This window comes from Carboxylicivirga agarovorans, assembly GCF_050589845.1.
GTDB lineage: Bacteria > Bacteroidota > Bacteroidia > Bacteroidales > Marinilabiliaceae > Carboxylicivirga > Carboxylicivirga agarovorans.
The window spans coordinates 115,343-157,143 of record NZ_JBNGPA010000013.1 but is presented as its reverse complement, the minus strand read 5'-3'; the positions used below and the strand labels follow the sequence as shown (position 1 = coordinate 157,143).

Here is a 41,801-nt window from a genome sequence, read left to right as displayed (position 1 = left end):
TTTTCCTTAAAGGTAATTCCAAAGTTCACATTCCGCTGGAGTTGCTCTGTTTCTCAATAGTTTTCTCCTATAAATCATTTCTGGCCGGTTACTTTTCATATCTTTCTTATATTGTTGAAAACTAATTGATAAAAAAGTCTTAAGCCCGGACTATACTTTGTGCATTTAATTTACAACGACCAAGTTGTTAAAAAGCAATTGATAGTTGAATAAGATAATTAGAGCCGCTTTCGATTGAGAGCGGCTTTTTTTGAATTCAAAGCCAGTAAAAGACCACAATAGCAAGCATACAACAAAACCCAACTGCTTAGCACCTCTACCTGCAGTTGGGTTTTATAATTACATTGCTACGTTTAGCAATGTATAGTGTCATATATTTTTATTTCCTGATTTCAAGCAGCAAGAATGATCGTCCTTCAATTTTAACTGTTTCACCGGATAAAGAAACCTTGTTACCACTCAGTACATCAACACCTTCACTGGCTTCACCAATGACCTCTTTTTTAAACGGTACGATGTTAACATCCTTAACTTCCGGATTCTTATTCATCACCAGCATAACCACCGACTTATCATCATAGCGGAATAAGGTATATAAACCATTGGCATGATTAGGAGCAAAATGCTTTAAGCATCCGTTATGCACTGCGCTTGAGCTTTTGCGCCAATTTAAGAGCGTTTTAGTAAATTCCTGCGCTTCTTTCTGATCAGCAGTCAATCCTTCACCTGTAAATGCATTGGCCGTGTGATCATCCCAGCCTCCAGGGTATTCGGCACGTATCTCACCATGCGAATCAGAATTAGGATTGGTCATCAGAATTTCTGTTCCATAATATATCTGAGGGATGCCACGGGTTACAGCTATATAGGCCATCCCCATTTTAAACATATCGAAGTCCTCTTTTATTTGTGTGTAAAAACGACTCATATCGTGGTTATCAGGGAAAATAACCAATTGTGTAGGGTCGGCATATAAATGATCATTGGCCAGCATACCATAGAGTTTTGGTAAACCCTGTCCCCACTGACTGTCATCTTCATTTAAAGCTTTCACCAAAGCATCCTGCAAAGGAAAATCAAAAACACCTGGCATGTACGATACATAACCATCGGCATTCACCTTATCTTTTTGCCAGTACGATACAATAGCAGGATTCGTACTCCACTCTTCACCTACAATATTAAAGCCTGGATATTCTTCCATAACACGGCGTGTCCATTCACTCATAAAATCCTTATCAGGATATGGATAGGTATCCATGCGAATGCCATCCAAATCGGCATACTCAATCCACCAGATAGTGTTATAAATTAAATAATCAGCCATAAGTGGATTGCGCTGATTCAAGTCAGGCATAGACTCTACGAACCAACCGTCGGCGTGATTACGTTTATCGTAATCCGAAGCATAAGGGTCCATATTCGTTTCACGCAGGTGTGTTGTTACCTGCCAGCCATCCTGGAAGTTCAACCAATCATCTGTTGGTAAGTCTTCCATCCACCAGTGATGCGAACCACAGTGATTCATAATCATATCAATCACCAGCTTCATACCTCGTTTCTTAAGCTCTTTGGACAACTTCACATAGTCTTCATTGCTTCCGTGGCGGGCATCTGTTTTATAAAAATCAGTAATGGCATAACCGTGGTATGAACCCTCGGGCATGTCGTTTTCCATGACTGGATTCAGCCACAAAGCAGTATAACCCATATCTTCGATATAATCGAGACTCTGAATGATTCCGGCCAAATCACCACCATGGCGACCAAAGTCGTCAGAACGATCAAGGCCCTCTTTCATTCCCTCAACCTCATCATTTGATGTATCACCATTCACAAAGCGGTCTGGTGTGATCAGATACATCACATCCGAAGTATTATAGCCCTGACGCATAGCAGAGCCAGCTTCACGCTGTTTAAGCTCATAGCTATATTTCACCATGGTTTTGTTTTTGCGCTCAAAGTTGATATCGAAGGAACCTGCTTTAGCCGTTTTATCAACTTTCAGGTATAGAAACAGGTAGTTTGGAGATTTAACCTGTACAGTTCTTTCGAGGCTTACACCTTCATAACTGATACTGGGGCGTAGTTCTGAAATATTTTCACCGTAGACTAACAACTGCAGGTTCTCATTTTCCATACCTGCCCACCAGAAAGCAGGCTCCAGGCGATCAATTTTGTATGCTGCCATAACAGACATGCTTGAAACAAGCATTATGACCGCAAATAAATACTTAAATGTTCTCATACTATAGTGTTTTAATTTGCATTCTTATTGTAACATATATTCCAGTGGAATATGCAGGCGTTTTCCCCATGCATTTTCAGTATGTGGTTCACCTTCAAACTTTTCAGTTTTAAAACTTTCATTCTTCACATAGCCGTGCTCTACCATCATTTTATCAACCTTTAGCTGATACGGTTCGTACAAGGCATCGAGCGTAGCTGTTCCATAATCAAAATAGATGCGATGAGTATCGGGATTGGGTAGATTACTCTCCAGGTAATTAAGCACCACACCATCAGCTGCCGGCCAATGCGTACTCATACAAATGGACCCACCAAATACACCCGGATATTCGCAAATAGCATATACACTTATCAGACCTCCCATGCTGGAACCCATAATGAATGTATTCTCTTTATCATTTAATGTACTGTATTTGTGATCAATAAACGGTTTTAACTCCCTGACAATAAACCTCAGATAATTATCAGCCAATAAGCCATGCTCCGAAGCTGCCGGATTATTTAACACCTTATCCTTACTTAAAATCTCCTGCTTTCTGTCATTTGATAACTGCTCCCATGCACGTTGCGGAAAGTATTCTGCATTGCGTTTACCATCATTATTCCAAATTCCCACAACGATGCAATCACGTATGCGCTCACTTTTAATTAATCGACTAATTACCTCATCTACACCCCATTCCTGACCATTCCAGGTCGTAGAGGCATCGTACAGCATTTGTCCGTCGTGCATATAAATCACAGCATACCGCTTATCTGCCGTATAGCCATCGGGTAACCACACATCAACATTACGTGCATCTACATAATCTGAGCTAAACAGTTCATGCCGTATAACTTTACCTGAAGACACTCTGATATCCTGAGCCTGCATAGAGCCAAGAGTTGAAAAGAACATTAAAAATAGCAGTATTCGCATGACAATTTGAATTAGCATCGCCATTATGTTATTAACTACATTACAAGTTCATGACGATAGTTTACATTGTCAAATCAAAATAATAGAAGCACCAATAACAAGTTGTAAGGACAAACAACCATAATGGGAGTACAAACTGCACAATTGCTATTCGTCCTCATTCCTTTGCTATCTGTCCACAAAAGCTTAAAGGAGTATGATTATTTACTTACATTGCAATAAAAAAACAGCATGCAAATCATTAACAGCAATAGTTTAATTGCCAACATCCTGAATAATCGCTGGTTTCAGCACTTCAGTTACTGGGTGTTATTTGTAATGTTTTTTGCATTGGCCTGGGGCACACACGATGATAATTACCTTAAAACTATCTCGGTAGAATTGATTAATCTGCCCGTAAAAATCGCATTGGTTTATATTGTCATCTATTATTTATTTCCGCGCTTTTTATACCAGGGTAAAGTCTGGCTGTTTATCACACTATTCCTGGCAACCATATTAGTTGCTTCCATTTTACAGCGCATCACAGACAACCTGATTATTGTAGACACCTTTTTTCCTGAGTGGACCAAAGAACCAACATTTAATATTGTTCAGCTGATCAGAGGTGCTGTAAACATAAGCTCAGTTTTAGCTATCCCCATGACAGTAAAACTGATGGAATATCTGTCCAATGTTCAGCAACGTGAGCAGTCATTGGCAAAAGACAAACTGGAAGCTGAACTTACTTTCCTGAAAAATCAGGTTCAACCCCATTTTTTATTTAATACGCTTAACAGCTTGTATTCGCTTATCCTGAAAAAATCAGATCAATCGCTTGAAGTCGTCCTTAAACTTTCTGACCTGCTTCGTTACATGCTCTATGAAACGAATGTGGAACAGGTGCAGCTATACAAAGAAATCGAAAGTATCAAAAGCTATTTGGAGCTGGAGAAAATACGCTATGGAGACAGGGTTGAACTCAGCCTTAATATATGGGGCGAACAAAGAGGGCAAAGCATTGCCCCCATGCTGATACTGCCTTTCCTGGAAAACAGTTTTAAGCACAGTACACGTGGTTTTAGCGGTCAGGCATGGATAACCATTGAAATGGGCATCAGAGAAAATGATTTTATTTTAAAGGTAGAAAATAGCATACCGGATGAGATCAGTGAATCTCCGGCAGCAAGTGGCATCGGCTTGCAAAATGTTAATAGACGGCTTAATTTAATGTATCCAAACAAGCACGAACTAAAGATTGTGTCGTCAGAAGATTCGTATCAGGTTGTGTTAAAGTTGAAACTAAACGAATAATTATGACTCCAGTAAAATGCCTTGTAGTTGATGACGAATCATTAGCTGTAGACATCATCTCAGAATACATCAGAAGACTAGATAACCTCTTATTGGTTGACACCTGCAACAATGCCATTGAAGCGATGCAGAAACTCAATGAACACCAGGTTGATTTGTTGTTCCTTGACATTCAGATGCCGGGACTTACAGGTCTTCAGCTTATGCGAAACCTTAGCCACAGGCCCGAGGTCATATTTACCACTGCCTATTCTGAATATGCCCTGGAAGGATTCGAGCTGGAGGCCCTTGATTACCTAATTAAACCCATCTCATTCGAACGATTTATCAAAGCTGTTAACCGCTATTTTAAAAACCATCAGCAGCTTGAAATTCCTCACAACGATACAAGCAACACTTTCAATGACGCTTTTATTTTCGTTAAATCAGACAAAATGATGGTAAAGGTCGTATTAAAAGACATAACTCATATTGAAAGCCTCAGAAATTATGTTTCAATTTACTTAAACGATGGTCGTGAGATAAAAACCATGAACACCATTAGTAACATTGAAGAAAAGTTACCTGAAACACATTTCATCAGGGTTCACAGGTCCTATATTATAGCCGTCGACAAAATAGAAAGTTATACCTCCGGCAGCCTTAACATACAGGGGCATAACATTCCTATTGGCCGCAATTACAAGGAACAAGTGCTAGCCATCCTGGATCAGAACAGCATCGATTAATGTCTGTTGATTAATTTACCTTTATAAATGAAACTATAGCTTGATCTTAAAATCCTTGCTGACTTTATTTATTTCCCTGCCAAGCTTTTTGCTCTCTTTTTTCAGTTCTTTCCCTAATTGGCGCATATCATCCTTAAAGTCATCTGTCCATATATGATGCTTAAATGATGCCTTGCTTTTTTCTGCCAGCTTTTTAACATCATCATAAACAATACGCTCTCCCCTCTTCAATTTTTGAATACCATTTTTAGTCTCCACTTCAACAAGTCCGTTATCAACTTCCACTTCCAACTCATTTTCCTGTGAATGAACGTTAAACTCGGTACCTAACACAACAATAACGCCATTGGAGGTATGCACTTCAAAGGGTATATCAGCCTTTTTGATGCTGAAAAAAGCTTCCCCGGTCAGTTCAACATTCCTGGTATTGTCATTCACAACATAGCGGGCAGCAGAGTGCTCATTAAGAATCATTACTGAACCATCGGGCAAGGTGATGATTTCTGCTTTTTCTCCTGTAGATACTTTTGATGTGGTGCAGCTAACTGCAAGAAACATCAGGCCGGCCAACAATATGGCAGCTTTAGTCATAGATACTTTCATTATAAATAATATTTTGGGTGTGATTCATCCTTACGTATATTCTATACGAAATGTTCCTTGTTAGCGGCTAATTAATCAGATTATTCGTTCATCTTTAAAAAAATAGCTGCAGGTCATTGGGAAATAGAGCTTCGTAATCGGATATGCTTTTACCAAGTAGCAGTATTTTTTATCTTTGCTTCAAAATTTATAGAAAGTATGACACGTAAGGAGCTGACACAGGTATTTGATGCATTTGATAAGATGCATATCTTAATTATTGGTGACGTAATGGTCGACTCATACCTATGGGGCGATGTCAACCGTATTTCACCGGAAGCTCCGGTATCTGTTATTGCAGCAACAGGTCGGGAAAACCGACTTGGTGGGGCTGCCAACGTTGCGCTAAACATTCAATCATTAGGGGCTACACCTATTTTATGCTCGGTTATCGCCGATGATGAGGCAGGTAATATTTTTATGCGATTATTGGAAGACAAGCAATTACCAAAGCAGGGCATTATCTCCACCAAGCAGCGCAAAACAACCGTTAAGACACGTATTATCAGTCAAAACCAGCACTTATTACGAATAGATGAAGAGCAGGATACGCCGCTTGAATCAATACTTGAAAAGAAGCTGCAAGAGCACATTAAAGATTTACTGAACACCTATAAGATTGATGCTATCATTTTTGAAGATTATGACAAGGGTGTGTTAACGCCTGATACGATTCAAAACACCATAGCCATGGCGCAAAATAAAGGCATACCAACCCTGGTAGATCCTAAGAAGCGTAATTTCAATTGCTATAGCGGTGTTTCTTTCTTTAAACCTAACCTGAAAGAATTCAGAGAAGGAGCAAAGGTCGATGTATCGGCCAATGACAAGCAGGCTTTGTTAAAAGCAGCACAACAATTTATTTCAGAGCACAACATCAGAAACTTTATGGTTACCATGGCTGAAAAAGGCGTCATGATAGCCAATTTAAGAAAGCATCATTTTATTCCTGCAGAGATCAGGAACATTTCTGATGTGTCAGGGGCAGGAGACACGGTGATCAGTGTAAGTGCCCTTTGCCTCGCATCGGCACTGGAAGAAAAATACGTGGCCGGCATCGCCAACATGGCCGGTGGTTTGGTTTGTGAACACCCTGGTGTTGTTCCTATTGATAAAAATGAATTACTCGAGGACTGTTTTGTTAAGCTGACAAGGTAGGGGTCAAAAGATTTTGAAACATCAGGTATTTTTCTACGTAGCTAGCCTATATATTTGAGAAAATTTTAACTTTGGCTTTCAGAAAAAAAATAACCATTTTGTAGCCCTTAACTTCAAAACTAAAAAAACACCATAATATGGCTAAAATCATAGCACTGGCAAACCAAAAAGGAGGAGTTGGAAAAACCACTACAGCAATTAACCTTGCTGCGAGTCTGGCGGTTTTAGAATACAACGTTCTGATAGTTGATGCCGATCCGCAGGCTAATGCAACATCTGGCCTTGGTTTTGATTTACGTGAAGTTGAGAACAGCATTTACGAATGCATTATTGATGGCACGGATCCGAAGGAAGCTACTCTTCAGACTGAAATAGAGCATTTACATGTCTTGCCTTCGCACATTGATTTGGTAGGTGCTGAAATTGAAATGCTTAATTTACCAGACAGAGAAAAGGTATTGGGGAAAGTACTTGAACAGGTGCGTGACCAATATGACTTTATCCTGATCGACTGTTCACCATCACTTGGCTTAATTACTGTAAATGCACTAACAGCCGCTGATTCAGTGATCATTCCTGTTCAGTGTGAATACTTCGCTCTTGAGGGTCTTGGTAAATTATTAAATACAATAAAGATTATTCAGAGCCGTTTGAATCCTGAATTGGAGATTGAAGGTTTCTTATTAACGATGTACGATTCACGTTTAAACCTGTCGAACCAGGTAGTGGAAGAAGTACAGCGTCATTTCCAGGATATGGTTTTTGAAACCCTTGTGTCGCGTAACATTAAGTTGAGTGAAGCGCCAAGCTATGGTAAAGCAGTAGTTATGTACGATGCGACATCAAAGGGCGCTATTAACTATCTGAATTTGGCTCGCGAACTTTTAAAGAAAAACAACCTGTCAGAAAAGAAATAACCTTTTTTGATGACGATTATATTGACTGATTAACGATAATTAAACGATGGCAAGAAAGAACGCTTTAGGACGTGGATTGGGTGCATTAATTGAAAATGCTGATGAGGTAACTCAAAAAAGAGAGACCAGGCCAGCTGCATCAATTAACGAAATTGACATTGCAAAAATTGAGGTTAACCCATGGCAGCCACGTACTAAATTTGATCAGGAGCGTTTAAATGAGCTATCTGAATCCATTAAGCAAATTGGTATTGTTCAGCCCTTAACCTTACGCAAAATAGGACCGGATAAATACCAGCTTATTGCAGGTGAACGTCGTTACAGGGCATCTAAGCTTGCCGGGCTAACCAAGGTTCCGGCCTACATCAGAACAGCCGATGATGACACAATGCTGGAAATGGCTCTTGTTGAGAACATTCAACGTGAAGACCTTGATCCTATCGAAGTAGCTATCAGTTATCAGCGTTTAATAGAAGAATGCAATCTGACCCAGGAAAGCATGTCTGAGCGTGTAGGAAAGAAGCGCTCGACTATCGCCAATTACCTCCGTTTGTTAAAGCTTCCGGCTGAAGTACAACTTGGACTTGTTGAGAAACAAATTGGAATGGGTCACGCGCGCGCCATTATCAGCGTTGAAGATCCACAGGCTCAATTGATGATTTTTGATGAAACGGTTAAGAATGATTTGTCTGTTCGTAAGGTTGAGCAAATGGTTCGTGACTTAAACAATGGTGTCGACAATAAAAAATCTACCAAATCGAAAAAAAATCTACCTAAAGAGTACGAGGCATTGAGATCTCAGTTGTCTACGTTCTTTAGAACGAACATCCAATTCTCGCGAACAGATGATGGAAAAGGAAAAATTGTTATTCCTTTTGGCTCTGACGATGACTTGGAAAAAATTATCAGCATTCTGGATAAAGCAAAATAATAGCTATTTATTTGCTTGAAATAGATACGATTTGACCACAACAAAACAATATCATAAATGGCTGTGGTGCTTATTAGTGTTTTTGAGTTTCTCAAATTCACTTAAAGCACAGAAGACAGATACTTTTATTTCTCAAGGTGACACCGCAATTATGCAAGGTGTAGTTGTTGAAACACCTGTTGTTGAAAAAAAACACTCTCCGCATAAGGCTTCATTTTATGCCGCTATCCTGCCTGGATTAGGGCAAGCATATAATAAGAAGTACTGGAAAATACCAATTTTATATGCCGGTATTGCAGGAGTTGCCTATGCGATCGATTTTAATTCGACCTATTATAATAAATACAAATCGGCTTACCGTGATTTTATCATCCGTGATCCCAACAATAAAAGTTATATGGAATTTATTCCACCCGGGCTTACTGAAGAACAGATTTATGGTGAGTACGAACAATGGTTTGAAGAAGCCCTGAACAGTAAAAAACAATATTACCGCCGTTATCGTGATTTAAGCTACATCGGTATGGTTGGTATTTATGTCATTCAGATAGTTGATGCGGCAGTGGATGCCCATTTCTATAATTTTGATATCAGTGAAGATTTATCGATGGCAGTTCAGCCATCAATGATGCCCCCTATTCCGGGGGATTTTGCGGGCGTTGGCCTTCAATTGAAACTTAAATTTTAGTGATTTTATGCAAAAGGTGAAAGAGCTGGTCTTAGCGACCTGTATGGTAGTAGTTGGATTTGTTGCAAATGCACAGAGTGAAATTGATTCGATCCCTCAAATTGACACCCCTCCTTATCTGGAAGAATGTTTAGATAGCCTGGTTAACCAGTGGTATATTAATAAGGCGACTGACAACCTGATGGTGCCTGATTCTATTCCGCTTAACACCACCATCAGCAAATTACCCGATTCTGTTTATATCAAGCGCATTGAAGCGATTAACTCTCCGATGCCATATACTTACAACTCTATTGTAAAAGGACATATTGAATTATACACCATTCGCCGCAGGGAATTGGTTCAGAACATGCTTGGATTATCTGAGTATTATTTCCCAATGTTTGAGCAGGAATTGGATGCGCGTCAAATGCCCCTGGAGTTGAAGTATTTGCCAATTATTGAGTCGGCACTTAACCCAAGAGCCTATTCAAGAGTAGGTGCATCAGGCCTTTGGCAGTTTATGTATTATACAGGCAAGCAATATGGACTAACCATCAACTCCTATGTTGATGAACGTCGCGATCCATATAAATCAACAGTGGCAGCCATCGATTTTCTCGATGATCTGTATGCCATTTACAAAGACTGGTTTCTTGTAATTGCTGCCTATAACTGTGGCCCTGGTAATGTTAACAAAGCCATACGTCGTTCAGGTGGTCACCGCGACTTCTGGAAGATTTATTATCACCTTCCACGTGAAACAAGAGGATACGTTCCGGCTTTTATTGCTGCCACCTATACCTTTATGTATGCAAAGGAGCATAACTTATATGCTAATCCGAACAGTTTGCCGCTTGTAACAGACACAATTTCCATTCGTGAGCCTTTACACTTTAAACAGGTAGCCGAGAAACTGGATGTCAAAGTTGATTATTTAAGAAGCCTTAATCCGCAATACCGGAAGGATCTGATACCAGCTGGCACTGATTATGCGCTGCGCCTGGCTATTAATGATGCTTCTGACTTTGCCGCTATTGAAGACAGTATTTATGCTTACAAACGCGATACTTATTTTGTAAACGGCAAATCAACCGTTCAACCTCAATACACAGCCTATTCACCTGATACACCAAAAAACAAGGCAACAGTTTATTACACTGTTAAATCGGGCGATGCGGTAGGCCTGATTGCCGACTGGTACGATGTAAGAACATCTGACTTAAGATATTGGAATAACATACGTCGTAATATGATTCGGGTGGGACAAAAACTGCGCGTCTATGTACCAAAGGACAAAACGGAGTATTACAGTCGAATCAATGACATGGCTTACGCAGAAAAACAAAGGCTGAGCAGTAAAACAGTAACCTCCAATAAATCTTCGGCACCGAAGAAAAATGGACCAACTGATCCGAATTATGAATATTACACGGTGCGTTCAGGCGATAATCTATGGAGCATTGCAAAAAAATACCCGGGCATCTCTAATAAAAACATTATGAGCTTAAACGGATTAAATGAATCATCAAAACTATGGGTTGGACAAAAATTAAAGATCAGACCAAAATCATAGTTGCCCGATAAGAATTAAACAAGGGGTGAATAGTAACTCTGGTTCAACTTTTTATGTTGAACCCAGGTTAATATTCACCCCTTGTTCATCACATTAACTGATAATTGCTTATTTTACAGAAAATAATAATCCTTCATGAATCAACAGCTTCGCATATTTTTGTACTTCATTTGCATAATGGGAGGAGCTGCTATTCTAAGTCGAACATTTCCTTTCCCTTACCAACCGGGTAATTGGACACTAAACCTGCCTCGCGAAGAAGAAAATATTGAGGTTGACAGTGCATTAGTGCTCCAAACAATTGAGGTCGATACCCTTGAAATACCAATTGACCCGGTGCCCAAAGACACTGTTATTACCAAAGACCATTTATCGTGCCCTACACTGTTTATAAACCAGCTGCAGGACTTGCATCAAGAGCTACTGAACAGCACCAAAGACAATCGAAACATTCGCATATTACACTATGGAGATTCTCAGATTGAAGGTGATCGTATAACTGCTTACATTCGTGAAACGTTTCAAAACAGGTTTGGCGGCTGTGGCCCCGGCTTAACAACCGTATACGATCCACAACGCATTAATCCTTCTGTTTGGCTTGACAGTAAAGGGGATTGGAAAATTCACAGTGTATTCAACCGTAAGTACAGACTGAGTAACAAAGCTTATGGGCTAATGGGTCAGACAGCCTCCCTGGAAGCCAATTCGCCCGGAGCATTTAAGATCAGTGCATCACGCTGGGCCGAGAAACACGCATCACATTATCAGAAAGTTCGTCTTTTTATAGCACCCCATACAGACACCCTTATAATAAAAGGTAAAATCAAAAGCACTGAAGTCATTAACGACTCTCTTGCTCCATCGGCCAACCTGACGGAAATTAGCTGGGAATTTGAACAGCTATCACCAATTCTGCAATTTGATCTGTCGAGTAAAGCCAAGGTGCATATTTTAGCATGTGCGCTGGATAGCATCTCAGGTATTTCGGTGGATAATATTGCCTTGCGCGGACAAAGCACACCCATGTTACACTTAACGGATGGACAGCTATTTACAGCCATGGGAGAACACCTGGATATCGGGATGATTATCTTTCAGTTTGGAACCAATGTCATACCCACTGTTGCGCCCAATTATCACTTTTATAAAGTACAGCTATCCAAACAATTTGATCTGCTGAAAAAATACTTACCCGGCATTCCGGTTATAGTTGTTGGAGTAGCAGATGCCGCTCGTTTTAGCGATGGTCAGCTTCAATCATACGAACATCTCTCACGTATTCGTGATGCACAAAAAGCGATTGCTCTTGACTATAACTTTGCCTTTTTTGATCTGTATGAAGCCATGGGAGGCAATGGGTCTATCATTAAATGGACTGAAAGCGACCCTCCGCTGGCCCTGACAGACTATATTCATTTTACACGCTTAGGTGGTAAAAAGGCTGCCGCTTACCTCACCAATGCCATATGGCAGCATTTTAACAGCCCGTCAGAGACTGATACTTGTTTATTCACTCAAAAACCTGCACCATGGGAGAGTTACTAAAACAACTATCAGGACAATCGGATTTGTTTTTATTTACCCACGTGGCATTTTGGGTATTTTTTGGCGTCATTTTATTTCTAAACCTGATTCTTAAAAACAGGCGCAAACTGCGCATTGCATTCCTGTTTCTGGCCAGTTTATTCTTCTATTATAAAACAGGGGGGTACTTCTTCAGCTTACTTGTTTTCTCAACGATTGTTGATTATAGCCTGGGACTGGCCATACATCGATCATCGGGTAAACTAAAGCGAAAACTGTTATTAAGTATTAGTGTCATTATTAACTTATCGGTTTTAGCCTATTTTAAATACACCTACTTTATAGCTGATCTTATCAGTTTAATAAGCTCCGATACAATCAATACCTACGATTATTTAGCCAGTGCCTCCAATTATGCGCTGGGCACTAACTTTGATATTGATAAGATAACCCTGCCTGTTGGTATATCATTTTTCACTTTTCAAACCATCAGCTATAGCATTGATGTATACCGCAAGGAGTTAAAACCCGTAAAAAACATCATAGATTTTGGTTTCTATGTTTCATTTTTCCCACAGTTAATTGCCGGTCCCATTGTCAGGGCCAAGCAATTTATACCGCAAATATACAAGCGACTGGTGCTCTCGGAAAAATGGATATGGTGGGCGGCACTGCTGATAACCGGCGGCCTGTTAAAAAAAATGCTGATATCAGATTTCTTATCGGTTAATTATGTGGACCGTATATTTGAGCACCCTATCTCCTATTCCGGTTTTGAGATCACCACGGCTATTTATGCCTATACGCTGCAAATATATTGTGACTTTTCAGGTTATACAGATATTGCTCTTGGCGTGGCCTTATTGTTAGGTTTCAGGTTACCTAAAAACTTTAATCACCCATACAAAGCTACTTCACTGATTGACTTCTGGCGCAGATGGCACATTAGTTTATCATCATGGCTGCGTGATTACTTATACATACCATTGGGAGGGAATCGTAAAGGAAGAGTCAGAACCCTGATCAATTTAATGATCACCATGTTTCTTGGCGGATTATGGCATGGAGCAGCTCTTAAATTCATTATCTGGGGCACATTGCATGGCCTGGGACTGATCATTAATCATTCCTTCAACCGACTTATTAAAACAAGCAATAAAGCCATGCGTTTTGCCGGTTGGTTTATTACCTTTCATTTTGTGGTGGCCACCTGGATTATTTTCAGGATTAATTCCATTCAGAATGTACAGATCATTTTCGACCGTATCTACCGTGCGTTTATGCCTTATGACCTGTTGGAGGTTATAAGTACCATGCCCTACACCCTGAGCCTTTTAGTGATTGGCTTTACTATTCACTGGATTCCTGAAAAACTGCGAAGCCGCATTAAACTGCGTTTTGTCAAAGCACCGGTGGTGGTCAAGATCGTTCTTTTATCAATTACATTTTACATTATCTATTCACTTCACCAAAGCACGCTCTTACCTTTTATCTATTTTCGTTTTTAATGAGCTCATAAACAAAGCAGTGAAGCTGGACACAAATATTGCTTCAATTGTCAAAAGTCATTTGTTATGCTAATGCTAAAACGGTATATTTATGAGGTAATATAAATCTCATGAGACAGTCCACACTAATAGTCATACTAACGTTTTGGCTGGTATTTCAATTTAGTGAAGCACAACACTTTCACTTTAAGCAATATTCGTTAGAAGAAGGCTTACCGCAATCGGAAGTATCTTCAATTGCTGAAGACCAGTTTGGTTACTTATGGGTAAGTACCAATGGGGGTGGATTATGTCGTTTTAATGGTAAGAACTTTGAAGTTTTCACCAAAAAAGACGGGTTACTTGACAATATTATACTCGGATTAGTTCACGATAAAAACTATAACTTATGGATTGCCACCCCGAAGGGCATTCAAAAGTATGACGGACTAAACTACCACCCTATACTATCATCTGACACAACAATATTTACCGACAACACCTCATTTTGTGAAACTTTAGATGGTAATATCTGGTGTTTGGCAAGAATGATTTCTGGTGAACGCCGGCTTTACAAGATCAGTAATAATAAAATTACCAACGTATCATCAGAACACGAAGATGTACTAAAAGACAAGGGATATATTTACAAAATATTACCCGACGGTAAAAATGGCTTACTCATAGCTACATCAAAAAAGTTATTGATCTTGCGGAACAATGAACTTGAACCCTATGACAACAACCTGGTTGCCAAAGATGAACGTGTGGCTCGTTGGCCTCTGTTCAGAGACCGTAACAACAATCTCTGGTTATCCCTGCTTGGCACTGACGATACCAACAGACTTATCATACACATTGATGGCAAAGGAGACAAGGAAATTAAAGTACCTGAAAGTATTGGGAACCCTATGTTTTTTAAAGGATTCCAGGACAGGGAGGGCACCTATTGGTTTATAATTGATTCGGGAGGCATCGCCAGGTTTAACAAAAAAACGGGCTGGCAGGTTTTTAATAAGAGTAACGGGTTGCCAATCAACACTGTATTTGACATGCATCAGGATGCTGAAGGCAATATATGGATGGGTACTTTAGGTGCCGGACTGGTTCGTTACAGTGGCAACCTTTTCTTATCGCTTAACCGTGCTAATGGTCTTACGGATGACATTATCAGGGCACTATACCAGGATTCAAGGGGCACCTATTACTTTGCTGACGGCGAAGGTGGTTTTGCTACATTGAAAGATAAAACCATTAAGCAATACTACCCTGATGACACACCGGATTTAGGTGGCATTAAGGATTTCCATGAATTACCCAATGGCAATATCCTGATGGCGACGTACAAGGGCCTGTGGGAATTTAACGGGTCATCGTTTAAGCCTGTTAATGAGCGCTACGGCTGGAAGAAGAAATTGCCGATGAGTAATATGGTTATTCAAAAAGATACATTCTTCTTTGGAAGCTACCGCCATGGCCTAATAAAGAGTCACAAGGGCACGGCCACATTTTACAACACCTATAATTCAAACATGCAGGATAACACTATCTTCCATGTTTTATCGGATAGTAAAAACCGCGTGTGGCTGTCAACATCAAGAGGTATTACTCTGTATGATAAGGGGGTATTCACTCAATTTCTGGAAGGACAGGAAATTACCTCATCTTATATTTTACAAGGAGCAGAAGACAAGGCTGGCAACATATGGTTTGCGAGCTTTACCAGCGGGTTGATCAGGTATGATGGAAAAAACTGGATCGTTTTTGATACGGAAAAGGGACTATCTGGTGATAATATCTATTCAGTAATTGCCGATAAAGAAGGTAACATATTTGCTGGTGCACAAAGTGGTATAGACAAATTATCCATCTCAACAACCGGTAAAGTAATTGACGTTACACATTACGACAAGCATGATGGTTTTGTGGGGATAGAAAATAATGGTACTGCCAACATGCTAGACAATGACGGTCACCTTTGGTTTGGTACCATAAAAGGAGCTATGCGCTACAACCCAATGGAAAAGCGCACTAACTTTTTACCACCGGCTGTTTACATCAGGGATATTGAACTATCTTACAAAAAACCCAACTGGCAGTCTGATGACTATTCATCGGCCTATGACTCCATTGTTCCATGGTTTGGCATACCTGACCGCTTAAGCTTATCAAGCACAGATAATAACATATCGTTTAAGTTCGATGCCCTTTGTTACTCGGTTCCAGAAAAGATAAAATACTACTGGCGACTTGAGCCTATCGAATCTGAATGGATAGAAGGCACTTCAAATACGGTCGCCTACCCCTCATTACCATCGGGCGATTATACCTTCAGAGTTACAGCAGCCAACAATAGCAATATCCGAAACGAAGAAGGTGCTATCTATGAATTCAGCATTCATCCGGAGTGGTACAGAACAACATCTTTCAGAGCATTGATTGTCATGCTTATGATAGGTCTTCTGGGTGCCCTGGTTATTTCGTGGCAACAGCGAACCAAAGCATTACGCTTTGAACTGGAGATGCTTATTTCGTCAAAAACAAAGGAAATTAATGAGCAGAAAAAGGAGATCGTTAAACAGAATGAACAACTGAAACAACAGAACACAAAAATAGAAAAACAGGCGCAGTCCATTTCATCATCTTTAAGTGACCTGGAGAAACTGACCGAGATCGGCAAGATATTAACTGCCAATCTGTCAACAGACAGTATTTTTGACCTGGTTTATAAAGCAGCCAGCGAAATAATGGATACCTACCTGTTTGGTGTTGGACTGTTTGTTCAGAAAACCAATTCGCTCGATTTCAATAATGTTATATTAAATGGTGAACGCGTGCCATTTATGACTTTCCCTCTCGATGATGTAGAGCGACTATCGGTTCATTGTCTTATCAAAGATAAAGAAGTATTTATCAACGATTTTGAAACCGAATATAAAAACTACGTTCAGGAAATAAGACCTGTGCCTGGCGATATTAACAGCCAGTCGATCATATACATTCCTCTTAAAAGCAATGATGCACCATTTGGTGTAATTACAGTGCAAAGTGCCGACAAAAAAGCGTACACCTCTTACCACCTGAATTTTATGCGTAATATAAGTATCTACACAAGTATTGCGCTTGAGAATGCAAATGCCTTTGGCAAGCTGGAAGAGCAACGTCGATCACTTGAAGAGGTTAATAAGAGTGCCTTTGAGCAAAACCAGCTAATTCTTAAGCAACAGGCAGATGTTGACAGGCTTAACCAGGAAAATGACAATTTGATTTCTTTATTCACCAAGGAAATTGAACGTCCTATAACCTCTTCAGTTTCTTTGATAAGCAGTCTAAAGCAAGAGGAAGATATTGATGAAGGTGAAAAAGATGAAGCACTTCAATATATTTTTGACTCTCTTTGGCACATCAAGGAAATGGTTAACCAGGTGAGTGAAATCAAGCGCCTTGAACAAGACACTTTTGCTGTTAACAAATCAAAGTTTGCTGCTGTTGAATTAATGCGTGAAGTAGCTGCACAATATGCCGATTTGCTGGAAGAAAAGGAATTATCACTTGAATGGCAGACCGAAGGAATAATAGTAGAATCGGACTTTACATTATTGGAAAAAATCATATCCAATCTGCTGTCCAACGCCATAAAGTTCTCACCTGAAGAAACAAGCATAACACTTGCATTGAAGCAACAAAACAAACAGGTAGTTATTGGCATTACTGATCAGGGACCGGGCATAGAGGAAGACTTAATACCTCACCTATTTACCAAGTATAAGAAGCTGAACAATGGTAAAAATGGCAATTCGCCATCATCAGGACTTGGACTATATATTGTAAAACGCTATGTTGAACACCTGGGTGGTACCATTGAATGCCTGAGTAAGGTAGGCGAAGGCACTACTTTCAACGTAATTCTGCCAGAAGAATAAATTGGCAATATTTTTGTTAGCACTAGCAATAAAAATTAGACTATGTTTTCACCTGTATTATTAATAATCTTTATTGGCTTTGCTATTCTTAGCTGGGCCGTAAGCTCACGACTTAAAAACAAGTTCAGAAAATATTCTCAGATCCCGATCAACTACAACATGACGGGCAAAGAGGTTGCTGAAAAAATGTTACGCCAAAATGGCTTAATGAATGTGCAGGTTAACTGTGTGCAGGGGCGCTTAAGCGACCATTACAACCCTGCATCGCGAACTATTAACCTAAGCCCTGATGTTTACAACGGACGCAGCATTGCTTCTGCTGCAGTAGCTGCACACGAAACAGGACATGCCATTCAACATGCCAACAGCTATCCGTTTCTGGAATTCAGATCGGCCATGGTGCCTGTCCAGAATGTAAGTGCAAAGGTTCTGAACATCATGTTCTATGCAATGATTTTTGGAGTATTTGCCATTGACGGACTATTTAGTCCTAACCTGGCATTGCAGATAATTATAGCATGTTATGCCGTATTTACCTTATTCGCTTTCATCACCTTACCTGTTGAGATTGATGCCAGTAAGCGAGCACTAGCCTGGTTGAATACAGCCGGCATTACTACCCACGACACTCATGATAAAGCTAAAGACGCCTTAAAATGGGCTGCATACACATATGTTGTGGCTGCACTATCAGCACTGGCAACACTGTTATTCTTTATCATGCAATTTCTTGGCAATAGCAGAGATTAACATTATTATACTGACACAGAGGTCAAAAAATATTTGACAGAAAATATAATACTTTTCGTGGAGCTCGTTAAATACACTTAACTGTATTTAGCGGGCTTTTTTTTCAGTAAGCCCAATGGCAACCATAGTGATTTTATGGAAGTATATCAGGCACTTATACACCTTGATAATCCCGACTCATATGTTAATTTACAGGTTTGCGTATGTAACAAAAAAAGCCGGTATCTCCCTTAAAAGCCAACTGTAGAAGTCTAATTCAACAGCAAACAATACATTTGCAGATCCGATCCAACTATTGTTTGTGATCCGGAATTCATCAGTATGCGGATGCAAGCATATTTTGGATCAAGTCCTGTTTTCTTCATCATTGCATCATTCATCAATCATATTATTGTCACTATTTATTCATTTATCATCGAACAAACATCGAACGAACATCGAACGAACATCGAAGGAACATCGAAGGAAGCCCATATTGATAATAATTTATGTAAGTGGCGAAAGAAGGTTTAATTTGCAGGGGCACCATCAGGATTAATGATATGGATCATCAGAACCGTCTTATGTGATAAAAGTTGATGCATGAACACAATTTGAGTGCCTGATTCCAAATAACCACAGCTGCCAGTGGCAGAAAGCTGTCTTCGGTAGTGGCCGCCCCCCCAGTGGCTACAAACTATTGATTATACGTTTTTTGAAAAGCAAAACACAGCTTATGAATTGCCCTTGCATCATTTATATGATATTCAAGAACAAAGATATTCAAGTGAAAAATCAGCATTACAACCATGGAACCAGCATGCACTACTGAAACGCTTTAACTTTTAATCCCCGGCATAGCTCTCTGCAACAGAGACAGCCAACCTTAGAAAAAAAGTAACGCCAGAGAACCAGTCACTTATTGATGATAGTAATTATAATCCTTCAATACAGTATTTAAAAATTCTTTTGAAGGCTCCTTTGTTTCAATCTTCATCTTTTTAATAACCACTTCTTTGGTTTTTAATACCAATGGGTGGGGTGCTCCAATACTAGTGTACTGACGATCATTTGATGCAATCAACAATACCTCTTTAATAGTTTGCAGATCGGCGTCAGAAAGCATGCTCACTTCCGGATATTTTGGCTCATAGCCTTCTTCTATCTCAACATAAGCAGTACCAGATAAGCTTCCTTTAGGATTGATTTTCAGAACCGTGGTTTTAGCAGCAATATCTCCAACTCTTTGACCTTTACCTCCAATAATGACAGTTAATAAAGCGCATACACCATAGGTAAAACTAATATCAACAAGGCGAAAAATCCAACGAATAAAACACGCTCCGAAATTCAACTCACCACCATCAAGCTTCACTACTTTTATTTTCATGATCATTTTGCCAAAGGTCTGTCCGCTTAGAAACAGGTCACACATGAGGTTGTAAAAAAACACCGGAAGCATGATAAGCGCCAGCCACCATTGCGGCTCTGAATCATTAAGACCAAAGGTGAACAGGCTTATAACAATCATATAGCTGATCTTGATAGCACCATCGATAATATTCGCCAATATGCGGTCGCCAACGCTGGCTAACTGGTAATCAATGTCAACATTTTGAGTGGTAGAGATACTTAGGTTTTCCATTACTGGTTGTCGAAATACTGTTTTTGTAAAAAATGATAACCAAAAGTAGCAAAATAAGTTTTTTATGTGCAGAAAAATTCATTTATTCGCAAAGCTCATACACCTGCCCGATGAAGGAAATAACTTTTATAAATCGTAATAAAGCGCGCTGGGAAACCTTTGAGCAACAATTGAAAAAGCCATCGAAGGTAAACCCTGATAGTTTAGCTGACCAGTTTATTCAGCTAACAGACGACCTTGCTTTTGCACGAACATTTTACCCCAAAAGTCACACCTTAAGGTATTTAAACAGCTTATCACAAAAAACGCATCAGGAGATTTATCGTAACAAACGAGAGCGGGGAAGCCGCATACCTTCCTTTATAAAAACAGAGTTACCATTAATACTTCGTTCGGCGCGTCCCTATTTTTTAATATCGCTGGTAGTTTTTATGGCAGCCTGGGCCCTTGGTGTTGTTTCGGCCCTGACTAATGACGATTTTGTGCGAATGATAATGGGTGACGAGTATGTTAACATGACACTCGACAACATTGAAAAAGGCGATCCGATGGCTGTATATGGTCAAATGGAGGAAACATCAATGTTTTTAGCCATTACATTTAACAATGTGTATGTCTCCTTTATCGTGTTTCTGTTTGGTTTATTAACCCCGCTTGGCACTATTTTTCAATTATTCAGAAACGGGGTAATGGTCGGTGCATTTCAGGCATTCTTTTACCAGAAGAATTTATTAGGCATATCAACTTACACCATATTGATTCATGGAACACTGGAGCTGTCGGCCATAGTATTAGCCGGTGGTGCAGGTATTATCCTTGGCAAGTATTTGCTGTTTCCGGGAACATATCCGAGAAAAGAATCATTTGTATACGGAGTTAAAAAAGGAATTAAAATAATGCTGGGCCTTGTACCGGTTTTCGTTGTTGCCGGATTTATAGAAGGCTTTGTGACCAGGCATTACAATACCATGGAACACTGGGTAAATATTCTAATCATTGTGTTATCGCTGGTGTTTATTGTATGGTACTTTTTTATCTACCCCGAATTGGTGTACAGAAAGTATAAAGCAGAAAAAATTAATGAAAATGCAAATAGAACAAGAACTTATACTAAGTGAGAAACGCGACTTCAGTGATGTATTGAACGCCTCCTTTCGTTTTATCCGTCAGGAGTTTAAACAATTATACGGATTGGTATTGGCTTATACCATTGTGCCTTTGATAGGTACAAGTCTGTTGGCGGTTTTTTACACAGCCGATGTGTGGCAGTTATATTTCGATGGTTTATTAAACAACAGACCCGACATTGAAATGCCCAATTTATGGATGTATGCACTGATGATGATGGTCAACTTTATTTCATACTCTTTAATTGTTGGTATTACATACGAATACATGGCTGCATATAATAAGTATGGTCGTGGCAACTTTACAGGCAGTGATGTAATCAGAGCCTTGGGTAAGGATTTTATGTCAATATTGGGCTATAACCTGGTTACAGGTATAGTGCTTGTGTTTGCTTTCATGTTTTTTCTCATTCCCGGCGTTTATATGTTTGTGCCCTTATCGATGATCATCATCGTTAAAACAGTTGAAAGAAATGGCTTCTCTGTAAGTTGGGGCCGTTGCTTTAAGCTGATCAAAGAAAACTGGTGGATCACCTTCGCTCTTATTTTGATAGCCTACCTTATTATTACTATGGCATCAATGGTTTTTGCCATCCCAATGACATTTTACAGTATGATACAGGGCTTAACCGTGCTGGAAGGTGGTACAACTGAAATGAACAGGGTGGCTCTGGGTATTTTCTCTTTAATATCAACAGTTGGCAGCTACCTTTTATACGTCGTTTTCTATGTCATTATAGGCTTTCAATATTTCAGCTTGAGTTCAACCGATGGGTCTAAAGGCATAATGGATAAAATCAATCAGATAGCCACCAGCAACGAAAACCAGGCATAAACGATGAAACTCTCCAGGCTGATATTACTTCTAAGCATTCTGTTACTTTCCTTTGACCTGAAGGCAGAGGAATATATTGCTGCACCTGACAGTATAGAAGCCTGGGATAATTCAATTATTGATGCCCGTACACCAACGACTGATACCATATCCTATTACCGTTCCCTGCCCGAGTACACCTATGACCTGGCTAAAGAGCCTGAATCAGTGTTTGCTAAAATACTGCGATGGCTGGCTTCGTATCTGACCGTTAGCGGAGCGGGAGCCTCGGCGCTCGGTTGGTTTTTGATCATTGCCGCTGTGATAGCACTCTTGATCTTGATTATTAAACTGGCGGGAATACCTGTCAAGGGCTTGTTTGTCTTCTCGCGTTCAACAAAAGTATCGCAGCTCAACTTTGGTCAGCAATGCGCAAATATTGAGGAACAGAAGCTTGACAATATGTTAACGGTTTTTATCAATAACAAAGCTTACCGTGAAGCAACCCGGGTATTATTTCTTCAGTCTTTACGCTCTCTTAACAGGAAAGGCTTTATTCAATGGAATGCGTATAAAACAGACAGGGACTATTATTACGAGCTTAAAGAAGACAATTTAAAACAAGCATTTCATAACATCATCCGCCATTATGAATTTGTATGGTACGGAAAGTTTCAGGTTACCGAAGGAGAATTTGAGCAAATAAAGAACGGTTTCACTCAGTTTATTAATGAACTGGAAAATAAAAAAGCAAGCTGATGGGTAAACGTTCAGGAAATATAACGTTAATTGGTGTTCCACTGCTTGTGGTTATCGTAGCTTTGGTTTTAGCCTACTCGCCAAAACCCATTGACTGGAGTCTGAGTTACTCGAAGCAGGATACGCAACCTTATGGCAGTAAATTGTTGTACGAGCTGTTACCTGTTCTGCATAGTGAGTCAGCAATTAAGACATCGCATGGCGCCATACATGAATTCTTTGATGACGAAACCGAAACATCAAACCTAATTATTATTAATAAAGGCTTTTACCCCGAGCCTGCCGATATTGAAAAGCTTGAAGAGTTATTGTTTGAAGGGCATGATGTATTTATTGCTGCGCAGGATTTTTCAGATAATGTAAAAGAATGGCTCGATATTGATTATCACCAGAGTATAAGCTTCAATATTCCAACTCATGACTCTGTCAGTTTTAACCTGGCCAACAGAAGATTGCAAAAACCACTCGGTTACTGGTATAAGAAAGGCATAACCGATAATTACTTTAACAGTTACGACACACTTCAAACAACGGTTTTAGGCATTAACAACAGTGGCAAAACCAACTTTATCCGCATAAAACAGGGCGAAGGCTGGCTGTATATTAATCTTAATCCACAGGCATTTACCAACTATCAGCTCTTACTAAATGACAATGCGGACTATGCTTTTAAATGTTTATCGTATTTACCTGATGAAGCTATTGTATGGGATGAGCATTATAAAATAAAATATAAACACCTGCCTAAATCACAGCTTAGCTTCATACTTGACCGGAGACCCTTGCGTTTGGCCTGGTACCTGTTGCTTATCGGCATTGTTATTTTCTTTTTATTCGAATCGGCACGTCGTCAACGCTTCATACCTATTGTTAAGCCACCGGTTAACAGTACCGTTACATTTATTGAAACAATAGGACGCTTGTATTTCAGTCGTAAAAACCATCTGGATATTGCCAAAAAGCGCTTTAGCTATTTGCAGGAATATATTCGCTCAAAATATTATATAAACACCTCTGAGATGAATGAAGATCTTTATCAGCAGCTGGCTGAAAAATCATGTCTGCCGATCAGAGCCATTCGACAATTATTTGATCTCGGTCATAACCTGGACAAGACGCAACATATCAGCGAGGAGGACCTGGAGCAATTTAACAGGCGCATCGAATTCTTTTATGAACAGTGCAAGTAGCAGAGAATAGATTTTTATACAATAGAGACAAGATAGAATACCAACGTAATACTTAGAATATGGACCAACAAACTCAAACACCTTTCGAAAACCGCTTACCACTAGAGGAGCTTAATCATTCGGCATTTCGTATTCGTAACGAGATAAATAAGGTCATAGTAGGACAGGAAAAGATACTTGACCTGTTATTAACGGCAGTAATAGCTAATGGTCATGTATTGATCGAAGGTGTTCCGGGTGTTGCCAAAACAATGATGGCTAAGCTATTGGCCAAATCAGTTTCTTCTGACTTTTCACGAATTCAGTTTACACCTGATTTAATGCCTTCTGATGTATTAGGTACCATGGTATTCAACACTGGTAAATCTGAATTTGAATTTAATAAAGGTCCTATATTTTCAAATCTTGTACTAATTGATGAAGTAAACCGTGCTCCGGCCAAAACACAGGCCGCCTTATTTGAGGTAATGGAAGAACGCCAGGTAACAATTGATGGCACAACGCGCCAGATGGCACCTCCATTTCTGGTAATGGCAACGCAAAATCCGGTTGAGCATGAGGGTACATACAGATTACCAGAAGCACAGCTCGACCGTTTCTTGTTTAAGATCAAGATTGATTATCCTAACCTTGAAGAGGAGATAACAATTTTAGCCAATGCACAACAGCGCGAAGACAAAGATGAGCTAAGCCAAATCAATTCTGTTATCAGTGGCGAGGAAATTGTGAAGTACCAGAACATGGCAGCTAAAGTGATCGTTGAAGATGACTTATTAAGGTACATCGCCCAAATAGTTGAGAAAACAAGAACACATGCGGCATTATTCCTTGGAGCCAGCCCACGTGCATCACTTGCTATACTAAATGCAGCCAAAGCTTTCGCTGCTCTTGAAGGTCGTGACTTTGTAACACCCGATGATATTAAAATTGTTATCACTCCGGTATTACATCACCGTGTGATTCTCACACCGGAAAAAGAAATGGAAGGTGTAAAGCCTGAAATCATCATTCAACAGATTGTTGACTCGGTTGAAGTTCCACGCTAAGCATATCGTATAAATGAGTTTTAGAATAAGAAATCACGCCTATTTCACACCTTTGTTTTTTTATGCAATGGCTGTGGTCATATTTCTATTGGCCCTGGGACAATTTGGTGCCTTCTTCTTTCAGATAGGTCTCATAGCTGTCGGACTTTTTATTCTGCTCATACTGATCGAATGCCTGCTTTTATTCATGAAACCCCAAAGCAGTTTTGAAGCGAAACGCCATGTTGATGAACGATTTTCAAATGGCGACTTTAATAATGTTACCTTATCATTGACAAATCATTTTCCATTTCCTGTTTCAGTTTCAGTTATAGATGAGTTACCCGTTCAATTTCAAAAACGTGACTTTTCAATGAATTTGAAGCTTAAGCCAGGCGAAAATTATTCCAAGCCCTATGCATTGCGACCGGTTGAACGGGGTGAATATTGGTTTGGCTCCTTAAATATATTTGTTAAATCTCCGTTACGCCTATTAGAACGCAGGCTCAGATATGCCAGCAATGAATTGGTAAAAGTATATCCGGCGTTTAAAGAAATGCGTCAGTTTGAGATGATGGCTATTTCCAATCGCTTAACAGAAGTAGGGATCAAAAAGATACGACGCATTGGTCATCAAATGGAATTTGACCAGATACGTGAATATACCAAAGGTGATGACTATCGCACGATCAACTGGAAGGCTACTGCACGCAGGAGCAGCCTGATGGTAAATCAGTACCAGGATGAAAAGTCTCAGCAGGTTATCTCCATTATAGACCTGGGGCGAACTATGAAGATGCCCTTTGAAGGAATGACCTTGCTGGATTACGCCATCAACTCATCGCTTGTTTTATCTAAAATTGCCATGCTAAAGCAAGATAAAGCGGGTCTGATCACTTTTAACAACCAGGTGAGAACCATTGTACCTCCGCAACGCAATAGTAAACAAATGCAGGTCATAATGGAATCGTTATACAACCAATCAACTCAATTTGAAGAGCAAAGCATGCAGGCACTTTACACTGCCGTGCGCCGAAAAGTTCATCAACGTAGCTTACTGGTCCTGTACACCAACTACGAAAGCTTGAGTGCCGCCAAGCGCCAGCTGCCAATGTTGCAAAAACTATCGAACGATCACATGGTGGTGGTCGTCTTCTTTGAAAACACAGAATTAAAGAATATCACAAATGAAAAGGCGAGCGATATTGAAGGCATCTACATTAAAACCATTGCCGAAAAGTTTGCCTACGATAAAAAACGCATCGTTCTTGAACTCGAGCGCTATGGTATACATTCGGTGTTAACGGCTCCTGAAGACTTAACAGTCGAAACCATTAATAAATATCTTGAGCTGAAAGCCAGGGGATATATTTAATGCCAGCTGATCAAAAATCATTACTGGTTTTCATAAAAAGAGTACCAGTAGTCAATACTAAACTGAAGCCGTTCTGCTTCGTTTGACGTGTCTTGAAGGACTAATTAATTCACCTTTTTCCAGCTCATTTTGACGAACAGCAGATTATTAAAGATTATTGTTCGAAAAATATTGAGCTAGCAGCTCATTTTTCTTACACTTTTACTAAAAAAAGCGCATAACTTTATACGTGTGAAAATCATCCGGTTTGTCCAATTAATGAAAGGTTAACGAAAGGCTAAAGCCACCTTAATCTTCTTGACCAGACAGAAGCTAACTTTGCACCTATTACTAACTTTAATTGAAGAAGCATAATATGCGAGTAATTAATTCAACACTTTACGGTTTTCCGGATAAAATTGAGCTTGATGATGTTGTTGACAAGGAATTAATCTCGTTAATGACCAAAACAAGCATGAATCCTGAGGATTTTTACCTTACAGGATACGAAACGATTAGCTATAAGCGAACGCGTGAGTTTGCGCTTGAAACTGTCATTTCTTCAGTAATACCCTTTGATAAAGACCTGTTGATCGTTGCCAACAATTCAGACGATCTGCATATACAGAAACTTTGCAGGTTGTATGGTGTAAGCAGCACAGTAGTCACTTTACCTGAGGTTGAAGATGAGCTTGAGGCCGTCATATCAGCCTTTCAGCAAGAGCACATCTATTCACACCTGTTGATCTCATGTGATGTGAATCAACCTGAATGTAAAGAGTCAATCAGGAAAATTGCCAATGAGCTCAATAAAACATCCATTAAGCTAATCGTTCATTGCAGACGCGGTCCAATGGATTTGAATGAAGTATGCGACCTGAACATTGGCTATATGATAAGCAATGGCATCAGCAGTTTTATCAGCTCTGTTGTAATCGCCCGCAGAAGTCAGCTTGTGCAAACTGAAGGCATTTCGCGTAACGATAAATTAGACTTATATAATTACTGGCAAAAGACCCTTCACAGTCGAAAGCCCGGTATAAAACCAATGGCTGTATAAGTCCTGGTTTAAGATATTAACAAAGTCGTCATTAACTGGCGACTTTTTTTATTATTAAGAGGCTGTTAGCCAATAGTTAATACATCATTAAACACTTGAATATCTTTCCCTTAACTTTTTAATGGCTTAACATCTTGTTCCCATACATGCTCTATCATTGTCAAATAATAATTCATTGATAATGGGAAAGCATCTTAAACCACAAACACGAAAGCTTGAGGCAGTAGTTATATCTGACACACACCTGGGTACCTATGGCTGTAAGGCTGATGACATTGTGAACTACCTTCAGAGTATTTCAACACCTATTCTTGTTCTTAACGGCGATATCATTGATATCTGGCAGTTCTCAAAGTCGTATTTTCCTAAGTCGCATATGAAGGTCATTCGTCAGGTGATTAAAATGATGGAAAAAGGAACACATGTTGTTTACCTGGCTGGTAATCATGATGAACATTTGCGCCGAATGATCGGACTTAAACTGGGTAACCTGAATATTGAGAATAAGCTTGTACTCGAACTGGATGGTAAGAAAACCTGGATTTTCCATGGTGATGTATTTGATGTCTTTATGCATCATTCAAAATGGCTGGCGAAACTTGGTGCGGTCGGATATGGCTTACTTACTATTATCAATCGTTTCACAAACTTATTTCTTGCCACCTTAAAACTTAAAAAGGTTTCACTATCTGGCGATGTGAAGAAAGCCATTAAAAAGGGTAAGAATAATATCACATCTACATTCGAACGAACAGTATCCAACCTATCCATTGAAAAGGGGTACGAATACGCCATATGCGGTCATATTCACTGGCCTGATAAAAAGGTCATCAGTAACCAACATGGTTCCATGTGTTATTTAAACAGTGGAGATTGGGTCGAGAACAATACGGCGATAGAGTATTACGACGGCGATTGGCATCTATACAAACACTCCGAATCAAACGCTAAAAAAACTGAAATGGGAGAAGAAGAAATGCTGGTTGGTGATGATTATCTGCTAACAGATCATAAGATGCTATTTAAAACCATGGTCAACGACGTTATTAACAGTTAAATCCGCCTATTATGAAAATTCTATATGCAATACAAGGTACCGGAAACGGTCATATTGCCCGTGCTTTTGATGTGATTCCTCACCTTAAACGACATGGCCAGGTCGATATATTAGTCAGCGGCATACAGTGCGACATTCAACTGCCCTGGAAAATAAAATACCGTTGTTATGGCTTATGCTTTATATTTGGTAAAAACGGCGGTGTTGATCTGAAAAAGACACTATTAAAATTCAAACCTCATCGCCTTATTAAAGAAATATTTTCAATACCTGTTCACAAATACGACCTGGTTATTAATGATTTTGAGCCTGTAACTGCCTGGGCGTGTAAATTTCGTAATGTAAAGAGTATTGGGTTAAGTCACCAAAGCGCCGTATTACATGCCGAAGCTCCTAAGCCAAAACTAAAGGATCCTGTGGGCAAAGCCATCCTTAAATACTATGCCCCTGTTAGCACGGCTCAGGGCTTTCACTTTACATCCATGGGTACAACAGTATCAACACCTGTTATCAGGGATGATATACGCTGGTCTGATACGACCGACAAAGGGCACTATACTGTTTATTTACCATCTTATTCAAATGAAAAAATAATAAAGCTGCTTTCTCAGTTCCCTGAAGTGGAGTGGCAGGTATTCTCAAAGCATTCAACAAAAGCCTATAAGGCTCATAATGTTGAAATAAACCCTGTTAATAAAGAAAAGTTTACCAAAAGCTTTCTCAACAGTAAAGGTATACTCTGTAATGCAGGTTTTGAAACACCTGCCGAAGCCTTGTTTTTAGGTAAAAAGCTTTGTGTTATACCAATGAAGGGGCAGTACGAGCAACAATGTAATGCAGCTTTCCTGGAGTCAATGGGAGTTACAAGCCTAAAAAGCTTTTCGAAGGAGATCCATAAAATACACACATGGATTGAGTCGGATAATCACTTGCAAGTCAACTACCCGGACAACCTGGGCGATATAGTGGATGAACTAATATACAATCACATGCCACAAACTTATCCTGAACTGGCAATTAACTGATTGTTAGTCCTGCTAAGTCTGAATTTACGCCTATGAATCAATAAAACAAACCGTGAATCAGGCGATGAAGACCTGAAAGTAAGTGGCATATGCTTTATTGATGGACATTTTAAAAAACAGATTAAGGAAGGCAAGTATCATTCTGATACAATTAGATTATTTCCTCTTCAAATTCTGATATTTATAAGCCAATTGGGTCTTTTCATCGGTAAAAGGCCCTTCTTCGTTTTCCACCGTCCATTCACCCATATTGATCTCAGGGAAGAAAACAGTAGCTTCATTGAAACGATGGTCTATGACTGTCAGGTACAGCTTATCGGTATCAGGAAGGAAAATATTATATATCTCTCCTCCTCCAATAACAAATACCTTCTCATCATTTTTACAAAGATTTAACGCCTCATCAACTGAAGAAACAACATCGATATTAGGAGCTTTGTAATCACCCTGACGTGTAATAACCACGTTTCGACGATTTGGCAGGGCTCCTTTGGGCAAAGCTTCAAAAGTCTTGCGCCCCATCAAAATTGTGTGCCCGATGGTTAAGGCCTTAAAACGCTTTAAATCGGCAGAAATATATGCCAGTTGGTCGTCGCCTTTACCAATCCCATTGTTGAGATCAATGGCAACAATCATAGATATGATCATAGTACAGATGTTAATTTTAAATCACGCCAGTCAGTATACTCTTCACAATCGCAACATCGGCTGTTTTGCTAAGCGTTAAACTGAGATAGCTCCTTTAATATGGGGATGCGCATCATAATTCACCAATTCAAAATCTTCAAAGACGAACTCGTCAATTTCTGTGCGTTCCGCGTTTATTTTCATTTGCGGCAATGATTTGGGTTCACGCGTCAGCTGAAGCTTAACCTGCTCTATGTGGTTAAGATATATATGGGCATCACCTAAGGTATGAACAAAGGTTCCGGGTTTTAGTCCACAAACTTGAGCCACCATCATGGTTAAAATGGCGTATGAAGCTATATTAAAAGGCACTCCCAGGAATATATCAGCACTACGCTGATAAAGCTGGCAGCTTAGTTTACCGTCGGCAACATAAAACTGAAACATAATGTGACATGGCGGTAATTGCATATCATCTATCGCACCCACATTCCATGCGCTCACAATGTGGCGTCGTGAGTCAGGGTTGTTTTTAATACTTTCGATCACCTGCCTGATCTGGTCAATATGTCCTCCATTATAATCGGGCCACGATCGCCACTGGTATCCATAAACGGGTCCAAGCTCTCCATCTTCTTTGGCCCATTCATTCCATATACGTACTCCGTTATCCTGCAGATACTTTACATTAGTACTCCCCTTTAAAAACCAAAGTAACTCATGAATGATCGATTTTAAATGAAGCTTCTTTGTTGTCAACAGCGGAAATCCTTCGCTTAAATCAAAGCGCATCTGATGACCAAAAACACTGATCGTTCCTGTTCCCGTTCTGTCTTCTTTCTTAAATCCTTCATCTAAAACTCTATCAAGGAGGTCTAAGTATTGCTTCATATCTTTATTCTTTTGGTGATGAAAAGTTGTACTAATACACCATTTGATCTACAACTTGTTTTGATACTAACCAATGCATACACATGCTTGTTCATTGGTTAAAACCGGGTGTAAAAATAGACAAAATATTACGATAAAACCGGGATGAATACATCTTAAAATACCAGACACTTTTTTCTGTTGAGGCAGGTAAGACAGAATACTAAATCCCCATATCAATAAAAATTAAAGGCAAAAGCATTATAATGCAATCGGAATCAGTTGTCTTTCCCGGGAGCTAGCTCAAGGCTGGTAACTATTGGATAATGATCAGACAGATCAACTTTCAGGCGTTTGAAATTATATGCCTTAAATTGTTTGTCGTGAAAAATAAAATCAATACGAAACGATGGTAGTGGTCCGTTATAGGTTCCTCCAAAACCCTGCCCCGATTCAACAAAAGCATCTTTTAGCTGCCCACGCATATTGCGATACACATATGAAACAGGGGTATCATTAAAATCACCGCAAACCATAACCGGATAAGGGGAGTTAGCAATATATTTGCCTATTGTTTCGGCTTGTGCAGCCCTGCTTTCAAAGGCTGTGCTTAATTTACTAGTAATGGCTTTTATCTTTTCGTTACGTTCTTTTTCATCACGGTAATTAAGACTATCAAGAAAATTAAGTTGCTGTCGACTAAACTTGATTGATTCAAGGTGATTGTTAAAAACACGTATGCGTTTGTCGGCTACTTTCAGATCAGAATAAATACTGAAATTACTGGTCTGCTCAAACTTCAGACTATGCTTTTCAACTATTGGATATTTACTCAGGGTGATCAGTCCAAAGTTGCGATTCCCTTTTTTGCCCGAACGGTACTCAATATGCTTATAACGAAACTGGTTCAATCGACGCAGTATATAGTTTTCGTTATATGCCTTATTGTTTTTAGATGTAAAAAACTCCTGCAGGCACAGCACATCAGGATTTTCTTTCCGAATCAGATCGAATATTTTTTCGTTTGTATCATCTCCAATCCATTTGTAGTAATCGAGCATCCGGACATTAAAACTCATTACTTTAATTGGCTGGTTAAATTCATCTTTTTCAAGCCTGGCTCCTTTCCACTGAAACGTATGTTCCCAATGTCCCCAGGTAATCAGAATAGCTATTAAAGGAATTAGAGACTGCCAGCGCCGTTTGACTAACCAGAACGCGAATAGAGCGAAATTGATTATCCAGAAATAAGGAAACGCATAGCCCATAAAAGCCAAAACAGACGTATGAGCAGGGCTGATATATGCTGTTAATACAGAAAACAACAAAGTTCCTGATGCTATCAGACTTATAATAGTGACTATTGATTTAAAGAATCGTCGTAACAAAATGCTTTATTTACTGGCGTCAAACAATGTTTGTTTCTCCTCCTTACTCAAACTATCGTACCCACTAACTTTAATCTTATCTAATATTCGATCAACTTCTTTTTGCTTATTGACTTTACGGGCATTAAACTCCATGTCGGTCATGGCCCTTTTATGTGTTACCTTCAGCTTTGACTTTGGTTTGAACACATTGGCCAGGCCATCCATCATCCTGTTAAAACCCAGTGTAACATCTTTACCTGATGCAATTTGCCCTCCGTACAAATATCCAAAAGCAGCACCTCCCAAATGTGTTACATGACCGCCAGTATTTGATAAAGCAGAAATACTTATCAAATCAAGTATAAGAGCAACTAAAGCCACATACTTCAATGGAACGGCTCCAAAAAACAGCAAGTGAATTTTATGATTCGGAGCATAGCGGGCTATTGCAAATAAGATGGCCATAACTGAGCCCGAAGCTCCCATTAATAAAACTCCTGGCACCTGTGGAATGAGTACAGGAATCAAGTTATAACTCAATAAATAAAAAACAACACCTGAAAATCCACCCAGAAAGTAAACTCCCAGTAACTGTCGTGGATTTAAAAACTCCAGGAATATTCTTCCAAACCAATAAAGATAGAGCATATTAAAAAGGATGTGCAAAAAGTCATAATGCACAAACATATAGCTTAACACAGTCCATGGTTTAACTAACAAGACAGATAAATCGGCCGGAACTGCAAGCCATCGAAGCAAAGGGTAATCATCAACACTGGCCGAACCAGAAGAAAAACTAAAGAACACCTGTAACAAACGGATAGCAACAAACACCCCGATATTAATATAAATTAACCTCGTTAATGCACCACCTTGCCGGTACGATTGTTTTATTTCATCAAGTATTCCCATTTTTTTACACTAAGCATTTGACCAGTGGTCATTAGCAATTTACATTAGTTTTAATAGAATTCAAATCAAATGGTCAATACCACTATATCCCTTTCTTCTCCCAATATTTAATCAGGAAGAAACCAAAAATCATACCTCCCAAATGTGCCCAGTGAGCAACATTATCGAAAGCGAAGTTAGCAACTCCTAAAAATAGCTCGGCCACACCATATATCATTACAAAGTACTTGGCTTTAATAGGTATGGGTGGAAATAACAACATCAGTTCTGTGTCGGGGAATAACATACCGAATGCCAGCAAAATGCCAAAAACAGCACCTGAAGCTCCAACCATTGATCCATTCAATACATAATTGAAATTGGCCATATCCGGATTTGTAAAGTTCTTATATTCCCTTAAGGCAGCAGCTCCTTGTTCATAAACAATTGCAATTTGCTCTCCTGTTAATAAGGAAGCAGCATTCGTGTAATCAATATATTTAAAAAGCAATTGAATCACTGCAGCTCCAACTCCAGTAATGACATAATAAAGAATAAACTTTTTTGGTCCCCAGTATGATTCAAGTACTCGCCCAAACATAAACAACGCGAACATATTGAAGAACAAGTGCATAAAATCGGCATGCATAAACATGTATGTCCCAAATTGTGCAGGATGAAAATTCTCAGAAGCAGGGAAATACAATCCCAGGTAATGAGTTAAGTCAATGCCAAATGAATTACGAAGCACCCATGTTGCCAGTAAAAACAGGGCATTGATTATCAGTAAATTCTTAGTTACAGGTGGTAAACCAGCCAGTGGTGATGGACGATAGTTCATCTGATATATATTTTATAATTTGAACATTGACTAACAACATCAATGCCAATTCAATCTTCTCAATAAAATAACGCAAAAGCGGCAATAATTGTTAAGTATAAATTTAGTAATTCTGTCAGTTTGACAGAATTACCCAAAGCGTTTTTGCGTTTCTTCCATATCCATTATGGAAATAACGGCTTTTCCGGAAGGCGAAAAGTTAGGCACCTGGCAGGCAAAAAGCTGATCAAACAGTTCACTCATTTCGATAGATGATAATACTTTACCATAGGGAACAGCGGCCCTTTTTGCCATTGAAGTAGCAATTTGTTCTGTTACTTCTTTTTGCAGATCAACTTCGCCATCTCTAAAGTCAGTTAAAATTCCATCGATCAGCTGTGCTGCCGACACATTCTCTAATCCGGCCGGAGTTGATAATACCCTGAACGTTTCGTCGTTGGCCTGTTCAAGCTCAAGTCCCAATGTCATTAAATCAGGTATAAGCTCATTTATCATGCTCATTTCCTGGGGTCCAAAACTTAACTCTTCAGGAAACAGGCTTTTTTGTGATAATGAAGCCCCGCTTTGTAATGTTCTTATAAATCCTTCAAAAACGATACGTTCGTGCGCACGTTTTTGATCAATCATCATTAAACCTGACTTAACTGAAGTTAGAATGTAACGATTCTTTAACTGGAAAAAGCGGCTGTTTCCAGTTGGCTCTTCTCCATTACCCGATGATAAAATAGTTTGTTGGACCGGCTCCTGGTATGAGTCTTCAAATGTTGCTCCCTGTTTTTCCATTTCGCTATTTGCCAAATCCGAAAAATCAGGTAAGCCATCGTTGTTAGTATCGGGGTATAAATTTTCCCAACCCTTAGCCGAAGCTTTAGATTGAAAGGTTTGAGTATTGGCACCCCCACTAATATCATAGTTGTTAACAGAGCGTTGAGCCTCTTCCTCAAAAGGGTTGTAAAAAGGATTGACTTCAACAGTTGGTTCAACTAATTCTCCTCCATTAGCAGACACAGGAATATGAACCTGATCAGTAGTATCAAAATCAATGGAAGGCATCATATTAAATTTACCCAAACTTTCGCGGATGGCAGCATTTAATATTTGCCAAATTGCACGCTCATCTTCAAACTTTATTTCTGTTTTTGTCGGATGGATATTAACATCCACAATTTGTGGATCAACCTCAAGGAAAATAAAATATGCAGGAATTGTTTCAGGCTGCAAAATATTATCGTAAGCATCCATTACAGCCTTATGCAGATATGGATGGCGCATGTAACGGTTGTTGACAAAAAAGAACTGATCGCCCATCGATTTTTTTGCCGACTCGGGCTTACCTATAAAACCGGTAATTTTCACCATCACCGTATCAGTATCGATTGGAATCAGATTATTCCCCATCTGTTTCCCATTCATATTTACCACCCGTTGCTTGATATTACCGTTTGGTAAATTGAACATTGGCACATCATTATGGCTTAATGATAATGCCACGTGTGGATTCGCTAAGGCAACACGTTGAAATTCATTAATAATGTGACGAAGCTCTGTGGATGTTTTCTTTAAAAATCGCCGACGTGCAGGAACATTATAAAATAGGTTCTTTATACAAAACTGACTTCCAACAGGGCATTGCACAGGTTCCTGCGATTCAACCTGTGAAGCAGAGATATTGATTTGAACACCCAGATCATTCTCTTGACGACGTGTTTTCAATTCAACCTGAGCAATGGCAGCTATTGATGCCAGTGCTTCACCACGAAAGCCCATGGTGCGTAGGGCAAACAAATCACCTGCTTCACGAATTTTAGATGTGGCATGCCTTTCAAAGGCCATACGGGCATCTGTTTCGGCCATTCCACAACCATTATCGATCACCTGAATTAAGGTTTTTCCTGCATCTTTGGTTATAACCTGGATATTGGTTGCTCCTGCATCAATGGCATTCTCCATCAATTCCTTAATAACTGATGCAGGTCGTTGTATTACCTCTCCGGCAGCAATTTGGTTAGCTACCGAATCTGGTAACAACTGTATTACATTCGACATGTTTTAAAACTCTCCTTTACTTCTTCAATTAATAATAACAGGTTGTCGGGCTAAAATTTACTCTGCAAAAAACGATTCCATCCAGATCATTCCCTCCTGAATGAGGTAAAAACCCAAAATCATTAGTACAATTAAAATAATAACCAAGCGAAGGTTCGAACGTCTTTTCTCACTCCTCGAAACTTCAAAATGCGATTTCATACGGCGACGCATACCTCCACGTATACGATCTGCATACCCTTCGTCCTTCTCCTCATCTGACAGCAAGCCCAGCTCTTCTTTTATTCGGCGCTCTCTTGCTTCCCTTTTCTCCTTTTGCTCATCGTAATAAATTGGATCGTGTTGAAATACACGATGACGCGCTACTTTTGAAAATGTAAATTTCATCTTTCTCTGGTTTTAGTATCAGAACAACCTTCATGTTAAGACGCCTCTTCTACACCCACAACATTCAGCTCATTCTGACTTTGTGCTACAAACTATTTACATCCGCACCTATGCAAAGATAACAAGTAATAGCTAATTTTATAAAAACAGAAGCATGCACACTGCAATAAATTGGCATAAATCATTCATATTAAGTTTAAAACGATTTACCAACAGCTGTTGTGAAGATTTTTTTAATTACTTTTTAGCCCAGAGCTTGTCCGCAATACTTACAATAAGCAGCCTCATAATCATGCCCTTCCTCCAGGCAGGATGGACAAACACGGGTATTAAGCGGTTTGCGACTTTCTTTAACTAATTCACTGGTAACAATACCAGTTGGAACAGCCAGAATAGCATATCCGGTTATCATGATAAATCCTGCTATAAACTTGCCTAACACAGTAACTGGTGCAATATCACCATATCCAACTGTGGTCAGTGTTACAATGGCCCAGTAGAGGCTTTGGGGGATACTTCGAAAGCCTTCATTATACGGATTCTCAACAATGTGCATAACCGTTCCCAGGATAGTAACAAGAATTAGAACCACAAATAAAAAGACACCTATTTTACTTCGCGAAGTAACCAAAGCTGACCAAAGCACACTTGCCTCTTTGACATAACGCGTTAGCTTTAGCACCCTGAAGATGCGCACTAGCCTTAGCGCTCTGACGACAATTAGCATTTGTGTTCCGCCAAACACAAGTCCCAGGTAGGTAGGAAGAATTGCTAATAAATCGATAATCCCGAAAAATGAGAAAATATATTTTCGAGGTTTGTCAACGATCCATATCCGTATAAAGTATTCAAAGGTAAAAATGAGTGTCACAGTCCACTCTGCAATTACAAACCAGTTATCGTGCTCAGGCAGGATAGTTTCATCACTTTCAACTATCACGACCACTATACTGAACAGAATCAATAAAATCAGGAAAATATCAAATCGTTTACCTAGTTTTGTATCGGCTTCAAATATTATCTCGTGTAATCGTCGTTTTAGAGGTTTCATATGTTTTGAAATTGAACGTATCTCAAAGATAACATCCCTTGGTGCTAAAAAAAATTTTAAGTTTAGAAAAGCCATTGTACTTTTATGCCATAAAATAAGCACATGACACGCGAAGATATCATAAACGAATTTAAAGAAGCGCAGGAAGTTCTGGATCGCTTTATATCTGATGAAAACAACTGGGATAAAATGATATCTGCCGGTGATTTAATAGTTGATGCTATTAAGAGCGGTGGTAAAGTTCTGTCGTGCGGCAATGGTGGTTCGATGAGCGATGCAATGCATTTCGCAGAAGAGTTAACAGGTCGATTTCGTGACAACAGACCCGGCCTTGCAGCTGTTGCTATTTCAGATCCAACACACATTACCTGTGTAGGCAATGATTATGGTTTTGATTTTATCTTCTCACGTTACATCGAGGCTGTTGGTCAACAGGGTGATATACTTTTAGCCATTAGTACCAGTGGAAATTCACCAAACATATTAAATGCTGCAATAACAGCTAAAAAGAAAGGTATTAAGGTGGTTGCTTTAACCGGGAAGTCAGGTGGTAAACTGGCCGATTTGGCTGATGTTGAGTTGCGCGCACCACACAATGGTTATTCAGACCGAATCCAGGAGATTCACATTAAGATCATCCACATACTGATTCAATATATTGAATCAAAAGTCATTAATAAGTAAATTCTATTACACAAGATATAATGTTGATGTTTAGCCCTTTTGATCAGAAGAGCTTTATTTTATCCTTTCAAAAGTGCCAAAAGACCTTGGCAAGTGTAATTTTACCAAAATTGTTGAGACATAAAAAAACTGTCCCAAATTACTTTGGGACAGCTTCTACAATATCTTAATCTTCTTTTTGTTCTGCTTCGAAAGCCTTCATTAAGTCAACCTGAATTTCAGGTGGCACCTTATCATATTGAGAGAATGACATGGTATAGAAAGCACGTCCTCCGGTAATACTGCTCAATGAAGTTGAATATTTATTCATTTCTTTCAATGGCACTTTGGCTTTAATCACCTCAAAACCTTTCTCACTTGACATTCCTTCGATCATTGCACGGCGACCTTGAAGGTCACTCATCACATCCCCCATTCTGTCGCTTGGTACTTTTACCTCCACATCATAAACAGGCTCCAGAATTTTTGGCCCCGCATTTTTAAAGGCTTCGCTAAATGCATTACGACCTGCCAGTTTAAACGAAATCTCATTGGAGTCAACCTGGTGCATCTTACCATCATATATCCATACACGAATATCACGAGCATACGAACCGGTTAACGGACCTTCTTCCATCTTCTCCATAATACCTTTCAGGATAGCTGGCATAAAACGGGCATCAATTGATCCACCAACAATACAGTTGTTGTAAACCAGCTTACCACCCCATGGTAATTTGTGTTCTTCAGTTCCTTTAACGTTTAACTTAATTTCCTGACCCTCAATTTTCATTGAGCCCGGCGTTGGCATATCTTCATAAAATGGTTCAATTATCATATGTACTTCACCAAACTGACCTGAACCACCAGATTGCTTTTTATGTCGATAATCGGCACGGGCAACTTTAGTTATCGTTTCACGATAAGGAATACGAGGTGCCAGGAATTCGATCTCAATCTTATCGTTGTTTTCGATACGCCATTTCATTGTATTCAAATGAAATTCTCCCATACCGAATACAATGATCTGCTTTAATTCTTTGGAATACTCAACACTTAACGTAGGATCTTCTTCGTGGATACGCTGTAGTATTTCTCCTAACTTTTCATCATCACTTTCATTTACAGCTTTAATGGCTGCTCGATATTTCGGATTAGGATAATTAATAGCATCAAACAGGAATTCTGTTCCTTTACTATTAAGTGTATGGTTGGTATGTGTTTCTTTAAGCTTTACGGTTGCCCCAATATCTCCGGCAACTAATTTTTCAACCTTATGCCTGTTGCTGCCAGCTACACAGTATAATTGTGCAATACGTTCTTTAGCATCACGATTGGCATTAATTAAGTCCATACCTTCTTCAACCGCACCAGACATTACTTTAAAGTAGGATACTTCACCCAGGTGAGGTTCAATACTTGTTTTGAAAATAAACAAAGAAGTAGGTCCGTTTACATCATATGGCACTTCAGTTCCTTCTTTGGTAACAGGAACAGGCATTTCTGATACATTAGGAACAACATTACCAAGAAATTCCATTAATCGACGACCACCCATATCTTTTTTAGCCGACACACAGAAAACAGGGAACATATCGCGTGCTATTAAACCCTGACGGATTCCCTGACGCATTTGATCTTCGTTCAATGTTCCTTCTTCAAAGTACAACTCCATCAGTGATTCATCATTCTCAGCAGCAGACTCTACTAATACATTATGTAACTCGTCGGCTTTTTCTTTTTGGTCGGCAGGAATATCAAGAATCTGTGGTTCTCCACCATCTGCACCCCACTGGTACATCTTCATCTTAAGCACGTCAACTACGGCATTAAAATCAGGACCAACATTCACAGGATATTGCACTACGACAACTTTATTACCAAAGTGCTCTTTTGAACTTTCAATGGTTTGATCATAATTGGCTTTTTCATGATCCAATTGATTCACCACGAAAATAACAGGCTTTTGGTGCTCTTCTGTATACCTGAACAGGTTTTCGGTACCAACCTCAACACCTTGAGTAGCGTTTAGTAACATCAAAGCAGTATCAGTCACATTTAACGATGTGATAGCTCCACCTATAAAATCGTCAGACCCCGGACAATCAATAATATTGAACTTACGGCCTAAATATTCGGTAAATAACACCGATGAAAAAACCGAGTAACCATATTCATGCTCCACTCGGTTATAATCAGAAACAGTATTCTTACTCTCAACGTCTCCACGACGCTTAATGACCCCGCCTTCGAATAACATTGCCTCAGCGAGGGTGGTTTTACCAGAGCCGCTACCACCGAGCAGCGCCAGATTTTTTATTTGATCAGCTTGGTATAATTTCATAAAGCTTAATTTAAGAGTTTGTAATTATTTTAGGTAAATTTATGGGTACCTGTAAAATTAGTAATATTTAGATAACATACAAGTTAATTACAGGCAAAGAACAGGCATGATTTCTCTTTTTCACCATGCCTCAATTAAGTGCTTTTAAGATGTCATTATCCTTTATTTTCACTAAATAGATTATAAGCAGACGACCGCTTAGTTGAATTTGATGGTTAATATGCGTAATTTGACTTTTCATTTCATAATTCCTGCACAATGGTATTAAAAGGAGAAGCTCAGAAACTAAAAATGATCATTGGGGAAGAAGACAGGGTATATCAGCGACCATTGTTTGAGGCTATTGTTTTTGCAGCCAAGAAATATAAAATGGCAGGAATAACAGTAATAAAAGGTACCATTTCCTATGGTGCCGACAGCATTCTTAACAATAGTAAAGTCTTTTCTTTATCCCCGGAGCGACCAGTAATTATCGAGCTGGTAGACAGAGCAGAACGAATCAACAGTTTTGCGGAGATTGCCGCTAAGCTTCTGGAGAAAGCAAACTGTGGTGGTCTTATCTTTGCAGAGGAAGTTCACGTTTTCCTGTACAAAGGCAGTAAAAAAATAACCACCAACTGAAGTCAAATCTAATTTGATAATTATATTTGGCGATCATATTTCTACTACAATGGTTAAAAAGTTTATTGTTTTTATAATAGCACTTCTAAGTGCCGTTCAACTTTCATTTGCACAAAAACTACCTTCACAACGTCCTAAACTTGTTGTGTTAATTTTAATTGACCAATTAAGCACCAACCAAATAATTACTTTCAGAAATCAGTTTTCAGATAATGGTTTTAACCGCTTAATATATGGTGGTACATTTTATCGCAACGCATCTTACCCGGCTGGTTCAGCATACTACGGCT

General features: G+C 39.3%; 36 protein-coding genes (1 of these 36 cut by a window edge). 23 read left to right on the top strand and 13 right to left on the bottom strand.

Annotated features, from left to right (window positions below; genetic code table 11):
• Positions 1-379: 379 nt before the first annotated feature.
• Together ACRD69_RS14620 and ACRD69_RS14615 are read right to left on the bottom strand one after the other, a co-directional pair.
• A complete protein-coding gene (locus ACRD69_RS14620; protein ID WP_430815847.1) occupies positions 380-2,248 on the bottom strand; it encodes a glycoside hydrolase family 13 protein in 1,869 nt (622 codons plus the stop codon).
• A 24-nt stretch (positions 2,249-2,272) separates the two neighbouring features.
• Positions 2,273-3,169, bottom strand: a complete 897-nt coding sequence (locus tag ACRD69_RS14615; protein WP_430815846.1) for an alpha/beta hydrolase — start codon at positions 3,167-3,169, stop codon at positions 2,273-2,275.
• Between the two features lie 231 nt (positions 3,170-3,400).
• Here ACRD69_RS14615 and ACRD69_RS14610 point away from each other — a divergent pair, with 231 nt between their 5' ends.
• On the top strand, positions 3,401-4,462 hold the full coding sequence (locus ACRD69_RS14610) for a sensor histidine kinase (protein WP_430815845.1): 1,062 nt from the start codon (positions 3,401-3,403) through the stop codon (positions 4,460-4,462).
• Positions 4,463-4,464: 2 nt separating this feature from the next.
• Positions 4,465-5,190 (top strand): LytR/AlgR family response regulator transcription factor, encoded by a 726-nt coding sequence (locus tag ACRD69_RS14605; protein ID WP_430815844.1) that lies wholly within the window; start codon positions 4,465-4,467, stop codon positions 5,188-5,190.
• 33 nt (positions 5,191-5,223) lie between these two features.
• Here the strand turns inward: ACRD69_RS14605 and ACRD69_RS14600 are convergent, their stop codons facing one another.
• Complete coding sequence (locus tag ACRD69_RS14600; RefSeq protein ID WP_430815843.1) at positions 5,224-5,793, bottom strand: FecR family protein; 570 nt, start codon at positions 5,791-5,793, stop codon at positions 5,224-5,226.
• A gap of 198 nt (positions 5,794-5,991) precedes the next feature.
• On the opposite strand from ACRD69_RS14600, the gene ACRD69_RS14595 reads away from it, so the two are divergent.
• The 9 genes from ACRD69_RS14595 (at position 5,992) to ACRD69_RS14555 (ending at position 18,765) form a co-directional block, all read left to right on the top strand.
• A complete protein-coding gene (locus tag ACRD69_RS14595) occupies positions 5,992-6,990 on the top strand; it encodes a bifunctional heptose 7-phosphate kinase/heptose 1-phosphate adenyltransferase (protein ID WP_430815842.1) in 999 nt (332 codons plus the stop codon).
• Between the two features lie 137 nt (positions 6,991-7,127).
• Entirely contained in the window at positions 7,128-7,907 is a 780-nt protein-coding gene (locus ACRD69_RS14590) for a ParA family protein (RefSeq protein WP_430815841.1), read from the top strand.
• 46 nt (positions 7,908-7,953) lie between these two features.
• Positions 7,954-8,838: a ParB/RepB/Spo0J family partition protein gene (locus tag ACRD69_RS14585; RefSeq protein ID WP_430815840.1), complete on the top strand. Its 885-nt coding sequence runs from the start codon at positions 7,954-7,956 to the stop codon at positions 8,836-8,838.
• A 151-nt stretch (positions 8,839-8,989) separates the two neighbouring features.
• Positions 8,990-9,526: a DUF5683 domain-containing protein gene (locus ACRD69_RS14580; RefSeq protein WP_430815839.1), complete on the top strand. Its 537-nt coding sequence runs from the start codon at positions 8,990-8,992 to the stop codon at positions 9,524-9,526.
• A 7-nt stretch (positions 9,527-9,533) separates the two neighbouring features.
• The gene (locus tag ACRD69_RS14575) at positions 9,534-11,081 is read left to right on the top strand and encodes a lytic transglycosylase domain-containing protein (RefSeq protein WP_430815838.1); all 1,548 of its coding nucleotides are present in this window, start codon (positions 9,534-9,536) and stop codon (positions 11,079-11,081) included.
• 135 nt (positions 11,082-11,216) lie between these two features.
• Positions 11,217-12,626, top strand: a complete 1,410-nt coding sequence (locus ACRD69_RS14570; protein ID WP_430815837.1) for a GDSL-type esterase/lipase family protein — start codon at positions 11,217-11,219, stop codon at positions 12,624-12,626.
• Positions 12,611-14,113 carry an MBOAT family O-acyltransferase gene (locus ACRD69_RS14565; RefSeq protein WP_430815836.1) on the top strand — a complete coding sequence of 501 codons (1,503 nt, stop codon included), beginning with the start codon at positions 12,611-12,613 and terminating at the stop codon, positions 14,111-14,113. The genes ACRD69_RS14570 and ACRD69_RS14565 overlap by 16 nt, the downstream gene beginning before the upstream one ends.
• 110 nt (positions 14,114-14,223) lie before the next feature.
• Positions 14,224-18,015, top strand: coding sequence for a sensor histidine kinase (locus ACRD69_RS14560; protein ID WP_430815835.1), 3,792 nt, complete (start codon positions 14,224-14,226; stop codon positions 18,013-18,015).
• Positions 18,016-18,057: 42 nt separating this feature from the next.
• Positions 18,058-18,765, top strand: coding sequence for a zinc metallopeptidase (locus ACRD69_RS14555; RefSeq protein WP_430815834.1), 708 nt, complete (start codon positions 18,058-18,060; stop codon positions 18,763-18,765).
• A gap of 898 nt (positions 18,766-19,663) precedes the next feature.
• On the opposite strand, the gene ACRD69_RS14550 is transcribed toward ACRD69_RS14555, so the two are convergent.
• A complete protein-coding gene (locus ACRD69_RS14550) occupies positions 19,664-20,389 on the bottom strand; it encodes an RDD family protein (RefSeq protein WP_430815833.1) in 726 nt (241 codons plus the stop codon).
• Between the two features lie 110 nt (positions 20,390-20,499).
• On the opposite strand from ACRD69_RS14550, the gene ACRD69_RS14545 reads away from it, so the two are divergent.
• The 9 genes from ACRD69_RS14545 (at position 20,500) to ACRD69_RS14505 (ending at position 29,800) form a co-directional block, all read left to right on the top strand.
• The gene (locus ACRD69_RS14545; RefSeq protein WP_430815832.1) at positions 20,500-21,507 is read left to right on the top strand and encodes a stage II sporulation protein M; all 1,008 of its coding nucleotides are present in this window, start codon (positions 20,500-20,502) and stop codon (positions 21,505-21,507) included.
• Entirely contained in the window at positions 21,476-22,351 is an 876-nt protein-coding gene (locus ACRD69_RS14540) for a hypothetical protein (protein WP_430815831.1), read from the top strand. The genes ACRD69_RS14545 and ACRD69_RS14540 overlap by 32 nt, the downstream gene beginning before the upstream one ends.
• A gap of 3 nt (positions 22,352-22,354) precedes the next feature.
• Positions 22,355-23,089 (top strand): DUF4129 domain-containing protein, encoded by a 735-nt coding sequence (locus ACRD69_RS14535; RefSeq protein ID WP_430815830.1) that lies wholly within the window; start codon positions 22,355-22,357, stop codon positions 23,087-23,089.
• Positions 23,089-24,279, top strand: coding sequence for a DUF4350 domain-containing protein (locus ACRD69_RS14530; RefSeq protein ID WP_430815829.1), 1,191 nt, complete (start codon positions 23,089-23,091; stop codon positions 24,277-24,279). The genes ACRD69_RS14535 and ACRD69_RS14530 overlap by 1 nt, the downstream gene beginning before the upstream one ends.
• Before the next feature lie 59 nt (positions 24,280-24,338).
• Positions 24,339-25,325: an AAA family ATPase gene (locus ACRD69_RS14525; protein WP_430815828.1), complete on the top strand. Its 987-nt coding sequence runs from the start codon at positions 24,339-24,341 to the stop codon at positions 25,323-25,325.
• A gap of 13 nt (positions 25,326-25,338) precedes the next feature.
• Positions 25,339-26,679 carry a DUF58 domain-containing protein gene (locus ACRD69_RS14520; protein ID WP_430815827.1) on the top strand — a complete coding sequence of 447 codons (1,341 nt, stop codon included), beginning with the start codon at positions 25,339-25,341 and terminating at the stop codon, positions 26,677-26,679.
• Positions 26,680-27,034: 355 nt separating this feature from the next.
• Complete coding sequence (locus ACRD69_RS14515; RefSeq protein ID WP_430815826.1) at positions 27,035-27,718, top strand: hypothetical protein; 684 nt, start codon at positions 27,035-27,037, stop codon at positions 27,716-27,718.
• A 181-nt stretch (positions 27,719-27,899) separates the two neighbouring features.
• Complete coding sequence (locus ACRD69_RS14510) at positions 27,900-28,775, top strand: UDP-2,3-diacylglucosamine diphosphatase (RefSeq protein WP_430815825.1); 876 nt, start codon at positions 27,900-27,902, stop codon at positions 28,773-28,775.
• Positions 28,776-28,786: 11 nt separating this feature from the next.
• Positions 28,787-29,800: a glycosyltransferase family protein gene (locus ACRD69_RS14505; RefSeq protein WP_430815824.1), complete on the top strand. Its 1,014-nt coding sequence runs from the start codon at positions 28,787-28,789 to the stop codon at positions 29,798-29,800.
• Positions 29,801-29,956: 156 nt separating this feature from the next.
• Here ACRD69_RS14505 and ACRD69_RS14500 read toward each other — a convergent pair whose 3' ends face one another.
• From ACRD69_RS14500 to ACRD69_RS14465, 8 genes are all read right to left on the bottom strand, one after another.
• Positions 29,957-30,448, bottom strand: a complete 492-nt coding sequence (locus tag ACRD69_RS14500; protein WP_430815823.1) for a dihydrofolate reductase — start codon at positions 30,446-30,448, stop codon at positions 29,957-29,959.
• Positions 30,449-30,523: 75 nt separating this feature from the next.
• Positions 30,524-31,318, bottom strand: coding sequence for a thymidylate synthase (locus ACRD69_RS14495; protein WP_430815822.1), 795 nt, complete (start codon positions 31,316-31,318; stop codon positions 30,524-30,526).
• A gap of 257 nt (positions 31,319-31,575) precedes the next feature.
• Complete coding sequence (locus ACRD69_RS14490) at positions 31,576-32,685, bottom strand: endonuclease/exonuclease/phosphatase family protein (protein ID WP_430815821.1); 1,110 nt, start codon at positions 32,683-32,685, stop codon at positions 31,576-31,578.
• Positions 32,686-32,691: 6 nt separating this feature from the next.
• Positions 32,692-33,579: a rhomboid family intramembrane serine protease gene (locus ACRD69_RS14485; protein WP_430815820.1), complete on the bottom strand. Its 888-nt coding sequence runs from the start codon at positions 33,577-33,579 to the stop codon at positions 32,692-32,694.
• An 82-nt stretch (positions 33,580-33,661) separates the two neighbouring features.
• Positions 33,662-34,399 (bottom strand): rhomboid family intramembrane serine protease, encoded by a 738-nt coding sequence (locus ACRD69_RS14480; protein WP_430815818.1) that lies wholly within the window; start codon positions 34,397-34,399, stop codon positions 33,662-33,664.
• 129 nt (positions 34,400-34,528) lie between these two features.
• Positions 34,529-36,445, bottom strand: a complete 1,917-nt coding sequence (mutL, locus tag ACRD69_RS14475; protein ID WP_430815817.1) for a DNA mismatch repair endonuclease MutL — start codon at positions 36,443-36,445, stop codon at positions 34,529-34,531.
• Between the two features lie 57 nt (positions 36,446-36,502).
• Positions 36,503-36,832, bottom strand: coding sequence for a hypothetical protein (locus ACRD69_RS14470; RefSeq protein ID WP_430815816.1), 330 nt, complete (start codon positions 36,830-36,832; stop codon positions 36,503-36,505).
• A gap of 244 nt (positions 36,833-37,076) precedes the next feature.
• Complete coding sequence (locus ACRD69_RS14465) at positions 37,077-37,883, bottom strand: ion transporter (protein ID WP_430815815.1); 807 nt, start codon at positions 37,881-37,883, stop codon at positions 37,077-37,079.
• Between the two features lie 102 nt (positions 37,884-37,985).
• Here ACRD69_RS14465 and lpcA point away from each other — a divergent pair, with 102 nt between their 5' ends.
• Positions 37,986-38,567 (top strand): D-sedoheptulose 7-phosphate isomerase, encoded by a 582-nt coding sequence (gene lpcA, locus ACRD69_RS14460; protein WP_430815814.1) that lies wholly within the window; start codon positions 37,986-37,988, stop codon positions 38,565-38,567.
• 166 nt (positions 38,568-38,733) lie between these two features.
• Here lpcA and ACRD69_RS14455 read toward each other — a convergent pair whose 3' ends face one another.
• Positions 38,734-40,890 carry an elongation factor G gene (locus tag ACRD69_RS14455; RefSeq protein ID WP_430815813.1) on the bottom strand — a complete coding sequence of 719 codons (2,157 nt, stop codon included), beginning with the start codon at positions 40,888-40,890 and terminating at the stop codon, positions 38,734-38,736.
• A 258-nt stretch (positions 40,891-41,148) separates the two neighbouring features.
• Between ACRD69_RS14455 and ACRD69_RS14450 the strand changes: the two genes are divergently transcribed.
• Positions 41,149-41,511, top strand: coding sequence for a DUF190 domain-containing protein (locus ACRD69_RS14450; RefSeq protein ID WP_430815812.1), 363 nt, complete (start codon positions 41,149-41,151; stop codon positions 41,509-41,511).
• Between the two features lie 49 nt (positions 41,512-41,560).
• Positions 41,561-41,801: the 5' end (the start) of an alkaline phosphatase family protein gene (locus ACRD69_RS14445; protein WP_430815811.1), read on the top strand. Its footprint extends 1,373 nt past the window's final position; the window shows 241 of its 1,614 coding nt (coding positions 1-241); the start codon lies at positions 41,561-41,563; its stop codon lies beyond the right edge, outside the window.

Excerpts from the sequence above, each read along its gene's own strand:
- ACRD69_RS14620 (WP_430815847.1), bottom strand. The coding sequence starts at position 2,248 with ATGAGAACATTTAAGTATTTATTTGCGGTCATAATGCTTGTTTCAAGC.
- ACRD69_RS14615 (WP_430815846.1), bottom strand. The coding sequence starts at position 3,169 with ATGCGAATACTGCTATTTTTAATGTTCTTTTCAACTCTTGGCTCTATG.
- ACRD69_RS14610 (WP_430815845.1), top strand. The coding sequence starts at position 3,401 with ATGCAAATCATTAACAGCAATAGTTTAATTGCCAACATCCTGAATAAT.
- ACRD69_RS14605 (WP_430815844.1), top strand. The coding sequence starts at position 4,465 with ATGACTCCAGTAAAATGCCTTGTAGTTGATGACGAATCATTAGCTGTA.
- ACRD69_RS14600 (WP_430815843.1), bottom strand. The coding sequence starts at position 5,793 with ATGAAAGTATCTATGACTAAAGCTGCCATATTGTTGGCCGGCCTGATG.
- ACRD69_RS14595 (WP_430815842.1), top strand. The coding sequence starts at position 5,992 with ATGACACGTAAGGAGCTGACACAGGTATTTGATGCATTTGATAAGATG.
- ACRD69_RS14590 (WP_430815841.1), top strand. The coding sequence starts at position 7,128 with ATGGCTAAAATCATAGCACTGGCAAACCAAAAAGGAGGAGTTGGAAAA.
- ACRD69_RS14585 (WP_430815840.1), top strand. The coding sequence starts at position 7,954 with ATGGCAAGAAAGAACGCTTTAGGACGTGGATTGGGTGCATTAATTGAA.
- ACRD69_RS14580 (WP_430815839.1), top strand. The coding sequence starts at position 8,990 with ATGCAAGGTGTAGTTGTTGAAACACCTGTTGTTGAAAAAAAACACTCT.
- ACRD69_RS14575 (WP_430815838.1), top strand. The coding sequence starts at position 9,534 with ATGCAAAAGGTGAAAGAGCTGGTCTTAGCGACCTGTATGGTAGTAGTT.
- ACRD69_RS14570 (WP_430815837.1), top strand. The coding sequence starts at position 11,217 with ATGAATCAACAGCTTCGCATATTTTTGTACTTCATTTGCATAATGGGA.
- ACRD69_RS14565 (WP_430815836.1), top strand. The coding sequence starts at position 12,611 with ATGGGAGAGTTACTAAAACAACTATCAGGACAATCGGATTTGTTTTTA.
- ACRD69_RS14560 (WP_430815835.1), top strand. The coding sequence starts at position 14,224 with ATGAGACAGTCCACACTAATAGTCATACTAACGTTTTGGCTGGTATTT.
- ACRD69_RS14555 (WP_430815834.1), top strand. The coding sequence starts at position 18,058 with ATGTTTTCACCTGTATTATTAATAATCTTTATTGGCTTTGCTATTCTT.
- ACRD69_RS14550 (WP_430815833.1), bottom strand. The coding sequence starts at position 20,389 with ATGGAAAACCTAAGTATCTCTACCACTCAAAATGTTGACATTGATTAC.
- ACRD69_RS14545 (WP_430815832.1), top strand. The coding sequence starts at position 20,500 with ATGAAGGAAATAACTTTTATAAATCGTAATAAAGCGCGCTGGGAAACC.
- ACRD69_RS14540 (WP_430815831.1), top strand. The coding sequence starts at position 21,476 with ATGCAAATAGAACAAGAACTTATACTAAGTGAGAAACGCGACTTCAGT.
- ACRD69_RS14535 (WP_430815830.1), top strand. The coding sequence starts at position 22,355 with ATGAAACTCTCCAGGCTGATATTACTTCTAAGCATTCTGTTACTTTCC.
- ACRD69_RS14530 (WP_430815829.1), top strand. The coding sequence starts at position 23,089 with ATGGGTAAACGTTCAGGAAATATAACGTTAATTGGTGTTCCACTGCTT.
- ACRD69_RS14525 (WP_430815828.1), top strand. The coding sequence starts at position 24,339 with ATGGACCAACAAACTCAAACACCTTTCGAAAACCGCTTACCACTAGAG.
- ACRD69_RS14520 (WP_430815827.1), top strand. The coding sequence starts at position 25,339 with ATGAGTTTTAGAATAAGAAATCACGCCTATTTCACACCTTTGTTTTTT.
- ACRD69_RS14515 (WP_430815826.1), top strand. The coding sequence starts at position 27,035 with ATGCGAGTAATTAATTCAACACTTTACGGTTTTCCGGATAAAATTGAG.
- ACRD69_RS14510 (WP_430815825.1), top strand. The coding sequence starts at position 27,900 with ATGGGAAAGCATCTTAAACCACAAACACGAAAGCTTGAGGCAGTAGTT.
- ACRD69_RS14505 (WP_430815824.1), top strand. The coding sequence starts at position 28,787 with ATGAAAATTCTATATGCAATACAAGGTACCGGAAACGGTCATATTGCC.
- ACRD69_RS14500 (WP_430815823.1), bottom strand. The coding sequence starts at position 30,448 with ATGATCATATCTATGATTGTTGCCATTGATCTCAACAATGGGATTGGT.
- ACRD69_RS14495 (WP_430815822.1), bottom strand. The coding sequence starts at position 31,318 with ATGAAGCAATACTTAGACCTCCTTGATAGAGTTTTAGATGAAGGATTT.
- ACRD69_RS14485 (WP_430815820.1), bottom strand. The coding sequence starts at position 33,579 with ATGGGAATACTTGATGAAATAAAACAATCGTACCGGCAAGGTGGTGCA.
- ACRD69_RS14480 (WP_430815818.1), bottom strand. The coding sequence starts at position 34,399 with ATGAACTATCGTCCATCACCACTGGCTGGTTTACCACCTGTAACTAAG.
- mutL (WP_430815817.1), bottom strand. The coding sequence starts at position 36,445 with ATGTCGAATGTAATACAGTTGTTACCAGATTCGGTAGCTAACCAAATT.
- ACRD69_RS14470 (WP_430815816.1), bottom strand. The coding sequence starts at position 36,832 with ATGAAATTTACATTTTCAAAAGTAGCGCGTCATCGTGTATTTCAACAC.
- ACRD69_RS14465 (WP_430815815.1), bottom strand. The coding sequence starts at position 37,883 with ATGAAACCTCTAAAACGACGATTACACGAGATAATATTTGAAGCCGAT.
- lpcA (WP_430815814.1), top strand. The coding sequence starts at position 37,986 with ATGACACGCGAAGATATCATAAACGAATTTAAAGAAGCGCAGGAAGTT.
- ACRD69_RS14455 (WP_430815813.1), bottom strand. The coding sequence starts at position 40,890 with ATGAAATTATACCAAGCTGATCAAATAAAAAATCTGGCGCTGCTCGGT.
- ACRD69_RS14450 (WP_430815812.1), top strand. The coding sequence starts at position 41,149 with ATGGTATTAAAAGGAGAAGCTCAGAAACTAAAAATGATCATTGGGGAA.